Consider the following 57,671-nt stretch of genomic DNA (forward strand, 5'->3'; position numbering starts at 1 on the left):
CCGCCTTACTCGGCGTTCGATGGTTTGGCGTGCGCTTACGAAGTGCGGCAAAGCGACGGGCTTGTCGTTATTTGCGTTTGCCGTGCGGCGGACTTCGAGCAAACGGACAAACGCCTTACCGCGCTCGGCTATGCGGCTTGCCCGTTTACGGACGATTGCACGGCGGAGCAAAAGCTGTCCGCGTTTTCGGCGGAGCTTGGCGACATAGATCGCAGGCTGTGGGAACTTACCAAAACCGCGCTCGCTTACGAAAAATACGTAAACGATTTGCGCATACTTTACGACGTTATAGAATTGGATATAGAGCGCGCCGAAGCCGAAGCCAAGTTTGCCAAAACCGACAGCGCGTTTGTGCTGGAAGGGTGGTTGCCCGAAGCGGCGGCGCAGGACGCGGCGGACGCCGTGACCGAGGCTTGCCCCGCGACGTTTGTGCAACTGCTCGCGCCCGAGGAGCGCGACGAGCCGCCCACGCTTGCGGTAAACAACAAAGTCGTCGCGCCTTACGAAGATATAACAAACATGTACAGCCCGCCCAAGTACGGGGAGATAGACCCCAACCCGATAATGTCCGTTTTCTATTTTTTGTTTTTCGGCATTATGGTTGGCGACGCGGCTTACGGGCTTATTCTCGCCGTCGCGGGGCTTGTCATAGGCATGTCCAAAAAGTTCGACACGGGCTTTAAGCGGTTGGCTTTATTGGTGGGCATGGGCGGAATTTCCGCGATTGTCTGGGGCATAATTTTCGGCGGGTATTTTTCGATAGACTTCGGCGACAAAAAAGTCGCGCTGTGGTTTAACCCGCTCGACGAAAACGGCGGACCTATGCAAATGCTGGTGTTGAGTATCGTGCTCGGCTGTTTGCAAATGGTGGTGGGCTATGCGATTAAATTCGTCGCGCTGTGCAAGCAGGGCAAGCCGTTTTCGGCGATATTCGACGCGGGTTCGATAATTATTCTGTTCGGCGCGCTTGGCTGTTTGGCTGTAAACATGTTCTTGCTTAAAACTCCCGTGTTCGCTTTGACAATCGTCGCGATAGTTCTTGCCGCGCTGGGCGCGGGGCTTATCCTGTTTTTCGGCGGGCGCGAAGCGAAAAATCCGTTCGGTAAAGTGATAGGCGGGTTTAAAGGACTTTACGGGCTTATCAATCTTTTGTCCGACGTGCTGTCGTACTGCCGTCTGTTCGGGCTGTGTTTGGCGAGCTGCGCTATCGGGCTTGCATTCAACACGCTGGGTGGAATACTGTTCGATATTCCCTACGTCGGGTATGTCGTAGGCGTGATAATCCTTATCCCGTTGCACGTGTTCAATCTGGGCATAGGCGTGTTGAGCGCTTATGTTCACGACGCGCGGTTGCAGTTCTTGGAGTTTTACGGAAAGTTTTACGAGGGCGGGGGCAGGCTGTTCGCGCCGCTCGGCGAACGTACCAAATATATACGCTATCGTTGATAGCAATGCTATTAGGGTCTTACCTAAACGGTTTACCATAAATATTCTTTTAAGGAGAAAGTAAAATGAATTGGGGCAATTTTTATGCCATCATGGGCGCGGCGATCGCCGTTATCGTATCGGGCATAGGTTCGGCAATAGGCGTCGGCAGAGCGGGACAGGCTTCTGCGGCGTTGCTCGGCAAACAACCCGATAAGTTCGGCAACACCATGATCTTGCAGGTCATGCCGTCCACGCAGGGCTTGTACGGCTTTGTCGTTGCGTTTATGACAATGATTAAGCTAAACGTGTTCGGCGAAATGGCAGTGCTTACCGCGGCGCAGGGCTGGATAATCTTTGCGTTCTGCATGCCTATCGCTATTGTCGGCTTGGTGTCGGCTATCATGCAAGGCAATGTCGCTATCGGTTGCATCAACCTTATCGGCAAGCAGGAAAAACAGCTCGGTCACGCTATCCCGATGCTTGTTCTTGTCGAGATTTTCGCGATATTCGCGTTTATAGTTTCCATACTCGGCGTTATGCTTTTGGAAATAGGCTGATTATGGTCGGCAAGCAAAAACTTATAGACGAAATTCTGTCGTCGGCTAAAAAAACGGCGGCGGCTATGGTCGAGGAAGCGACCGCCGAGCAGACCGAGGCGCTTGCCGCGCTCCGCAAGGAGCTGGACGCGGCGCAGGCGGAAAGCCTTGCGCGCTCCGACAAAGCCGCAGACGACTACTATTCGGGTCAAGTCAAACTGGGCGATCTCGAAGCGGGCAAAGCGCTTTTGCATGCCAAACAGCGTTGCGTCGCGGCGGTGTACGACGGTGTGCGCGATAAAATTTTGCGCGCGCCCGACGCCGAATATCTTGCGCTTTTGCAAAAGTTGGTGGTCGAGGTTTGCGAGGACGGCGACGAAATTATTGCGGCAAAGTCCGACGCGAAACGCGTCAATGCGGCTTGGGTCAAAAAGGTGAGCGCGGCGGCGAAAAAGAAGCTGACGCTGTCCAAGGTACAGGGCGACTTTTCGGGCGGGGTTATTTTGCGCAATCCGCGTTACGACAGAGATTTAAGCGTGGACGAGATTGTCGCGGAGCTTAAAGAGCGCACCGTCGGCGACACGCTTAAAGCATTGGGGCTGTAATGATTACGACCAAAGTTTACGCCAATATGTCGGCTATGCAGTACGGCAAGCGCATGGACGCGGAACGACTGCGGCGCGTCGTCGAGGCGAAGTCGCTCGGCGAAGCGTTTAAAATGCTGGGCGATTACGGGTTTTATTATTCCGACGGGCTGACCGTTGACGGGTTTATCGTCGGCGAAACGGACAGGCTGATAGAGTTTATTTCCGACGTTGCGGCGAGCGAACGACTTAAAACCGCACTGACGGCGCGGTTCGTTTACAACAACGCAAAGCTCGCGTACAAATCGCGGTTTGCGAGCGTGCCGTCGGACGGGTACTATTCGGTCGGCGCGGACGCGGAAAAGATAGCCAAAGGCGACTATTCGGAAACGGACAAATTTTTGTGCGCCGCGCTCCAAGAGCTGGACGAGGCGGAAGAAAACAAGCCGCAGGCGATTGATTTGTCGCTCACCCGCGCCATGTACAAACAGGTGCTCTCGTGCGGAATACGTCCGCTTAAAAAGTATTTCCGCGCGGAAATAGACATGAAAAATATTCTGTCCGCGGCGCGCATGAAACGGCTTAACATGTCGAGCGGCGACGAGTTTATAGACGGCGGAAGTTTGCGGCGCGACATGCTCGACGAGGCGGTTGCGGCGGAACGCTTTGCCGAGTGTTTCGAGAACACGCCGTACTATGAGTATGCCGAAAACATCGAGCGCGGCGAGTTTAAAGAGTTATGGCGCGCAGAACGCGACGCGGACGACTATCTGTATTATTTGACCGAAGGAACGGTGACGGCATACACTTCGTTCTTGCCGTTTCTAAACTACTACACCGAAACGTTGGTCGAATTAAAAACGGTAAAGACCGCGTTGGTATGTATAAAGACAAACGCGCGCGGAAGTTTTTACGAGCGTATCCCGCAACTTTACAAGTAGCGGAGAGAGCTGTTGACGGGGCTACCGTCGGGGCAGGGTTATGGAAAAAATAGGCAAAATTGCGGTAATAGGCGACGGCGAGAGCGCAACGGCGTTTCTCGCAATCGGCGCGGCTGTGTACAAAGTTGACGACGAATACAAGGCGGCGGACGTCTTGCGCGACCTTGCCAAGACCGACGAATACGCGGTTATTTTGGTCACGGAAAATTATGCCGCAAAGATGTCCGCGCTTATGGACAAGCTCAAACAACAGCCTTATCCGGCGGTGCTCGCTATCCCGTCCTCGACGGGTTCAAACGGGTTCGGCTTGGCGGGCGTTAAAAAGGACGTTGAAAAAGCCGTCGGCGTGGATATACTGTTCAATTAAATGAATAAATAAAAGATAAAAGATAATAGTTGAGGAAGTTTTGCTCGTCGCAAAGCTTGATTAAATTAAAAAAAGTATAAGTCCACACCCCCATCATTTCGAGCTTGTCGAGAAATCAAGGCGAACCGCCGCAAGGTGAAGCGGCAACGGCACGCACACACAACATTTCGAGCATGTCGAGAAATTCGGGCGACCCGCCGCAAGACGGTAAAGTAACAATAATAACGGCGGCTAACGCCAAACAAACAACAACAGCAAACGCACGAGCGAAATCCAATCTGTGATTGTCAAGGAGCAACATGGGCAAAATCATTAAAATAAGCGGACCGTTGATTGTGGCGGACGGCATGCAGGACGTTAAGATGTACGACGTTGTGCGCGTGTCCGGTAAAGGTCTTATCGGCGAGGTCATAGAACTTCGCGGCGATCGCGCGTCCATACAGGTATATGAAGAAACGAGCATGCTCGGCACGGGCGAGCCTGTAACGTCTACCGAACAGCCGCTGTCTGTCGAGCTCGGACCGGGGCTTATCGGCGGCATTTACGACGGTATTCAACGCCCGCTCGAAGCGCTTGCGGCTATTTCCGGCGATAGGATTGACCGCGGCGTGAGCGCGCCCGCTATCGACCGCAAAAAGAAATGGGCGTTCGTTCCCACGGTCAAAAAAGGCGACAATGTTATTGCGGGCGACGTTATCGGCACGGTCAAAGAAAACGAGGTCGTCGAGCACAGAATAACCGTTCCGTTCGGTATCGGCGGCGTTATCGAAAAAATTTCGAGCGGCGAATTTACCGTCGAGCAGGTCGTCGCTGTCGTGTCCGACGGAAAAGTCAAGCACGACGTTACCATGTTGCAACGCTGGCCGGTGCGCAAGGGCAGACCTTACGCCGAAAAACTTCCGCCGATCGAACCGCTTATCACCGGTCAACGCGTCGTAGACACGCTGTTCCCCATAGCTCGCGGCGGCGTGGCGGCTGTTCCCGGCCCGTTCGGGTCGGGCAAGACGGTGTTGCAACACGCGCTTGCCAAGTGGTCGGACGCGGATATTATAGTGTACGTCGGGTGCGGCGAGCGCGGCAACGAAATGACCGACGTTCTTAACGAGTTCCCCGAACTTATCGACCCCAAAACGGGTCAACCGCTTATGAAGCGCACCGTGCTAATCGCCAACACTTCGGACATGCCCGTCGCGGCGCGCGAGGCGAGCATTTACACGGGCATCACGATTGCCGAATACTACCGCGACATGGGATATTCGGTCGCTATCATGGCGGACTCCACGTCGCGTTGGGCGGAGGCTTTGCGTGAAATGAGCGGCAGACTTCAAGAAATGCCGGGGGAGGAAGGCTATCCCGCGTACCTATCGAGCAGGCTCGCCGAATTTTACGAGCGCGCGGGGTCTGTCAAGATTTTGGGATCGACGGAGCGCGTCGGGTCGGTTACGGCTATCGGCGCGGTGTCGCCTCCCGGCGGCGATATGTCCGAGCCCGTCAGTCAAGCGACGCTCCGCATAGTCAAGGTGTACTGGGGCTTGTCGAGCGCGCTTGCGTACAAGCGGCATTTCCCCGCGATAGATTGGCTTGTCAGTTATTCGCTGTACAGCGACAGGCTGGCGGACTGGTTCACGCGCAATGTGGACGCGCAGTTCACGGCGTACAGAACGGAAATAAGCAAGATTTTGCAGGAGGAAGCGCGGCTGGACGAAATTGTCAGGCTTGTCGGCATGGACGCGCTGTCGCCGCGCGACAGGCTCACCATGGAAGCCGCGAAGTCTGTGCGCGAGGACTATTTGCATCAAAACTCTTTCCACGAAGTCGATACGTATACTTCGCTCAAAAAGCAGTTCAAAATGCTTAAACTCATAGTGGATTTCTATTTTCAGGCGCTTCGCGCGCTCGATCGCGGCGTGAGCGTAAACGCCATACTCAAACTACCGTGCCGCGAGCAGATAGGCAGGGCGAAATACGTCGTGGAAAGCGATATATCCGCGCTCGACGGTATTCATGCGGACATGACGCGCGAGCTGGCGGAGCTTAAAAAGGAGGACGAGTAATGCGCAAGGAATATAGGACGATTAAAGAGGTCGTCGGTCCGCTCATGCTTGTTGAACAGGTCGAGGGCGTTAAGTACAACGAGCTTGTAAAAATTTCGCAGGGCGGAGCGGACGAAGCGCGGCTCGGCAGAGTGCTCGAAGTGGACGGCGACAAAGCGTTGGTTCAGCTTTTCGCGCCCAGTCGCGGGCTTAAAATTTCGGAGGCGAAAGCGGCGTTCACGGGCAAAGCCATAGAACTCAAAGTGTCGCACGACATGCTCGGCAGGGTGTTCGACGGCATGGGCAATCCCATTGACGGCGGCGCGGAAATCCTGCCCGAAAAGAGCTTGGATATAAACGGCAGCCCGCTCAACCCCGTTGCGCGCGACTATCCCAACGAGTTTATTCAAACGGGCGTGAGCGCGATTGACGGGCTTAACACGCTTGTCCGCGGTCAAAAATTGCCTGTCTTTTCGGCGTCGGGTCTGCCGCATGCCGACCTCGCGGCGCAGATAGCTCGGCAAGCGCAGGTCAAAAACACCGACGATAAGTTTGCCGTCGTGTTTGCGGCAATGGGCATAACCTACGAGGAGAGCGAGTTTTTTATAAACGACTTCCGCAGGACGGGCGCGATAGATAGGACTGTAATGTTTTTGAACTTGGCTAACGACCCCGCCGTCGAGCGCATCAACACGCCGCGCATGGCTATGACCGCCGCGGAATATCTGGCGTTCGATTGCGGCATGCACGTGCTTGTTATCATGACGGACATAACCAACTATGCGGAGGCGTTGCGCGAGATTTCGGCGGCGCGCCGCGAGGTTCCCGGTCGGCGCGGCTATCCCGGATATTTGTATACCGACCTTGCTACCATTTACGAGCGCGCGGGGCGTATACGCGGCAAGGCGGGCTCTATAACGCTTATACCCATACTGACAATGCCGGAGGACGACAAAACGCACCCCATACCCGACCTTACGGGCTACATCACCGAGGGGCAGATAATCCTGTCGCGCGAACTGTACAAAAAAGGACTAAACCCGCCGATAGACGTTTTGCCGTCGCTGTCACGGCTTAAAGACAAGGGCATAGGCAAGGGCAAAACGCGCAAGGATCACGCCGACACAATGAACCAGCTTTTCTCGGCGTATGCGCGCGGCAAGGACGCAAAAGAACTGGGGTCGATTTTGGGCGACGCCGCGCTCTCCGACGTTGACAGGCTGTATGCCAAGTTCGCCGAGGAGTTTGAAAAACAGTATATCAATCAGGGTTTCAACGCCAACCGCAGTATCGAAGAAACTTTGGACATCGGTTGGAAACTGCTTAAAATTTTGCCGCGTTCGGAGCTGAAACGCATACGCGACGAATACTTGCAAGAGTTTTACGGCAAGGAAACGGAACTGTAATTTTACGGTTGTAACTTCGATATTATCGATATAAGCGGAGCGTCATGTCAAGATTAAACGTAAACCCCACGCGCATGGAACTGCGCAGGCTTAAAGACAGGCTCAAAACCGCGGAGCGCGGACACAAGCTGTTAAAAGACAAGTCGGACGAAATGGTGCGGCAGTTTTTGGTTTTGATTAAAGAGAACAAACGCCTGCGCGAGGAGATAGAGGGCGAAATAGCCGACGCGCTAAAAGCGTTTGCCATGTCGGGCGGCGCGCCGCTCGAAGTGGTGCAGGCGATAGCGTTGCCCACGCTCACCGCGTCGGTCACGGTCGGCACTAAAAACGTCATGGGCGTAGACGTGCCGTACATGCAGACCAAGCGCGTGGGCGAAGTGCGGTTGCCGTATGCGCTGTGTTCCGCGCCCGCCGAACTGGACGACGCCGTGCTAAAACTAACCGCGCTTGCGGATAAACTGTTGCACTTGGCGGAAGTGGAAAAAACGTGCAACATGCTCGCCGACGAAATAGAAAAAAACCGCCGCAGGGTCAACGCGTTGGAATACGTCATGATCCCGCAGTTGCAGGAAACGATAAAGTATATTTTAATGAAACTCGACGAGAACGAGCGCGCGGCGATAGTGCGTTTGATGAAAGTAAAAGACAACACCTGAATTTCGCTTGACGGCGCATATAACAGTAAACGGAAAACACGGACTAACCGTGTTTTTTGTTGCTGAAAATATTACGGCAAAATTCACGCGGCGGTACTGTGCGTAGTCTAAAATATAAAAATTGCGAAAAAAATCAAATAATGTCGAGAAATAAGTAAAATAAGTGAAAAAATCATGTTTATACGCTTGACAGGGGAGAGGTGGCATTGTAAAATAATAAACGGGTAAAGAGTTATTATTACGGGAATAAGTTGAGCCTTAATATTTAACTCGCGTGTTACATTTTTTATCAAGGAGTATGGAATTTATGGGGTTTAGGAGTCTGACTGCTCGAAAATTGTGCGTAACTGTAATTGCGCTCATTTTTGCATGCGCTGCGGCTTTCGCTTTTTTGTTCGCGCCGACAACCGCGATAAAAGCGGAAGAAAGCTCGACAGTTCCGAATATCGAGTTGGGCGCAATCGGCGTTACATACATAATCGGCGACGACAGCGTTAATAATTTGATTGGCGCGGAAGAAGTAAACGGAAACGCGGAAGAATACGGCTGGTATGTTTACAGCGAAGCGAACAATACGTACAGATATACTCGACTCGATATGGGCTGGGCGGCGGCGATGAGCGCCGTGACTTCCGCGAATAACCGCGTGCGAGTCGTGCTTGCGAGCGATTGGATTGCTCAACCCACCGAACGCGAGGTGAGCAATAATAAACTACTTTATACTTCGTTCGGCGCGGACGAAAAAGTTTTTCCTTACGGACGACTGGAAATTCCGCAAGGCATGTATATGCAACTCGACCTTAACGGTAATGTACTCGATCGCGGATTGGATTGTCAGGGTAACGGATTGGATTATCAGGGTAATGAGTATTCGTCGGTAATTTACGGCAAAAATTGCGAATTGGAAATAATCGACGGCGATCCGACCAAAACTCACGAAGGGCGGTACGATTATGAAAAGACTGTAAACGCAGAGGACGGTCAAGTCCAAAACCAAACCGTAAACGTAAACGGCGGAATTATAGCGGGCGCATATGTTTCTGACAGTGCGACTATCGGAGCGGTTTATATGGAGTCTGCCAAATTGCTGTTGCGCGGCGGAACCATTACAAAAAACGGGACTAATCCTTCCGGTGGATATATATTATGTAGCGGCATTTATGCTAAAAATACCGAATTCGTGATGCTCGGCGGAAATATAGTCAATAATTCGAGCCCGTCACAGGCAGGTACTTCTGGCGGAGGCGTTTATGTAAGCAATTTTAGCATATTTTACATGTATAACGGTAAAATTTCGGATAATCGAACCGAATGCTACGGAGGCGGAGTGAGTGTTTCCGACGCTTCGAATTTTGTGATGTACGGCGGTGAAATATCCGCTAACCGTGCTAAAAGTCGAGGCGACGGTGTTTATTTAAATAAAGGTAGCGATATGATAATATCCGGCGGAAAAGTTTGCGGAAATCCTAGTGTAAGAAAAAGCGGCAACTATGGCGGCGGCGTGGGGGTGTACTCATCGACGCTTACAATTACAGGCGGCGAGATATTCGATAATATGTCGGGAGGGATTGATGTAATGGATTCCGACGTCACAATATCGGGCGGCGAGATATACAATAACGAATCGCAAGCTAACGGCGGAGGTTTGCGTGCATCATCAGACTGCGACGTCACAATATCGGGCGGCGAGATATACAATAACGAATCTCAAACCGACGGCGGAGGTTTGTATGCAACAAACTCCGACGTCACAATATCGGGCGGAAGAATTTACGGAAATACGGCTAAACAGCGCGGTGGCGGTATATATACGGAGAAAAATTCTTTTACCGTAACGGGCGGCGAAATAACAGGCAATACGGCAGTCCAAGAAAGTGCGGGCGTGCTGTGTAATTCGGACAAAATAAACTTCGGCGGCAATCCCGTAATAAAAAATAATACGGTAACAGGGCAAAGTAACGGCGATAGGCATAATTTTGTATTGGGATCTGGTAAGCGGATTAACTTTATTTCAAAGATGGAAGACGATGCGGAAGTATTTATTACGTGCCAGACGGTTTTTGCATATTCGGGAAATCAGTCTTACATAAAATACCATAACGTCAACGGCGTTCCCCTCGACCCTAATAAATACTTCGAAAGCTCGTCTGAAACCAAGACAATATTACTGCTCGACAGCGAATTATGCGACTTGAACGGCGCACCGCAAAAAATCACGTTTAAAACTGCATACGCCTCCACCCCCGCCGAGCTAACTGAAACTACCGGATATTACGGTGCGTGGTACGATTACGCGAAAGACAGTAAAATACAGTACGAACTGACAATCGACGCGGAAAATCAAACGCCGAAAGAAATAAGCAAGCAAGACTTCGACGGAACATACGTGGCATATACAGGCGACATAACGGACGCAGGACATTACAAAATAACATACGGAATAAATATCGGAGGTAAAGAATATAACCTCGATTACTATATAACCATCCTACCGCAAGATATAACGAGCGAAGCGGTAACAGCCTTAAGCGAAAGCAAGTACGAGTACGACGGAACAGTCAAAGAGCCGAGCGTGACCGTGACGTATAACGGTACCGCGCTGACGGCAAATAAAGACTACGAAATAACGTACAAAAACAATATCGACGCAGGCACAGGGTATGCGGTAATAAACTTCAAAGGGAATTATACCGGCAAAAAAGAACTGCCGTTTGAAATAAATATCACAGGCGGACAGTATAACGTCGCGTGGGAGTATTACGACGGCACGGCATGGACGGAAGTAACCGAACAAACGAAGTTCGAGTATATCCCCGGGTACAGAGGGAACCAAACAAATAAAGTCCGAGCAAAACTGACGCTCAAAGGCGCCGCCGCACACGGGGATGTAATCAAGTACGCGTATGCGGACGGAGTAACGGAGTATAACGATCCCGCTGTCAGCGCAACGAACATAAGCGAAATAACGGTTAAGTATACGTACAACGCCGAAACCGTCGCCGCGTTCAGGAACGCAGGCGAGTATACCGTGTGGTTGAACGGAGAATCGGATTACCCCATAGGCGGAAAACACGAAACCCCGCTCAATATTACAAAGTACGAAATAAAAGAAACAGACGAGCGACTGACCGTAAGAATAACTGACGGGAATCAGGAATACGACGGCTCGCTGAAACGCCCGACCGTCAAAGTAGTGTTAGATTACTTGGTTTTGTATGAAGGCATAGATTACGAGGTAACATACAGCGACGAGACGCACGAGGACCAAGCAATAAACGGCGGGGCAGCCAAAGCGAAAATAACGTTCATAGGAAATTACAGCGGAACAACGGAAATAGGCTTTGAAATAACGACGGCGGAAAACTCGTGGGAAAAAATGCCGAATATAGTGAGGTGGACGTATGGCAACTTCGATACGGAGAAAACAGTAATAATCGCCCAGCCGAAATACCTATTGCCCGAAAAGAACGTGCATATAAGTATATTGACCGGTAACGGCGAAACAATAGAAGGACTGGAAGATATAGCGACGGAACGAGTAGTAGATAACACATACGGCGAGTGCTATAAAATAACGAACGAAACAATAATAAGCAAACTAAACGAACTGCCGGTGAATAGATATACGTTAAGAGTGTGGGTGGACGGAACAAGCAGTTATACGGAGTTAGGCAACGAAGAAATAGTGTTCAATGTGTTAAGAGCGGAGAACTACTGGGAGGAAAGTCCGAGCATAGAAAGCTGGATAACCGGCGAGTACGACGCAACAAAGAATACGCCTGAAAGCAAGAGCAAGTACGGACAGGACAATGTAGTAATAACAATAACAAACGAAACAGGCGAGTACGTGTACTACGATAGCAGTAAAGAGATAAACCTGTTAAGCAGTATGGGCGTAGGTCTGTATATAATGACGGCTGAAGTAAAAGGCACGGACAACTATACGGGACTTAAATACACCAATACGTTTAGAGTGTTTGACATAGAGGGAACAACGGTAATAGTGGAAGAAGGCATGCCGTGGTGGGGCGTGCTGTTAATAGTGGTCGGAGTAATAGCGATAATAGTAGCGGTAATGGTAATATTGCACGTGAAAGGCGTGTTGCAGTTAATAACGGGAAAGATGGTCATAAAAATGCGCGCAAAAGCGGACGTGGACGCAACAATAGCGGCAATAAAAGCCGGGCGCATGGCAGCGGCGGCAACGACGGCGACAGCAACAACAACGGAAGATAACGAAAAGAAAACTGAAAAGAAAGCAAAAGCGCTGGAAAAGAAAGCAAAAACGCCAGAGGAAAAAGCGGCGGAGCTTGAAGCCAAAGCAAAGGCAATGCGGAAGAAAGCGGAAGCCATGAAAGCCAAAGCCAAAGTAATAGTAATGACGCCCGAAGAAAAGAAAGCAATGAAAGCGGAAGAACGCGCGAAAGAGAAAGAAAAGACCCGAGTGAAAAGCCCCGAAGAAAAAGCGGAAGCATTGGAAAAGAAAGCGGAAGCGAACGAGATGCAAGCGGAACAATTAAAAGCGAGAGCGGAAGTCATGAAGAACCGCGCCAACGAAATGCGCGAGAAAGCGCAAAAGCGCAAAGAAAAGCAACAAAACAAACCGACCCAACAAGAGGAGGCGTAAAACAATGAGCATAAAACGCGAAATGGCAAAAGAAATCCGCGTGATTTCGGAAGAAATACAACTGCTTGAAATAAAGCGCAGTCGTTCGGAAGCGGCGTTGATAGAGTCGCTTATAAGCAAGAGCGAACCGAAGAAAGAGGATGTGGAATACTTCCGCGCGTTCACGGCGGAGATAGAGGTCAAGCGCGACCGTATCCAGAAGCTGACAAAAGAACTGGAAAAATTGCTGTAAAACCAAAAGGCTTGTGCGTTGTGCACAAGCCTTTTTACTATATTGTGATAAAGCCAAACTCTCATCATTCCGAGCTTGCCGAGGAATCCAGGCGAACCGCCGCAGGGTGGTTAAGCTGTGCTTGGTGCGGCTAACGCCTTGATTTCTCCGCTGCGTTCGCTGACGCTCACTTCGGTCGAAATGATGGGGTGGTGATAAGGCGTGGTCGCGTTGGTCGAAATGGGGGCAGTGCATATCTTTGTGTGCTTTATAGTAATGATAGGCATGTAAAGCCAAACCCCATCATTCCGAGCTTGTCGAGGAATCCAGGCGAACCGCCGCAGGGTGGTAAAGTCTTAATACTGGTGCGGCTACGCCTTGATTTCTCCGCTGCGTTCGCTGACGCTCACTTCGGTCGAAATGATGGGAGAAAGGATTGGGCGCATTGCGCGTTATGGGCGATATGATTTTTTTTGGGGGGGGGAATAAGGCATGGCAAGCCTTTGTGTGCTTTGTCAATGATAGGCATTTCAAGCCCAAATCCCGTCATTCCGAGCTTGCCGAGGAATCTAGGCGAACCGCCGCAAAGAGGAAAGTCATTACGCTTATCACATTAACGTAACGCATTTAATCGGGTGCAAATACAATAAACGGACAAAGCCCACACACGACAGAAATCCAAGCAGTGCTTGGTGCGGCTACGCCTTGATTTCTCCGCTACGCTCGCTAACGCTCGCTTCGGTCGAAATGATGGGAGGGGGTAAGGGCTGGGCTCATTGTGCGTTATGGTTTAAATAATGGAGTTCCTTATACTCTTGGCATAACGCGCGGGGCGCGGTCATATTGTTTATTATGAAGAAATTATGCGCGGTGTTTGCGGCGATTATGACGGTCGCGACGATTTGGGTCTTTTGTTCGTGCGGAACGGACGACATGCTCGACGTGAGTGAGCGGCGCAGTGAATATTACACTGCGGCGGACGGCACGATGGCTGTTACAGCGGTGTCGGGCGTGCGCGAAAACCCGTACCAAATAGACGGCAAGGCGGGTGAGTTAAAGCCGTACACGCTGATTACGCTTGTGCCCACTTCGTTTAATATCGACGCGGTGTATACGTACACCGTTCGGCTCGGCTCGGCGACATACGGCGGCGCGCTCAACGTTCACCCGTTTGCCGCGAGCTTTTCCGCCGAGTTCGACGCGGAGGCGCGCGGCGAGTTTACGCTCGTCATTCACTGCGGCGGCAATGATACCGAATTCGTAATGAAGTCGCTCGTTACGCCCGATATGTTCGGTTACGATCGCGCTATCGAGGCGGCTAAAACCGAGTTGAAACCAAAGGGCAAGTACGAAATTCGCGTGCGCATTATTAAAAATCCGCTCGGCGGCGACGGCGCTTGCTGGCACGTCGCGTTCTATTGGGAAAACAGCCGAAGCGGGGTTTTGCTCGACCCCGTAACCGCAAAGGTGCTCGCCAAAAAAGTCGGATAGCGTCCGACTTTTTTGTTGCCTTGACAGTCGCTCATAATATCATGCGGATTATAAATCAACCCTGCCGAGAAGATAGTCCGCCGACACCGCGAAAAAGTCGGCGAGCAATACTATATAACTTGCTTTGGGTTCGTTCACGCCGCGCTCCCAATAGTCCACTGCCTTTTGGCTTACGCCTATATGTCGAGCGAGCGCCTGTTGCGACAACCCGCGCTCCGTTCTCAATTCCTTTATTCGTGTGCTTATCATAATAATATTTTAGAAAAAAACTTCTTATAATGCTTGACAAAGAAGATAACTTCTTGTAATATATTATAAGAAGTTTGTTTTTTGCGCTCGTTTGCTATTCGCGCAACCCACCGAATAGGCGCGAACTGCGCGGGTTATGCCGTTTTATATCGCGGCTTGCAAGGCGACTTCTTCCGCGTTCGGCGGTTTTGTTTGTTCGCGGATCGGCTTTGGGGTTTACGCTGTCCGATTGGATTGCGTTTACCTATATCATTTCCCCTTTTACGGAAAGAAGTCGCAACGCCGTGTGCGGCTTTTTTCATGCGCGATTTTTGCTCGGCATACGGCGTTTTACCGTAATGCGAAATAGGGCGTTGCTTGCAAAACGGGTAATTTCGGAACAAATATATAAAAACGCTTGTGCGCCCCGATTTTTTGTGTTATAATGATCGGTAATGGAATACTCGGACGACAAGACCTACTGCGACGGACAAAACCCTGCCGTCGATACCGAGAACGTGACAAGCGTCCCCGACGACGCCGACGGTGTTTCCGCGCCCTTTACGGACGAGGAAGTTAGTTGCGCGCCGAAGTCCGATAATAACAGCGTTAATCCTGCCGCTATCGGCAAGAGTTATCGCGGGGGAGCGAGCGACGCGCACGGCGCGAACGATAGGCATGACGAGTCGTTCGGCAACGAGCTTATTGCTGTTGCCGTAAAATCGGTTGCCGTCGCGCTTTCCGTTATATTGATGTTGACCTGCATACTTGCGGTTGCGTTGCCGCTGTCCGCTATGCGGGTGTTTAATAAATTGGGCATGAGCGAGCGCGCCGTGGACTTCGGCGAGCGGTATATTTCGCGCGAGCTGGGCGATTACGAAGGTACGTTCGAGTACGTCGATAATGACGGCAACAAACGCGAGGGCATAGCCGACGCGTCGCACACGGACGACAGAGGCAACTTCGATATTCTCGCAAAGACGGGCGCGCTGACCAACGACGATTTTATAGAAGCGTTGTATGTTTGCACAAAGCTGTCTTACGACCTTGCGGAAAAATATTATGCTTCGGGCGAATCCGCGCGTGGCACGTACTATGCAGAGCGCGTCGAAAAGTATACGCGCATGTATTTGTCGCTTAACAACGTTGCGCAGATAAACAGCGCAAAGAGTTTGCAAAACATTTCGAGCATGCCGTCGCTTGCGCTTCGTCCCGCGGTGTACAGCTACGGTCACGATATTCGCGTTATGAACTATCGCGCGCGGGCGTGGCTGGGCACAACCGACGTTATGGCGTACAACAGCAACAAGAACGGCGACAGCGTTACGAGCATTGCGGAGCGTTCCGCGACGTTCTACGGCATAGACATTAAGGGCGACGGCAGATATTCGTTAATGTCCAACATTGACGGGTATGTCGATTATATCGGCGCAATAGGCGAATATTTGGACGTGGAGTTTTTGCGCGCGGGCGTGGAAAACAACTTGTCCAAAAAAGGTAAAATCAATATTAACGGCGAGTGGCGCGAAGTTCCCGTTTTGTCCGAAACTTACGTAAAAGAAACTTACAACGGCGTTTTGAACGGCACGGAGTTTTCGCTGTTCGTGTCGCGCACGGACGGGTTTACTCGGTACTACAATCAGATAAAACGGTTTAAAGAGTTTGCGCAAGCGGCGGTCGATTTTATGCCCGACGACGGCAATAACAACAAGCTCGACGAACAGTTGCACAGACTGTACTGGTTGCAGGTTATGTCGTCGGTCGCGCGGCGGCTTTGGTACACCGAATTTCTGTTGTATTACAACGCGGAAAAATACGGGCAAAGCTCGGCGGCGATACGCGAAAACAACGGCGCTTTGCAAGAGCTCACGCTTGTCCGATACGGCGGTTATAACCGTCAGATTTGGGAAGTGTATAACATATTACTCAAAGAGTACATTGCGCAGTATCAATCTTAAAGGAGATATTTACATATGAGTAAAATCGTAAAGGAAGGGTTGACCTTCGACGACGTGCTTTTAATCCCCGGCGAATCGCACGTCACGCCCAAAGACGTCGATCTCACGACAAAATTGAGCGACGATATAACGCTTAATATTCCGCTTATTTCGGCGGCTATGGATACCGTTACCGAATCGAGGCTTGCCATCGCCATGGCGCGCGAGGGCGGTATGGGCATCATACATAAAAATATGAGTATCGAAAGCCAAGCCGAACACGTGGACAAAGTCAAACGCAGCGAGCACGGCGTTATTACCGACCCGTTCTTCCTCGCGCCCGATCGCAAGGTTTCCGACGCGCTGGAACTCATGCAAAAGTACAAGATTTCGGGCGTGCCTATCTGCAAAAACGGCAAGCTCGTAGGTATACTCACAAACCGAGATTTGAGGTTTGAAACCAACTTCGATCAGCCTATCGAAAACGTCATGACAAAAGACAGGCTTGTCACCGCGCCCGAGGGCACGACGCTCGAAGAAGCGCAAAAGATACTGGGCAAACACCGTATAGAAAAACTGCCCATTGTGGACGGCAAGGGTAATCTTAAAGGTCTTATCACAATTAAGGACATTGAAAAAGCCATACAGTACCCCAATTCTGCAAAGGACAAAAACGGCAGACTGCTTGTCGGCGCGGCTATCAGCAACGGCAAAGGCTATATGGACAGAGCAAAAGCGCTTGTTGACGCGCGCGTTGACTGTCTTGTCGTGGACACCGCGCACGGACACAACGTGGACGTTATAAAAGCGGTTGCAAAGGTTAAAGAGGCGTTCCCCAACGTTACCGTCGTTGCGGGCAACGTTGCTACTTCCGCCGCGGCGAACGCTTTGTTCGAGGTGGGCGCGGACGTTGTTAAAGTGGGCATAGGTCCCGGATCGATTTGCACCACGCGCATTGTCGCGGGCATAGGCGTGCCGCAGATTACGGCTATTATGGATTGCGCCGAGGTCGCGGACAAATACGGCAAGGCGATTATCGGCGACGGCGGAATTAAGTACAGCGGCGATATTACCAAAGCTATTGCGGCGGGCGCTAATGCCGTCATGGTCGGGTCGCTGTTCGCGGGCACTACCGAAAGCCCCGGCGAGCTGGAAATTTATCAGGGCAGAAGTTTCAAGACTTACAGAGGCATGGGAAGCCTGGGCGCAATGCCGCTCGGCAGTAAGGACAGATATTTCCAAGAGGGCACCAAAAAACTCGTGCCCGAGGGCGTCGAGGGCAGAGTGCCGTACCGCGGCGCGCTTGCGGATATTGTGTATCAGCTTATCGGCGGTCTGCGCGCGGGCATGGGCTACACGGGCATGCCGACGATTGCGAAGTTGCGCAAGGACGCGCAGTTTGTCAAGATTACAAACGCCGCGCTTATCGAGTCGCACCCGCACGACATTTCCATAACGAAAGAAGCGCCCAACTACTCGCCCAAAAACTAACGGCAACCCCGCTACGGTGTGCGGGCATACATGCCGTAATTAAAGCGATACAATTTAAAGCGTGCAAGAGCAAGCAAGGCGTTTGCCGCACTCTCGTTTTTTAAAAGGAGTACACATTGTCAATCAATTATTCTATCCCTATGGACTACACGCGTCAGAAAATTCGCGTTACGGTCGTGGGTTGCGGCAGATGGGGTTCGTTCTTGGCGTGGTACGCCGATCAGCTCGGGCATAAAGTAACCGTTTACGGCAAGGCGGGCGAAATTTCTTACGAACAACTTTCGATGACGCGGCAAAACGAATACGTGCGGTTTTCCAAGTCCATAGAGCTTACCACCGACATTACGCGCGCAATTAAGACGGCGGACGTCGTGATTGTGAGCGTGCCGTCGCAGGCGTTCCGCAATGTTATGGGCGATATTCGCGGCAAGTGCGACATGACGGGCAAGTACCTCGTCACTTGCATGAAAGGTATCGAAATCAGCACGGGCAAACGGTTAAGCGAAATCGCGCTCGAATTCGGGCTGGAAAGCTGGCAGATTGCCGTGTGGGCGGGACCCGGGCACGTTCAGGAATTTACGGTCGGCAATCCCAATTGCATGCTTATCGACGGGTACGAACGTTCGACTGTCGAACGTATTATCGAATATTTTAAAAGCCCGCTTATCAGGTTTTATTATGGCACCGACGTTATCGGCACGGAAATAGGCGCGGCGGCTAAAAACGTCATGGGCATTGTCGCGGGCGTGCTCGACGGCATGAACCTCGTGACGCTCAAAGGCGCGTTGATGGCGCGCGGAAGTCGAGAGGTCGCGCGGCTTATAAAACAGCTCGGCGGCAATCCTCTGTCGGCTTACGGGCTGTGTCACCTCGGCGATTACGAAACGACGCTGTTTTCGCCGCACAGCCATAACAGAATGTGGGGCGAAAATTACGCCAAGGGCAAGAAGTACGACAAACTCGCCGAGGGCGTGCACACGGCTCGCGCAATGGCGTTGCTCGCCGATAAGCACGGCGTGGATATGCCCATTACGTGCGCGGTGAATACAATGATTTTGGATAAACTCCAACCTCGCGCCATGATGGAACAGCTGTTCGATCGCACGCTTAAAGACGATTTGGTGTAAGCCGTCTTTTGTGGCGGGGTATTGAAATCGCGTAAACTTTTATATATATTGCGCCACGCATGCGCTCCGAGGTCGGGTAGGCTTCGGGGCGTTTTTTTTGTTTTGCGTGATTGTATGCGTGACTGTGATTATTTACAGGGTAAATTCGGGCGTTTCGGGAAAATTTATGCGGTAAAAATCATATATATGTATTGACATGAGCGAATAACGGTGCTATAATTAAAATTGTGAGCGGCGCAAAGCGCTCTGCTAATAAAACTTAATAGAGGGAAAATGGTATGAAAAAGTCGAAGTGTATCTTGACTACGTTGACGGCGACCGTGTTTGCTATGTCGGTCGGCGCGCTTGTTGCGTGCGGCGACAGCAGCGACGGCGAAACCAAAGTCGGCGTATACGAAATAACGTTCGACGCGAACGGCGGCGCGTATGCAAACGGCAATACAGTCAAACTGCATACAGCCGACGGCAGAATCCTCGCCGAGCCGACAGCGCCCGAATATACGGGGTTCGTGTTTACGGGTTACAACGTCAAGCGGGATGGCTCGGGCGAAACAGTTACTTTCGGCGCGAACGGCTACAAGTTCAGCGGCGCGACGACGGTATATGCGCAGTGGGAGGCGCAACGTCAAGACGGCGTTTATAATATCACGTTCGACGCGAACGGCGGGACGATAGTAGGCAACAGCGTTTTAAAAACGACGGGCGGCAAACTTGCGAGCCTTATTTCCGAAACTTATCTGTCATACGGCGGTCACACTTTCGACGGTTGGTATACTCTTAAAGACGGCGGCGATCTTGTTACGGTAAACTATGTGTTTACCGGCGACGCGACCGTGTATGCGCACTGGACAAAGGACAGCGGCACGGAAGAACCGACGGGGGTTTATACCGTCACGTTCGACCCCAACGGCGGAACGATCGCCAATACGACCGCGCAGACTTTGAACGGTTTGCTCGCGTCGTTGCCCACGCCCACCGCGCCGCTCAACCACACGTTTGACGGTTGGTACACCGCGGCGACGGGCGGAGTGAGAATAACCGCTACATACGAATTCACCGCCAACACGACCGTATATGCGCATTACACCAAAGACGGATCGGAAGTGCCGAGCGGAGTTTATACCGTCACATTTGATGCAAACGGCGGAACGCTTGCGGGGGTGACGGCACAAACTTCCAACGGGATGCTGGCGGAATTGCCTACGCCTGTCGCGCCGCAAGGAAAAGTTTTTGTGGGCTGGTTTACGGCTATCGAAGGCGGGGATCGTGTAACTACTGCGTATGAGTTTGACAGAGATACAACGTTATATGCTGTTTACGAAGACGCTCCGCAGGAAATAACATATGATTTTTATTTGTACGGTACTGTTGGCGGAGAGGATATTTCGTCTCTTACAAAGGGACATAAATTTACTGAATCTACGCCTGATAAAGACGTATGGAAACAGTTTAAAGCGGTCATCAAACTTTCGGTAGGCGACGAAATAAAAATATACAGGCATACTCCGCCCGAAGGATTTGACAGTTGGGGATACAACAATTACGAGTCCGATCAGTGGGCTTATGGTAAGTATGAGGTAAATGCCGATGGATATTCCAATTTCATAATCAAGCAGGCGGGAACGTTCACTTTCCATCTTAAACTTTACGACAACCGTCCGGTTGACGGCGTGGAGGATGGCGACAGCATTTGGGTAGAGTTTGTTCCCGAAATCGTTGAGGAAGAAGTGCCCGTAACAAAATTGGTTTACAACGACGTCGAGTATGAGTTGACCGATAATACGGAAAATATTAAGCGCGAGGACGAGGATGGAAATCCTATAAACATAGATCAAGTATTCGAGTTCTTGATTACCGATGTCGAACTTTACGAGGGCGGAACTATATCGTTTACCGTAAACGGTAAAGTCGAACGCGTTTTTGTAGATGCGGCAAGCAAAGGGCTCGACGTATCGGTGCACGACGAGGCGCTTGCTAAAATTAACGTGTCCGTGACCGGTAAATACATGCTGTATTTAAAGAAGTGGTCTAATGCCAACGGCGCTACTTGGGGTGTTTACGGAGAGAAAACGGGAGATATTCCTACGCAAGAAGTCGGGGCGCAAACAATTACTTTTGTTGCGGGAGAAGGCACGCTTGAAACTTCGGATACCCTTGTCACGGACGTTGACGGACGATTGAAGTCTTTACCCGAGCCGATCGCTCCCGTCGGCATGGAGTTTGACGGTTGGTACACTGCGAAAGAAACAGGCGGAGAAAAAATAAGCACGGCGACGGTGTTTACACAGGCGACAACCGTGTATGCTCGGTATACCGAAATCGAAATTCCGCAGGTCGGCGGAGTATACAGAGTGGGCGAAAACGGCGCGCTTGCGGAAATGACGTTGAAAACGCTTACCGATCAAGAAGTCAAAGACGGAATAACCAAACAGTTTATGTTGGAGAACGTACAGTTTGCGGAAGGCGATAAGATTTACTTTATAATCGACGGCAACCCCGTATCTTTGAATATCGAGAGTTCAAGTAGTGGCGTGGAAACGCCCGCAGGCAATGCTAACGAATACGTAACTGTTAAACGCGGCGGAAAATTCACGATTTATATCAAGCATTACGAAACTCACGATTATTGGACGGTTCACGCTACGAGAACGGTGGATCCGAGCGAAATAACAAATCCTGCGGATACCGTTCGTCCCAATAACGCATATCTTATAGGAAGCGTGCAAAATTCCGACGCTACGTGGGAAAACTCGGCAACAAAAGGTTTTGAAATGACGTTGACCGAAAACGGATTGTATATGTTGGAAATTGCGTTGACTGCTGACGATAATATCAAGTTCTACAAGACAGGTGCGACGCTCGCCGCCGACAGAATTTGGGTCGGTAATATTGCAAGCAAGGACGTCGGCGAATACTTGGCGGTCGTGGATTCCAATATTGCCGTATTCGCAACCGGCAATTACAAGTTCTTGGTTGATTTTAATAAGAATGCCATATATGTAACATACAGTGCAACGGGTACGCCCGCCGATCCTGTAATTCCCGCAGAAGAAAGCGATTTCTATCTTGTCGGAAATATCAACGGCGAGAACGCATGGAGTTCCCGTGACTACAACTTTGTTAAAGTTGCCGCGACGGATTCGGCGAAAGAACAGTACGAATTGGTTGTAGAATTTACTCAAAGTTCCGATTTTAAAGTGCATAACTATGTTACCAACGCATGGATAAACAACATGCACGTAGGCAGTGAAGTTAAACCGTCCGGATCTGATAATCTTACATTGGGCGCGGGAAAATATAAAATAATATTGCAAGTTTGGGCAGATAGTTCCATTTCGATAAAAATAGAAAATGTTGCGGCATAGCGTATAACTTAAATAATCAAACAAAAACAGTTCCCGTTAATAGGGAACTGTTTTTGTTTGCGAACTTAAACTTAATTTTGTTAGTCGAGTTTGCAGTTATCTATGATATAATCGGCGACCTTGGATTCGTCTATGCGTATTTGGCTCATGGAATCGCGTTCGCGCACGGTGACGGTGCCCGTCGGCTCTGTGTCGAAATCGACGGTTATGCAGAAGGGCGTGCCTATTTCGTCCTGACGGCGATAGCGTTTGCCGATAGACCCGGGGAGGTCGTATGTGCATGTTATGCCGCGTTTGCGCATGGCGCGATACAAGTGGTCGGCGCGTTCCGACAACGCTTTTTGCAACGGAAGCACGGCGGCTTTGTACGGCGCGATTGCGGGCGCAAAGCGCATGACCGTGCGCGTTTCTTTTTCGAGCTGTTCTTCGTCGTATGCGTCGCAAAGCACGGCAAGAAGTGCTCTGCCCGTGCCGAGCGACGGCTCGACGACGTAAGGCACATACGTTTCGCCCGTAACGGGGTCGGTGTAGTCCAGCTTTTCGCCCGAGAACTCGGCGTGTTTTTTAAGGTCGTAATCGGTGCGGTCGGCTATGCCCCAAAGCTCGCCCCAGCCGAACGGGAACAGGTACTCGAAGTCGCTCGTCGCTTTGGAGTAGAACGACAGCTCGGCTTTGTCGTGGTCGCGTATGCGCAGGTTTTCCTTTTTGATGCCCAGTTTTTGCAAGAACTCGAAGCAGTAGTTTTTCCAGTATTCAAACCATTCGAGGTCGGTGTCGGGCTTGCAGAAAAATTCCATTTCCATTTGCTCGAACTCGCGCAGACGGAAAATAAAGTTGCCGGGCGTTATTTCGTTACGGAAACTCTTGCCTATTTGGCATATTCCGAACGGCACGCGCGCCCGAGCCGAACGGGTCACGTTTTTGAAGTTTACGAAAATGCCTTGCGCCGTTTCGGGGCGAAGATAGCATGTGGACACCGAGTCTTCTGTTACGCCTTGGAATGTTTTGAACATAAGGTTGAATTTTTTGACGGGCGTAAAGTCGGACTTGCCGCATACGGGGCAGGGTAGTTTGTGTTCGGCGACGAACGCGGACAGCGCGTCGTTGTCCATGCTCGCAACGGGCACGGTCATTTTGTGCTTGGCGGCGTACGCTTCGACGAGATCGTCGGCGCGGCAACGGCTTTTGCACGCGCGGCAGTCCATGAGCGGGTCGGAAAAGCCCGCGAGGTGTCCCGACGCTTCCCATACTTTGGGGTTCATGAGTATGGCGCAGTCCAGACCGAAGTTGTTTTCGCTTTCGGTGACGAACTTTTGCCACCACGCCTTTTTGATATTGTTGTACAGTTCCACGCCGACGGGACCGTAATCCCACGTGTTGGCGAAGCCGCCGTAAATATCGCTGCCCGCAAAAATAAATCCGCGGGATTTGCACAGCGCGACGAGTTTGTCCATTGTTACTTTCATAAAACCTGACCTCGGTTGAGTTGTATTTAGTTCGTATAAGATTATACTTTATACCGTCGGCGTTGTCAAGTTAAGCGCGGTTGTTTTGAGCAAAATAGATATTATAACAAATCAAACGCGCCCGCAACCGAGTTTTCGGCGCGAACGCGTTTTGTATTATAATCGCAACGCCCGCGTCGAGGCTTGCTCCGTCGCGGTATTTCACGGCGACTTCGAGCGCGGCGCGGGGCGTATACGGCGGTTGTTTTTGCACGCAAGCTATGCGGCTTGACTTTATCTTTGATATGTACCGATTAGCAGCAGCATTTATCTCTGCCGCCGCAGCAGCACATAAGAATGTATAAGAACAGTATATCGTTGCAGTCGCAGCCTTTCTTGCAGCCGCAGTCGCAACCGCAGCCGTGTCCGCCGCCGCAGCAGCTGCAAAGCAACAAGAGCATGAGTATATCGCAGCAGTTTCCGCCACCGTTGAACATTTTGCCTTCCTCCTCGAACAAAGATTTTGCGTTTCCGTCGCCGACGGTCGCGTCCGCGGATACGCGTCCTTCGGCAAGGTTTTTCTTCGGTACGATAAGCGCTTATCTAATTTCAGTGTATGGAATTTTCGGCGTTGCGTTACAAAAACTTGTAAAGATTATTTGCGTATTTTTTTCGGCTGTGGTACACTGTAACGGTCGGGGCATCCGCTTCGACGGCGAAACACCGAATTGCGTTCGGGTTTCAGCATTACCGCCGACCCAATCGGCTGTGGGCTATCGGCTTGCCGAAGTCCAACAGAAGGAGCTTTCATGAAAATAAGTACGCGGTCTATTACGCTTGCGGCAACCCTTACCGCAATGTGTTTCGTTACGGGCTTGTTGCCTTACGTGTTTTTTTTGCCCGTCACCGTCGCGGCGACGACGCTGTCCGTCGGGATTGCCGCGTTTGTCGGGTTTGCGTTCGGCGCGGTGAGCGTGGCGTACAGCTTTCTTATACCGACGGGTTCGTTTGTGGGCGTGGCGTTTATGCAGGCGCCGTATGTTGCGATTATTCCGCGCGTGCTTGCCGCGCTCGGCGCGTTCGGCGCGTACAAACTGATTGAGCATATTGCAAAACCGCAAAAGCGCGCGGCGAAGTTTGCCGCTGTGTCCGCGTCGGCGACGATAGGCAGTCTTTTAAATACCGCGCTCGTCGTGAGCATGTTTGTGCTTATATTGCCCAACTTGACGGCGGGCGGAGCGACGCTTGCCGTCGCAGTGCCGCAAATGCTTATAAGCGGCGCGATAGAATGTGTGTGCATGGCGGCAATCACTCCGCCTATAACTCTTACGCTTAATAAAGTGGTACTGCGCGGCAAGGACTTGCGAAATCGCCACGTGCCGCAAACTCCCGAAGTGAGCGATAAATAGATATGGTTATTGTATTCGACATAGGAAACACCAACATAAAAATGGGCGTGTTCAACGGCGACGAGCTGTCGGACACGTTGCGCATGGCTTCGGCTAACAAAACGGGCGACGAGTATTGGCTTTTGATAAAAGATATGCTCGCGCTTAAAAATATTTCCGCGCGCGACGTAGAGGGCGCGATAATAAGCTCTGTAAACCCCAACCTCAACTACACGTTCGAGCACATGGTGGAAACGTATTTCGGTTGCAAGCCGATGACTGTCGGGTCGGGAATTAAAACGGGGCTTAACGTCAAGTACGACAACCCGCGGGAACTGGGCGCGGACAGGGTCGCGGGGTGCGTTGCGGCAAGCAAGATTTACGGCGCGCCGTGCATTGTTATCGACTGCGGCACGGCTACTACTTTTAACGTGATTTCCGCGGACGGCGAGCTTTTGGGCGGCGCGATTTCGTTCGGGCTTAAAGCGGCGGCGGAATCGCTTTCGTCTTCTGCGGCGCGATTGCCCAAAGTGGAATTGTCCGCGCCCAAGCGCGCGATAGGCAAAACCACCATAACCAATATGCAGTCGGGCATTATTTACGGATATTCGGGCATGATCGAATCCATGGTCGCGCGGCTCAAAGCCGAAGCGGGTTTGCCGGACGCCAAGGTCATTGCGACGGGCGGCATTTCGGACATTGTCAACCGTTGCGTGTCTGTGATAGACGTTGTGGACAGGACGCTCACGTTGCGCGGGCTTAACATTTTGTACAAACTTAACAAGCGTTGAATAACAATAAAGGTTGCGGGGTGATATTATGCGACAGAGAAAAATTGCGATAATGGGACTGGGCACGGTCGGCGGCGGCGCTTACGACATACTCACGGAAAACCGCGAGTATATACAGGCGACGCAGGGAATAGACGTTACGGTCGCGGCGATACTCGACCGCACATCCGCGCCGTTGCAAGCGCGCGGTATAAGCGCGGATTTGTTTTGCGATAACATAGACAAACTCGCCGCCAACCCCGATATAGAACTTGTGATAGAAACCATGGGCGGCGTAGAGCCTGCCAAAACGTTTATAATCAAACTGCTCGAAAACGGCAAGTCGGTCGTCACGGCAAATAAGGAACTTTTGGCAAAGCATTGGAGCGAACTCGAACCGATTGCGCAAAAGCACGGTTGCGGACTGTTTTTCGAGGCGAGTTGCGTGGGCGGCGTGCCCATTATCCGCGCGATAGGCGAGAGTTTTCAGGGCGACAAGGTGCGCAGTATTTACGGCATAATCAACGGCACGACTAACTATATTTTAAGTAAAATGAGCAGTGAAAACCTCGACTACGCGCAGGCGTTAAAGCAGGCGCAGTCGCTCGGCTTTGCGGAAGCCGACCCGACTTCCGACGTCGAGGGTTACGACGCGGCGTATAAACTTTCCATACTCGCGTCGCTCGCGTTTCACACGTGCGTGCCGTATGCGAGCATTTACCGCGAGGGTATTACCAAAGTCACGGCGCAGGATATAAAAAACGCGCATGCGCTCGGTTACGAAATTAAACTGATAGCAATCGGCACTCGCGACGGCGACAGCGTGGAAGCGCGCGTGCACCCGCTGTTCGTGCCGAGCGACCACCCTTTGGCGGCGGTGTCGGGTGCGTATAACGCGGTCTATCTGAACGGCGACAACGTCGGCGACCTCATGTTTTACGGCGCGGGCGCGGGCGCGCGCCCTACGGGAAGCGCGATCGTTTCGGACGTTATAAAAGCGTTGACGGGTAAGCCCAAATATACCGACTTCGACAACAACGGACGGTTGAGCGACGGTATAGACTTTATCGGCGACTTTATGAGCGGATATTATATCTGCGTGACGGTGGACGACAAAACGGGCGTGTTGAGCAAGATCTCCACGGTGTTGAGCGATAACGGCGTTAGCATAAAATCGGCAATACAGCGCGCGGGCGAGGGCGATACAGCAACGTTGCTGTTCCTCACGCACAAAGCGCGCGAACACTCCGTCATGCACGCGCTCGACACTATAAGCAAGCTCGCCACGGTGCGCAGTATCGATTCCATGATACGAGTAATGTAAGGATAGTGAATAGATAAGAGATAAAAGATAATAGTTGAGGAAGGCTTGCTCGTAGAGCAAGCCTTGATTTATAATATGCGCGGCGGTTGTATGTGATGTAGGCTTTATACCCTCATCATTTCGACCGTAGCGCAATGACTTTATGCCTGCACTTAATCGGGTGACAAGCTCAATCGGCAATAACAGTAAACACACGACAGAAATCCAATCTGTGATTGGCGGAGAAATCAAGGCGACAGCCGCATTTGTTATTGCGCCGCTATGTTATGGTGATATTGTTTTTACTTACTGCGGCGGTCGATCTCGGCGGTAAATTATTTATAAAGGTTTGCCTTTACATAATTGTCATTGCCTTTTCTCATAATAGTAGAGCGGCGCGTGCGCTGTGGCGGGTCGTATAAAAAACAAAACTATTTTAGATAAGTGCGTCAAAATGTTTGACAAATTTTTCGACTGATAGTATAATTTTACAGTATATGTGTACAAAAGCCTCTTTTAGGAGATTGTTGACTAAATGAAAAAACTCGGTCTAATCAGAAAATTCGGACTTACCGCGACGGTTGTAATGCTTTGTTTGGCGATGATGCTTACTTTCTTTGTGTTCGCGGTTCCTCCCGTTGCGTCGCCGTTTGCCGAAACTACGGGAACGGGCGCAAGCGTCAGCAAGAGCGAAGTTCTCAAAGGCGTTAATATCAAAAACACTTGCGATTACGGCGATATGTTCGACGTTCCCGCGGTAGCAGGTGCAACCGTTACGGTTACCGCGCCCGATAACGCGCCCGTCGAAGTTGTAAACAATAAGGTAACGGCTTTGCAGGTCGGTAATTATAAAGTTACCTATACTCAAAACGGACTTTCTTACGATTTTTACGTGCGCGTAACGCTCGACGAGGAATTTTTCCTTAAAGTAGACGATAACGGCGCGGATATTCCCACGTATATCAAAAACGACGGAAATATCGTGCTCCCGCTCGCGCGCGTGGTGTATTACGACGACAACAATATTCTTCAAGAATACGACGGCGACTACACCGTTATCGCTTCCACTTCCAGAAACACCGCGACGTATAATGTTAAAAAGGGCACGGACGAGGCGACAAACCCCGCTGCCGCGGACAGAACGGTGCAACTCGACGGCACCAACGGACAGCTTTTTATCACTTATACGGCAAAGCTCGGCGCGACTGGCACCAAGCATTTCAGCAAGATTTTCAACGTTAAAGTTCAATCCGGCGTAAACAACACGGGCAACCCGACCCTTTCCGTTTCGGGCGTTCAAAAAGACGTTTCTATCAACCGTGCGGTTACGCTCCCCAAAGCGACTGCGACCGACAGTTACGACGACAACGTTAAAATCGAAATAAAAGTTCTCGACCCGCACGGCAACCCCGTTAAAAACGTCGATATCGACGAAAACGGTTACGCTTACCGCAAGGAAGGCAAGACCTATACCGACGTTACGTTTGACAACGACAAATCCATGACGTTCTATCCCATGGAAACGGGCGACTACAAAATTTCGTACACCGCTTACAGCGACGCGTGGACCGGTTCCGGCAACGTCGGCAAATCGAGTACTCGCGAATATTCCATGACGGTGTCCGACCTTGTCGCGCCCGTATTCAAATCCGTGGAAGACTGGCGTATCCCCGAAACGTGGGGCAAGACCGTTTACAAACGCGGCGAAAACGGCAAGGAAGAGGCAACTCAACTCGGCAATAAAATTCACTTCACCGTTCCCGAAGTCGTAGATAACGACCCCGAAAGCCCTATAACCGTTTACTTCCGTATTACCGATTCGGACAACTCCAAAACGGTTATCGAGTTCACTAATATCTTGGCGGACGACAACGATTCGGCAAGCAAGTATGTTGCGAGCGACAAGAGCTCGTACAAAGCGGACGCGACGTTCAGCACCGAAAACGGCTTTGACTTCAACTTCGACGATTATCGCAAAGTAGACCCCAAAGACCCGAACGGCGCGGAACTCGACCGCGTGGGCACGTATACGGTTTTGTACCGTGCGCGCGATAAGGCTAACAACACGTCTTCCAAGACGTTCACCATCCAGTTGCAGGAAAAATACACGGACACGGCGGAACCGACCACTGCGGAAATCACCGCGCCCAACTATATTTCCGATAAAGACGAAACTTTGACGGTGCCTCATCCCGACTATGCGGATGCTTCCGACACCCGTCCGCTCGTCGATTACAGACTGTACACCGACGCGACGCTCGGCGAAGGCGACGTGCGTTACCTCGACGTCACCGGCGGCGACGTTGCGGATATAGAGGGCGGCTACCTTGTATTCAACAAGGGCAAGACCGACAGAAAAGGCGTCTCCCTCGAAAAGAAATTGAAGATAGGCGAAAACCTGTACTTCTATATCGCAGTTACCGATAAAGTCGGCAACTACAAAACCAATGTAAAAGACAACGTCAAAATTGCGGCGTCCGACGCGACCGAGGCTTACAAAAATATCGAATCGGTAGTAAAAGTAATAGCGTCCGACGCGCAGTCTGCGTTCATCTTTAAAGGCGACAGCATGACGTTCTCCAACGCCAACCCCAACAAACAGGCGGGCGACGCGCTTGTTGCGGGCGACAGCGTTGTTGCCGACGGGTTCAGCATTGTTACCGCCAACAAGGATATGCGCAAGTATACCGGCTTTGAAGTTGCGGTCTATAATCCGAAAGGTCAGCCCATCAACGCGACGCTCGAAACGTACACCGTTCCCGGCAAGACGACCGACGAAATTTTTGTAAAGAACATTAAATTCCACGCTTCCTCTACCACGCAGGTAAAAGGCGAGGACGGCACATGGACGGAGGGTGATAAGCCCTATTATATGACCGTTCGTGTGTTCGACGTAAACGGCAACAACGAAGTTTACGGCTATAAGCTCGGTAACGTTGCGCCTTCTCCCGACGATCTTATTCACGGCTCCGCCATCAATACGATCGGCTCGACGGGCGACGTAAACGTAACATACAAACTGCACAACGAAACGGTTGAAGCAAACGGCACTGCGGGCGATTCGCTCTATGTCGTTCGCAAGATAAGCGGCATGGCGTTCAGCCTTATGGGTTCCGAATTCACCGCCAAAAAGCAAGGCTCTTACAATGTCCAAGACGGCTATATCTTTAAGACCGATTACGATAACGGCGGATACAGCTATGACAAAGTTAAGTTTGTCGGTTTGAGCGAAGGCAATTACAGCTTTAAGATTAAAGATACTTCCGCGCCCGTATTCGAGGTGCAGGGCGTAATGCCGACATACTGGGCAAAATACGACGCGACCAGCGAGGAAACCATAGCCAACACTACGGTTAAACTCCCGAAAGTCGTTGCCTATACCGAAAACGGCATTGCCGACGTAGAACTTGAAATAACCTACAACAACGAAAAAGTAGATTACGACAAGGAAACCAATACGTTCAAGGGCGTTAAGGACGGCGCGTATAAACTCAAATATACGGCAACTGCCGCCAATGCGAAAACTGCCGACGCCGAATATACCATCAATATCGGCGACGTACAGGGCCCCGAATTCACTTTGAGCGGCGGCACTTCCACTACCGCTACCATGAAAGTGGGCGACACGTTTACGTTTGCTGCCATGAAGCTCGTCGAGGACGAAAACGGCGTTCAGATAACCAAAAAGCTGTACGATCCTTCGCACGAGGAAGTCACCGACGCAACCGTCAGCGGCTCCATGACCAGCAAAGGCGACGCCAAGAACAACGGTACGACCATCACGTTCAGCATGGCGGGCACTTACGAAGTCGTGTACACCGCTACCGATTCCAACAACAACCCCACCACGCAACGCTTTACCATTACGGTAGTCAGCAGCGGTTCGAGCACTCCCACCACTTGGACGACTTTGTCCACCGTGCTTATCGTTGTGGCGATAGTCTTGCTCGCGGGCGTTATAGTGTACGTTGTGCGCTTCCGCAAAGTTAAGAAATAAATAATAGTTATAAGCGACTGAACGGTCGCTTATAATTTTTTGCGCGTCGGTCGAATACAATATTCTCGGAATATCGCGTATTCGACCGTCCAATCAAATTGCTCGGCGCAATATTACGTATTATTCGGTTTTACGGCAGACATGCTTGTTTATATATGCGCATAAGTTTGTGTGCATAAATCAACAAAAATATACAAAGCGAGAGCTTATCGCTAACATTTTGCGAGTGCGATATTGAATAAGCGAGTATATATAACGACAGCCGGTTAGGCTTTTGCCTGCGAATTAAATACGGCAGATAACAGATTGGATTTGAAATTATTACGGAGTAAGAATGGAAAATGTAAGGTATAATATTTCGCCCTGTACAGACAGCGAAGTAACGACGTTTATCGGCAAGATAGACGGGAACGAGTATGTTCCGAACGGCGCGGTTAAATCGACCGAGCGTTCGCATTATGACAGATATTCTTTTTTATGCAACGATAACCGCGTTGCTGTCGTTTACGACACAACCGCGCACATATTGTCTATAACGGGACGTCAGGACTATGCGGAACGGCTGTTAAACTTGTTCGGCGCGGAACAAAAATCGGTCAAGCGTTCGACGGTGCCCGCGCAGGGCAGTGTGCCCGTAAAACATGCGGACAAAAAGCCGTTCGAGCCTACCGAAATTATCCGACGCGGAAGCGGCGGCGAGGCGGGCAAGCGCGCTAAACTTTTTGTAGAGCCCGACCGTCTTATTCGTCGAAGCGAGTTTAAACCCGTTGCGACGGTGTTCGCTTCGTCCAAAGGCGCGGTAATTTCCACTGACGAAATTTATCCGCCGCAGACCGTTCATAGAAAACCGCCCGCAGAGCGTAAGCCTGCCGACGAATTTGACGGCGACGTTATATATCCGCCGCAACGCGTGCAAAAGCGACCTTTGCCGTCTTACGGCGAAAAACCCGTCGCGCCCGTTGCGCCTGCGTCGCAACAACCGACATATAACTATCAGGCGCCGCCGCGCTTTAACTCGGCAATGACGGAGCACGGTTCGGACAATGCCAAGTCCGTCGGCATATCAATATCGGTGGGCGGCAGAACGCCGAGCGCATTGCCGCGCCGTGCAACCATATCGTTCGGGTCGGACGACGAGGGAGGAACGAACGAAAGCTCGTTTAGAATAAATACGCGCGTACAAAGCGATTTTAGGCAAAATGTCGCGGTAAATGTCGGCGCACAGAGCGGAGACGGTCAGCAAGGACAGCAAAAACGCAAGCGCGGCAGACCGCCCAAAGCAAAAGCGCAAAACGACTATGTAGGCGGTATTGCGCCCGTACAGACGGTAAACGCGCCGCAGTCGCAGTCCGTGCAATACGGTAGTGCGAATAATTATTCGGGCAATAACGGCGCAAACAACGTCGGCGCGCAAAACGGCGACGGTCAGCAGGGTCAACAAAAGCGCAAGCGCGGCAGACCGCCCAAAAACAAACCGCAAAACGATTATGTAAACGTCGCGCAGGGCACGACGGACAATCAATCGGACAAAAACGGACAATCGGAAAAATCGGTGCCCGAATATAAAAACGGTTATTCCGTAAAGAACTTTCCGATAGACTCGCTTAACGGCGCAATCAAGCGGTTGCGGTCTTACGGCAAGACTGTGCTTGCGGACGGTACGGAGTTTGCGGGCACGCCGCAAGAGGTTAAGACGTACAGCGTGACCGACGCGGCGGGGCAAAAAGTCGTACTGCGTTACGCGACCAAGCGCATGACGTTACAGTTGCAGGGCAAGCGTTCGGAGTTGTTCGGCGAGGTGCTGTCGCAAGTCAGTTACGATTCGGACTATTCGTCCGCGCTCGAAAATTATATCGACAACTCGGGCGGAGATAAAAAAGTTTCGGACGTGCAAAACAAGCTGAAACGGCGATTGCCTACGGCGTTCGAGTTTTTGTCGGAACAGTCGAGGATAGATTTTTCTTACGGAATACACGATTTCGATCAGTCGGGATTGCAGTTGTCCGATTACTCGGTGTTACTTGTACCCGCGTTCAGAGGGCTGGAACGGTTTGTGTTCGACCTGCAACGCACCGAGGGCATCAACGTTAAGATGATAGGTCAAGCATACGACAAGGACGACAACGGCAATTATGTGCTTAAAGGCGGGTACACGCAACGCATTAAAAGCGTTATCTATGCGGAAGTCATGGTTGCGCTGTACACGGAATATTTTTCGCGGCGCAACTTCTTTGCGCACTCGGACAATACCGACAACAATGTTTCGCGTTCCATACCCGACAGGGATACGGCAAAAAAGATATTCGACGGGCTGCTTGACGTTGTGGAATACAACGCCAAAAAGCTCAAAGAAATAGGCTTTAAAATAGTCAAACAGTAAACCTATCGCAATTCATATTACAACGGCAATTCATTAAGAAAACAGGAGGACAAGCGTTACGCTTTAAACGTTATGTCAAAGTACATTTTTGTTACCGGCGGTGTTGTGTCGGGATTGGGCAAGGGAATAACCGCCGCAAGCATGGCAATGCTTATAAAGGCGCAGGGCTACACGGTTGATATGATCAAGTTCGACCCGTACTTCAACGTCGATTCGCTGTATTTAAGTCCGTATCAGCACGGCGAAGTTTTTGTCACCGACGACGGCGGCGAGGGCGATTTGGTTTTGGGGCATTACGAACGGTTTTTGGATCAGAACCTGTCCGAAAACAGCAACATCACGAGCGGCAAGATTTATTCCGCCGTTATTCGCAGAGAGCGTGACGGCGCGTATGACGGCGAGTCCGTTCAGGTAGTACCGCACATCACCGACGAAATCAAGCGCACGCTGTACACGCTAAACCGTCCCGAAACGGACGTCGTCGTGTGCGAGATCGGCGGCGTTGTAGGCGATATAGAAAACCACCCTTATCTCGAAGCGATACGTCAGTGCCGCGGCGAGCTGGGCAAAGGCAATGCCGTGTACATACACGTTACCTATGTTCCTGTTATCGAAATGAGCGGCGAGCATAAAACCAAGCCTACGCAAAACTCCGTTAAGGAACTGCAAAATATCGGTATTCAGCCCGATATTATCGTCTGCCGTTCAGATTATCAGCTCGACGACGCGGCTAAAAAGAAGCTGTCGCTGTTCTGTAACGTGGAGCGCAACGGCATAATAGAAAGCGTCACAACGGACAACCTGTATCAAGTGCCGTTAAGACTGCACGAACAGAACTTTGAAGGCGTTGCTCTTAATAAGTTGAAAATGGAAGAGCGCGAGCCGAAACTCGACGCATGGCGCGACATGTGCGCGCGCGCCGAAGCCGCGCAAAATTCGGACAAGAAATTGCGCGTTGCCGTCGTCGGCAAGTACGTGGAAAAAGTGACCGCGTATCAGTCCGTGACCGACGCTATAACCACAGCGGGTCTGCTTAAAAACGAGGCTGTCGAAATATCGCTAGTGTCGAGCGCGGATGTAGAAAACGACCCCGCAGTCCTCGACGGGTTCGACGGTATACTGATTGCGTCGGGCTTCGGCGTGCGCGGGTTCGACGGCAAGATAGCCGCAGCTAAATACGCGCGGGAAAAAGACGTGCCGTGCCTGCTCATAGGCTTGGGCGCGCAAGCGGGGCTTATAGAGTTTGCGCGCGACGTGTGCAACATGACGGGTGCGAACACGCAAGAGTTCGACGATAAAACGCCTTACGGCGTGGTGTGCAGTATCGACCCGCCCATGCTCAAAAAAGGCGCGTTCCCGACGGTGATAACCCCCGGCACGTATTTGAGCCGCATTTACGGCGCGCAGACGGTAAGCGAACGTCATCGCCATCGCTTTGATTTTTCGGCGACATACGAACAGCTTTTCTTGCGCAACGGGCTTGTATTTTCGGCGCACTCGCCGACGGGCGTGCCCGAAGCGTTTGAAATCCCCACAAACAAGTTCTTTATCGGCACGGTGTACAATCCCGAATACCGTTCGCGGTTGTTGAGCACGCACCCGCTGTTCGCGGAATTTATCAAGGTAATCAGCAAATAAAATATAGCAAACAAAAATCACGGACGACAGTATTTGCGCCCGTGATTTTTGTTTGTCTGTAATGTCGGATTTTTTAACCGATTTATCGTCGGTTATAAATTTTTATGCGTTCGACTTCGTTTATAGTGGGGTATGAATGTCTGTAAACTTCTACTTGTCGGATAGCCGATAGGCGATTACAGATTTTTAAACTGGTATTCGTATAGCGTTTTGTATATTCCGCCCGCTTGCATAAGCGTTTCGTGCGTGCCGCGCTCCTCCACGCCGCTTTGAGTAATGACTATTATCTCGTCGGCGTTCTTTACGGTGGATAGGCGGTGTGCGACTACAAGCGTCGTTCTGCCCTCGGACAGTTTGCCGAGCGCGTCCTGTATAAGCATTTCCGTGGCGTTGTCGAGCGCGGACGTAGCTTCGTCGAGTATAAGCATCGGCGGGTTTTTTAGGAACGCGCGCGCAATGGACACGCGCTGTTTTTGCCCGCCCGATAATTTTACGCCGCGCTCGCCGACGTTGGTATCGTACCCGTCGGGCAAGTCGGAAATATATTCGTGGATATTGGCTTTTTTTGCCGCTTCGATAATTTGTTCGTCGGTTGCGGCAAAATTGCCGTATGCAATATTCTCCTTGATAGTGCCGTTAAACAAAAACACGTCCTGTTGCACAATGCCGATATTCTTGCGCAGAGCAAACCTGTCGAGCGCGCGCAGGTCGTACCCGTCAATAGTAATCTTGCCGTCGTTTATTTCGTAAAAGCGGGGAATAAGATGGCACAGCGTGGTTTTGCCGCCGCCCGACGGTCCGACAAGCGCGACCGTTTTGCCCGCGGGGATTTCGAGCGAGAAATTGCGTATAACCGTCGCGTCGTTTTTACTGTCGCTGTCGCCGTCCGAATTTTTATAGCCGAACGTGACGTTGTCGAAAACAATATGCCCGTCGAGCTTATCGGGCGAAATCGCGTCGGGGTTTTGCGCTTCCGGTTCGACGTCCATAATATCGCAGAACCGCTTAAATCCCGTCGCGCCCTCTTGGATTTGGTCGTAAATGGTGATTAGCGTGCGTATGGGCGTAATCAGCGTGCTTATGTACAGCACAAACGCCGTAAAGTCGCCGACGTTAATCTTTCCGTAATAAAAGAACAGCCCGCCCGCAAGCAGTACGGCAAAATACAGAAAATCGGTAAAGAACGTCATGGACGAGTGGAACTTGCCGAGCAGGATAAACTGACGTTTACGACACTCGACAAACCTGCCGTTGCCGTCGTCGAACTTTTGCCGTTCGTGTTCCTGCGCGTTGTACGCGCGCGAAACGCGCATGCCCGAAATCGCGCTCTCTATATCCGCGTTGATTTCGCCCTGCGCTACGCGCGATTCCTTGTACACCTTGTTCATGTGTTTGCGCATCATAAGCGCGAACAGCACGAAAAAGGGGATAAACGCAAACACGATAAGCACAAGATAAATGTTTATCGTGGCGAGCACGGCGAACGCGCCGACCATTGTTATAAGCGATAAAAACACGTCCTCCGGTCCGTGGTGCGCAAGCTCCGATACCTGAAACAGGTCGTTTGTCATGCGGCTCATAATCACGCCCGTTTTGTTGTCGTCGAAGTACGCGAACGGAAGTTTTTGCAGGTGCGCAAAAAGTTCGCGCCGCATGTCCGACTGTATGCGCACGCCGACGATGTGTCCCCATGAGTGCAGGAAATAATTAAGCCCCGCTTTAAGCACGTAAAAACCGATAAGCAAACCCGCCGCCGATAACAGCATGGTTATAAGGCGGTTGGGCACGTAATTGTTTATTATTTCTTTCGTGACATACGGATAGACAAGGTTCAAAACGGATATCGTAAACGCGCAAACCATGTCGATAATAAACAATTTTTTATGCGGCTTGTAGTAGCTTACAAACCGTTTTAACAGATTTTGTTTTTTCATTGCCGTGCGGCGAATACCCGAAAACTGCGGGTTGCTCCGCTATTTTTTGTAAATGTTTTGATCTCGATCCGCGCCAACGCCTATCATGGAAACGGGGCAGTCGGCAAGCCGTTCTATCGCCTCGATATATTTTTGCGCGGCTTTGGGCAGGTCTTTAAACGTCCTGCACGCGGATATATCCTCATCCCAGCCGTCAAACTCCTCGTATACGGGCGTGCAACCTTCGAGCATGCTGATGTCCGCGGGGAAGCCGTAAACCGGCTTGCCGTCGTGCATGTAGTGCGTTGCTATTTTAAGTTTTTTAAGCCCCGTAAGCGTGTCGAGCTTGTTGATTGCAAGCGAAGTAAGTCCGTTGATACGCACGGCAAGCCGCAGTATAACCGCGTCCAGCCAGCCGCAACGCCGCGCTCTGCCCGTGGTTGTGCCGAACTCGTGCCCGACATGTAAAAGATGGTTGCCGACCTCGTCGTCCAGCTCGGTGGGGAACGGACCCGCGCCGACGCGCGTCGTGTACGACTTGGCAATGCCCAGACATTCTTTTATAGCCGTGGGACCGACGCCCGCGCCCGCGCAGAAGCCGCCCGTTATGGGGTGCGAGCTTGTGACAAACGGATACGTTCCGCTGTCGAGGTCTAATAGAGTGCCTTGCGCGCCCTCGAATATAACGCGCTTGTTTGCCTTAATCGCGTCGTACAGCACCGTTCCCGTGTCGCACGCGTACTTGTTAAGGCGTTTTGCATACTCGCAGTATTCGGTATAAATGCCGTCGAATTCGAGCGGCTTGCCGCCGTATACCGCAGTTATAATCTTGTTTTTGAGTACGAGGTTGCTTTTGAGCTTTTCGGCGAAAACGTCGGGCTGTAACAAATCGACCATGCGTATACCTATGCGGTCGCACTTATCGGCATAGCACGGACCTATTCCGCGCTTGGTCGTGCCGATAGCGTTTGCACCCTTTGCTATTTCCGCAAGCTCGTCTATCTCTTTATGATAGGGCATTACGACGTGCGCGCGCAAATCGATAAGAAGTTTGTCCATCTTTACCCCGAGCGCGACAAGGCTGTCCATCTCTTCGAGCACGATTTTGGGATCGATAACGACGCCGTTGCCGATTATGTTCACCGTATCGGGGTAGAGAATACCGCTCGGAATAAGATGAAGTTTGTACGTTTTATCCCCGTTGACGACGGTGTGACCCGCATTGCTCCCTCCTGTAGCGCGGACGACATAGTCCGCTTTTTCGGCAAGTATATCTATTATCTTGCCTTTGCCCTCGTCGCCCCACTGCGCGCCGACCAGTGCCGTTGTATTCATAATCAGTACCTCCGATAGATAATTGAAAATTAAAATGAAGTATGTTGCCCGTAACCTTATTCGCTTATAGCTTTTTTATATTTCTGCGAAAAGTATTACGGTGAATTAAAGCAATTTTACTTGTACTTTTTATTCGCTTAAAGTTTTCTTGCTACTTTTACGAAGAAGTATTGCAGGAAGTTAAAACGTGTTTATCCGTTATTATTCCCGTTTAAAGTTTTCTTGCTTCTTTTGCAAAAAAGCATTACGGGAAGTTAAAGCAATTTTGTATATCACATCACTCGTTTAAAGTTTTCTTGCCTACTTCTTTTTCAAAAGAAGTAGGAGAAGTAGGAGAAGAAATCAAATTCTCGAACGCGACGGACATCATGAGTTTAATGCGATTGACCTGATTGACTTCGCTCGCGCCGGGGTCGTAATCGACCGCAACGATATTCGCTTGCGGATACAGGCGTTTAAGTTCTTTCATTACGCCCTTGCCCGTAACGTGATTGGGCAGGCAGGCGAACGGCTGCATACAAATGATATTGGGCGCGCCTTCCTCGATAAGCTCCAGCATCTCGGCGGTGAGGAACCAGCCCTCGCCGACCATAGTGCCGAGCGACGTGACGTGCTTGGCTTTTTCGGCGAGCTTGACGATAGGCGACGGCGCGCCGAACTTGGCGCCTTTGAGCGCGGCGACCATAGGTTTGCGCATGTGCTCGATAAACTTGATGGCAAGATCCGACGTGAACTTGCTCATGCGCTTGCCGTCGAGCAGTTCGTACTTGACCGTCGAATCGTAACAGGAATACATAAAGAAATCCAAAAGGTCGGGCACGACCGCTTCGCCGCCCTCGCGCTCGACAAGATCGACCGCGTAATTATTGGCGAGCGGGTGGAACTTAACAAGTATTTCGCCGACTATACCGACGCGCGGCTTTTGCACGTCGAGCGTGGGGATAGCGTCAAACTCCGCAACAATGCGTTTGCAGTACTTTTTGGCGGGCACGTTCCCGAGCGCGAATTCCTTTTGCAACAGTTCGTCCCACTTTTTATAGACCGCCCACGTTTCGCCCTTGTTCGCCTCGTAAGGTCGAACGCGGTACAGACAGCGCATGAGCAAATCCCCGTAGATAAGCGCGTTTATGAGCGAAACGACCATGCCCAGCCCGATCTTGAACCCCGGGTTCTTTTCCAAGCCCTGCGCCGACAGAGAAATGACCGGCACTTGTTCCATGCCCGCGCTTTTGAGCGCGCGCCGTATGAGCGCGATGTAATTGGTAGCGCGACACCCTCCGCCCGTCTGCGTCATTATGACCGCGGTGCGGTTCACGTCGTACTTACCCGATAACAGCGCGTTCATTATCTGTCCGACCACGATAATTGTAGGATAGCACGCGTCGTTGTTGACGTATTTAAGCCCCGCCGCGACCGCGTCCTGACTGTCGGGCAAGACTTCGACGTTGTAGCCGAACTTGCGCAACGCGGGCTGTACTATATTGAGATGATAGGGCGAAATCTGCGGCGAGAGTATGGTGTACGTTTCGCGCATTTTTTCGGTGAACAGCACGCGCTCGACCTGCGGCGCGGGCGTGCTCGCCGTCATGTGCTTGACCTCTCTGTCCTTGATAACCGCCATGAGCGAACGTATGCGTATGCGTGCCGCGCCGAGATTGGACACCTCGTCGATTTTGAGCAGGGTGTATACCTTGTTAGCCGCTTCCAACAGCTCTTGCACTTGGTCGGTCGTGACCGCGTCCAGCCCGCACCCGAACGAATTGAGCTGAACAAGATCGAGATTATCGCGAGTGCGCACAAAGTTAGCCGCGCTGTAAAGCCGCGAGTGATAAGTCCACTGATCGACGACGCGGAGCGGGCGCGGCGCTTTATTGATGTGCGCAACGCTGTCTTCGGTGAGCACGGCAAACCCGTAAGAATTTATCATTTGCGGCACGCCGTGGTTAATTTCGGGGTCGAGGTGATACGGTCTGCCCGCGAGCACTATGCCGTGCCCGCCGTTCTCGTCAAGCTGTTTTATTATCTGCTCGCCGCGCCGCCGCGACCACGCGTTGAATTCCGCCTGTTCGAGGTACGCCTTTTTGACGGCGCGCCCGATCTTGCGCGCGGGAATATCGGGAAACTCCTGCGCGAGCCGCTTTGCCATGCGCTTGGGCGTGGCTATGGGCAGGAACGGCGCGAAAAACTTGACGCCGTTGTTGATAAATTCCTCGCGCATGTTGAGCCGTATGACTTCCGGGTACGACCCGACGACGGGGCAGTTGTAATGATTGTCCGCGCGGTCGTCCTCTTTGCGCTCGTAGGGCAGACAGGGATAGAAAATAAACTTGACGCCGTCGTCGATTAACGATTGGATATGCCCGTGCGCGATTTTTGCGGGGTAGCATACCGATTCGGACGGCATGGTTTCTATGCCGCGCGAATACACGTCGCGCGAGGAACGCGGCGACAGCTTGACCGAATAGCCCAGCTCGGTAAACAGCGTGAACCAGAACGGATAGTTTTCGTAAATATTGAGCACGCGCGGAATACCTATAACGCCGCGCGGCGCTTTGTCGTCGGGCAAAGGTCGATAGTAGGCGAATAACCGTTTATACTTTTCGTCGAACAGGTTGGGCAGTTTGTCCGCCTGTTTTTCGGGCGCGTTGCCGCCGCGTTCGCAACGGTTGTTGGTAATAAAAGTCCTGCCGTCGTCGAATTCGGAAATAGTGAGCAAGCAATGATTGCCGCACTTTTCGCAACGCCGCGACGATTTAATAACCTTAAACTTTTCGAGTTCGGCTTTGGTCTTTATAGTGCTCTTGCCGCCCGTGTAGTTGTTGCGGCTGATAAGCGCCGCGCCGTATGCGCCCATAAGTCCCGCTTGATTGGGTCGAACGACCTCACGCCCCGACACAAGCTCGAACGCGCGCAATACCGATTCGTTGAGGAACGTTCCGCCCTGAACGATAATTTTTTCGCCCATCTCTTTGGCGTCGCGCAGTTTTATGACCTTGAATAAAGCGTTTTTAACTACCGAATAGGCGAGCCCTGCGGAAATGTCCGCAACGGTCGCGCCCTCTTTTTGCGCCTGTTTGACGCGCGAGTTCATAAACACAGTGCACCGCGAACCGAGATCGACGGGCGCGGAAGATTCCAGCCCGACTTTTGCGAACCTGTCTGCGTCCGTGCCGATGGCGCGCGCAAACGTTTCTATAAAACTGCCGCAACCCGACGAACACGCTTCGTTGAGCAGAATATCGGTTATTACGCCGTTCTTAATGCGCAAACACTTCATGTCCTGCCCGCCGATGTCCAACAGAAATTCGACGTTAGGCAAGATTTTTTCCGCCGCGGTAAGGTGCGCCATGGTTTCTATTTCGCCGTTGTCCAGTCCGAGCGCGGTTTTTATAAGGCTCTCGCCGTAGCCCGTAATCGTGCCGTACCCGATATACGCGTCGTCGGGCATAAGCTCGTAAATGTTTTTAATGATTTCCGTAACGGACGCGAGCGGGTCGCCCGAATTGGAGCCGTACCACGAATACAACAGCCCGCCGTCCTTGTCGATAAGCGCGACTTTGGTAGTGGTAGAGCCTGCGTCGATGCCGAGGAAGGTCGCGCCCTTGTGATTTTTTATGTCGGCAAACGGGATTGCGACCTTACTGTGCCGCAGACGGAATTCGGTGAGTTCGTCCTTGGACGAAAACAGCGGCGCGAGCCGCGTGACTTCGTGTTCGCCCACGTTTTTGACCTGTTCGAGCTTGTTCAACAGCTCGGCGGAAGTGAATTGTTTTTCCGACTTGTACGCCGCGCCGATCGCGTTGAACACCTGCGAGTTTTCGGGAAATATCGCTTTTTGCGGTTGGAGCGTTACGACGAACCGTCGCCCCAGCTCGCTCAAAAAGTGCAAAGGTCCGCCGAGGAACGCGACGTTGCCGCGGATTGGCTTGCCGCACGCCAGCCCCGATATTGTCTGATTGACCACCGACTGGAATACCGACGCGGCGACGTCCGATTTTTTTGCGCCGTCGTTTATAAGCGGCTGTATGTCGGACTTGGCAAAAACGCCGCACCGCGAGGCGATAGGGTAGATAATCCCTGCGTCCTTGGCAAGCTCGTTAAGACCTTGCGCGTCGGTGTTTAACAGTACCGCCATTTGATCGATAAACGCGCCGGTGCCGCCCGCGCACGTTCCGTTCATGCGCTGATCGACGCTTCCTTTAAGGTATGTAATCTTTGCGTCCTCGCCGCCCAGCTCGATAGCGACGTCGGTTTCGGGAATAAGCCTGCGTATTGCCTCCACGCCCGCTATAACTTCCTGCACGAACGGTATGCCCAACCACTCGGACACGGATATGCCGCCCGAACCCGTTACCGTCACTGTAAACAAATCGTAGTCTTTAAGCAACGCTTTGAGTACCTGATACAGCGTCGCGCGAACGTCGGAGTTGTGCCGTTGATAGCTCGAATGAACAAGATTGTCTTTTTCGTCGAGCACGGCTGTTTTTATTGTCGTCGAACCTATGTCTAATCCTATGCGATACATAATTTAATCCTTATGAAAATTACCACGCATATATTATAAAGTATAGCGTTGCGTATGTCAAGTAAATGACTTTCGCCGTTTGTTTTATTGCCGACCGTGACGGGCATGTGTTTATAAATTACATAAAATTTTTACCGTAAAAGCCGTTAAATATGCTCCATACGCTTGATAATAAAGTCGGCGCGGGAAAGTTTTGGCGTAAAGACGTATTTGTGTAAATATAATATTGACTAAACGGAAAAACTATTATATAATGAATAAGATAAACAAAGCGCATGAGCGGTATTGTTGCGCGGGTTGCTGCTTTGTATAGCGGAGGTTGATATTACATGAAAGACGTCACAACAAAACTTTCTTACGGATTATATGTGCTTACGAGCTGGTCGGACGGCAAGCCCGTCGGTTGTATAGTAAACTGCGCAATGCAGATTACAGCTATTCCCGCATCGTTCGCCGTCAGCGTGAACCACGATAACTTTACGACGGAGTGCATCAAAAAGACGGGCAAGTTTGCCATTTGCATACTCGCAGAGGACAGCGACCCGTCGTTAATCGGCACGTTCGGGTTTAAATCGGGCAGGGATATAGACAAGTTCGACAAAGTGGGTTACACCGTCGAGTCGAGGTTGCCCGTTATAAACGACAGTTGCGGGTTTATAGTCTGCGACGTAATAAACACAATGGAGAGCGAAACCCATACCGTGTTTTTGGGAGCGCAGGTCGCGGCGGAGCAGTACGGCGACAGAACGCCCATGACTTACGATTACTATCACAAGGTCATCAAGGGCAAAAGCCCCAAAAACGCGCCCACGTACCGCGCCGATTCGGAACAAGCCGCCGACGCGCCTATCAAAACGCGCAAGTTCAAGTGCGAGATTTGCGGGTTTGTTTACGAGGGCGACGAACTGCCCGAAGACTATGTTTGCCCCATTTGCGGGGTCGGGCCCGAACACTTTACCGAAATAGAATAATCATACAGCAAAAGGAACGACGGTGCGGTCGTTATTATATTGGTGTCTTATTGCATGATATGTATTTTTCGATTAGTCGGTTACACTTGCGATAGGGGAAATTCGATAAAATGAAAACACGAAACGACATAAAGCCGTTTCGTGTTTTTATGGTGCGGAGGACGAGACTTGCGCGTATTGCTACGCAATCCGTCTGCTTCGCGGCACAGCCGCTCGCACGCTCGCTAAAAATATGCCACAGGCATATTTTATTAACGCTCGCGCGGATCGAGTTCAAGTCTCGAAAATAAAAACACGAAACAACATAAAGCCGTTTCGTGTTTTTCATGGTGCGGAGGACGAGACTTGAACTCGTACGGAGTTACCCACAGGCTTCTGAGACCTGCGCGTCTGCCAATTTCGCCACCCCCGCAAACATTAAAATTATACATTGTTTGCGCGGCATTGTCAAGCAAAGCGCAGGCGTTTTTTGTTCGCGTAGCTAAAACTCCGTCGGTTTTACTCCGCGCGCGCCGTTATTCGCATTGCCGTTAGCCTGATTTTGTCTTTTTCGTTAATTTAGGACAGGTAGTCGCCGCGAAAATATTAAAAAAAGTCTTGACAAAATATGAACAATATGTTAACATTTATCTGTATACACACGCAAATGTGAACAAATTGTTAACAAAATTGCGAAAAACGTCGAAAGACCTGCTCGTAGCGAGGTAAAAACAATGAGTAAGAACAAAGCTAAAACGAAAGCCGAAAACAGGGCGAAGCGGTTACTGATAGCGATAGTAAGCGCGTTTATAGCCATAGCCATAGGCGCGACGTGCGCGCTGTGGTTCGGCAATTCGGCTAAACCCGTTAGCGTAAACGGTGCGACGGGCGACGTTACCGCGTCGGCTAACCGCGGCGCGTTGACGGGCAACCAGTCGGGCTGGAATTCGAGCGGCGTTCCGCTTATCGCAGAAGGCGATATGATGGAATATACATACAACGGCGGACGGCGCAGTATAACATTGCCCAAAGGAACTTATAAGTTTGAAGTTTGGGGCGCGCAAGGCGGCGGCGGTTATCAAAACGGCGTGTTTAGCGCGGGCGTCGGTCTCGGCGGATATTCGCAGGCGCAGTTTACTCTCAAAGCGGCTACAACCGTTTATATAGTCGTAGGCGGCGTCGGCGCTAACGGTAAGCTCGGCGTTTACGGCGCTAATTCTTGGGCGGCGGGCGGCTACAACGGCGGCGGCAACTCCGGTAAAGAAATGAACTCCGACGCGAACGACGAAGGCGGCGGCGGCGGCGGCGCTACGCATATCGCGCTTGCCGACGGCGTGCTTTCCGCATTAAGCAGCGCGGCTAACCAAAAAACCGTTATGATAGTTGCCGGCGGCGGCGGCGGTACTTCGTTTACTCGTGCGGCGGGTAAAGGGTACGGCGGCGGTACTACCGGCGGAACAGGCTATGGCGGAAGCCGCGCGTCCACAGGCGGCACGCAGTCGCAAGGCGGCGTCGGCGGTACTCACGGCGAAGGCACTGACGCTTACGGCAGAAACGGCGGCTTCGGGCAGGGCGGCGCAGGCGGTAACGGTACTTCCGGCGGCGGCGGCGGCGGCGGCGGCTGGTACGGCGGCGCGGGCGGTCCTTGCGGAAGCGTAGGCGGCGGCGGTTCGGGCTTTATCAGAACTTCCGGATTTTCCAACGGAAACGTTGTTTTGGCAAATTCCGGCGGCATGCAGAACGGCAAACGTTCGGGGCACGGGCTTGCTCGCATAACCGCGGTTAAGCTCAACGACAATCCCGTAACAATCAATTCCAACGGAACTACTCCCAAGATTTACGAAGTAAACAACGCCAATTATTATAAAGGTGCAAGCAAGTCGCTTGTAATCAAGTCGAGCGAAATCGCGCGCGATCCCGACCCTGCAAACGTAAAGAACGGCAACGCCAATCAAGTTTATTTCTCGCAAGGCGCGTCTAACAGGGACACTGCGCCCGCGAATAACAACCACTTATACCTCAATTCGGCATGCACGACGCTCGCGTCCAACTATTTTTCGTGGACGTGGTCGGGCGGAACGGCGTGTCAAACTCTTACGATTACGGAAATAAAACGCTATCCGCGCAAAGGCGTGGACGGCTGTACGACGGACGGCGTTATAACGCTTTACGCCCGCGTGCGCGATAATTATTACAGTAATACCAAGCGCGGATTATCGGTTATACCGTTCCAAATTCGCGTGCGCGATAATGCTATAACCAATAAAGGCGACGGTTTTTTACGTTTTTCCAAAACGGGTTACGAATACCGTTACGGCAATCGCACAATGACGTCGGGCGGTTCGACGTACAATTTTGCGGCGGCTAACAACACGCAGATTTATAACCCCGTCGCGAGCTTGGCGTCGAATATTAAAACGTTGTTTATATCTACGCCGCTCACCCCGACCGACACGGCGGGCTTTACGGTGTACGCTTCCGATATTTATACCGACGCGGATAACCATTCGACTTACGGCGACTATGTAGCTATCAAGAGCGTTGCGGCTTACACCGGATATACGGGGTATTCGAGCTATTATTCGATTACTTATAATTCCAATGCAAGTTATGCCTCGGGCTTGGTGCCGTCGTTTACAATCAAGCCGACGGGCGTAAGACCCAACGGTCCTATTTTCGTGTGCATGACCATAACGGCGCAGACCAGCGAAAAACACTCCAAAGCGGCGATAGGCGGGACTAATTCAAACGTCATGCTTGTGTTCCAGATAGCGAACACGCGCCCGTATTTTGCTACGACGTCGGGCAAGGGCAAGAACTTTGCGGAACCGTATATCGAGCTGAATTTGAATACCAAAAGAACGCAAACGCTCGATATAAGCGAAATCGTATTCGACACCGACGACGCAAAGTCCGCTAATAAACTTACTTTTGCGCGCGGCGCAAACGACCTTAAAATCCCGACCAACGAGTATATTCAGGTAAACAGAGTAAACGCCGCAGTGCCGTTGTTGCAGACTTACAACAGCAAAACGAGCAACTATTACGGCAAAACGAGCGTACAGACGTCGGGCACGCTTTCGTCGGCGAGCGGCGAGGGCACTACCTCGACGGGCTTTAAAAAGGATTTGATAGCGCAAGCGGGCAGTTCCGGCGCGACTTACGCCAACGTCACTTACAGTTACGACGGCGATAAAAAGATAACGTTTACCGCGCGTTCGGCAACGCAGTATCAGTACGATACGGCGGGACGACTGGGCGACTTTTATATCCTTGTTCGCATAATCGACGCAACCGACACGACGGACGGCGGGCTTTGGTATCCCGTGGCGGTCAAAGTAAATTCCGCCGCGCCGGTCGAGCCGTCCACGGTCGCAAACTTCTCGCTTAACTTCGATCGCTTTAAAGCGGATAGCGAAACGCAGGAGAAAGAAAACGGCATTATTCTTACGCCTATAAGCTATACCGACGAAAACGGCGTATTACAGGGCATAGGTTCGCTGTCCACTGAATATTCGAACGATGCGAGCCATACCGCGCTCCCGTTCGTTGTAGACCCCGATACGTTTATGTACGACGGGGAAAACGTAAATAAAAAGACGCACGCGCTAAACGATATAATTATGCTTGCGGGCGTAAACAGAAACGATTCGACGGACTTGTCCAAAGTCGTCGAACTGTTCGGCACGTCCGAATTCTTTACCGTCGAGCTTGTGGACTTGTACGCGTCCAAAACCGTGTTCTCGCGCTTGGAAATGTACGACAACGACGCATTGCTTTCGGCATGGGGCGTAGAGAAGTTTACGGGCAACGGTTCGGAAAACGGCTTTAAGTTTAAAGGACTTAAAATCGTGCCGCGCCGCTCGACGGACGACACTTATTTGCAATTCAACGTAAACGTTAAAGACTCGCACGATCAAACTTCCAAAGTGCGCGTATGTATTAACGTTCGCAATAGGGAAGTACAGCTCCGCAACAGCCCTAACGGTTCGTCGATGTTCAAGATTAACACGATGGCGGGGTACGGCACGTATCTCGACGCGGACAGCAGCGGTATAGGCGTTGCGACCGTCAATTACGAAATAGAAATCGGCGACGAAATTCAGATCACGCCTTACGACTTTGCGTATGACTACGACGTCGATCCCGAAAACGTCAAGCTCAACAACCCCGTCAACAACACCAACCCCGTTGACGCAGGTTTCGACGCGGCGGCTGCTTTCATACTCGCGTCGTATAATATTCCGCACACTACTTCGCCGACCGCGCCCGCGGGCGTGAACGACGCGACGAGTTTTGTCGGTCAGCAACTGCGTTTTGTCAATATAGACAACTTCAACGCTTCGGCGTCGCAATATGCGTCCTATATTTCGGCGCGCGTTGCGGATAAAACCGTTGTAAAACCGCCCAAAAACAGCGGCGGACAGGAACGCGAGTACGCGATACCGTGCATTAAGATCGAGGGTCTTTCGCGCACGACATCGGCTGTCGTTATGTTGCGTTTCACGATAGGCGACGGCTATTCCAATCAGGAAGTAATGATAACGGTCACGGTCAAAAACTCCAAGCCTATGCTCAATACGGAGGAAAACCACCCCAAGACCAATCCTAACGACAAGCGCATAACCATGCCGTACAACCTTTCCGCCGACCCTGCGAACGCGGTTAATATCATAGACTTCGACGTTAAGGAAGCGGCTTACGACAAAGACGGCGACACGCTTACTTTCAAACCCAACAGCGTTAAGGTCGTGGCTTACGACGAAAACGGCGAAGAACAATTCGACGCGGACGGCAAAAGACTTTACTATTACGACGCGCTCGACGCTAACTTCAAGGGCGTTCCGTCCACATCTGCCGACGCGGTGTATTTGCTTTCCGATTACGTCGAAGCGACGCTCACCAAAAACGGCAGCGGCGTGGACGTGGTGCGCGTAAAGGGCTTGTCGTCCACCGAATTGTTTAATAAACAGATTTTCGTACAGTTCACAGTACAGGACGGGTACAGAGCGCAGCCGCAGGAAGCGGACTTGCGCATACTTATCAACGTTGTAAACTCCGCGCCCGTAATGGTTACGGACGGTCTTGCCGAAGTGCAAAAAACAGAAGACGGCGTGACCAAATCCGAATATACGTGGCTTATCGGCTACGAAGATATTGCGGAAACCAAGCTGTCGCGGTTTATCGTGAACAGCAAAGAACTTTGCGAATCGTCCGCTATTAACGTGTCGTCCGATAATAAGATTTGGTTGTTTGACGATGCGGACGCGCAACAACGCGTATTGCTCGACCCGCAGGGCGGTTGGAACCTCAACGGCAACTGGGCGGCGGATTTGATCAAAAAACAGACGCTCGATACTCCGATCACACAGGAAACGTTTGCGCTTACCCAAAATGCGCACGCCGCTATTATTTACGGTAAAACGTATTCCGGAGACGACGCCGATAAACAGCACCTTGAACTGACACTGCATTTTTACTATAAAGACAAAGACGGTTTTAATATAATAGAAAATACCAGCGAAAACATAAAGACGGCTAAATATTGGGCGTTGGAAATTAAAGACGTAGTCAACAAAACGAACGCCGCCGCCGCGCAGATAGCTATTGCCGTCAAGGACGATCATCACGGCAAGAATTTGTACAACGCCGAAAAGACGGAAACGTTTACCCGCGATTCTTCGTTCCGCGTGCTTAACTTCTCTTACGGATACAAGCAACCCGGAATAATGAATATGCACACTTATTACCGCACCGACGGCAATGCGGAAGCCAAAGTAAAGCTCGATCCCGCAGACGATAGCAAGGGTTATCAGGTCGATCTTAAAGGATTTTACAAAGGCGGATATTCGTATCAGTTTGTAAAAGGCTCGCATGTTCCCACTACGCAAGAGGAACTTCAAATGGCATCGTTCACTCCGCGCTTCAAGTATCAGTATTTTGTTAAAACGCAGATAGACGGCGACTCTTCTACTGCCACTTATAAGCATTATCCAGAAGAGGCGAGCGCGTTCTATTACGAGCCTATCGAAGTGACGGGCGCGTTAAGCGGTAAAGTGGACTTCCCTATAAGCTATCTTGCAATGCCGCAGGGCAGTACCGCCGCAACGGAGGGTAGCACGCACGTAACGTTTGCCAACGCTACGCAAGGCGCGCTTAACGCGAATAATAAATTGTCAGACGACGACTATTATAAGTGGTGTGCGAAAGATAATCCAAACCGCGAGCAAAACCTCGAATATATACTCGAAAACGTGACGGTTTCCGACGGCAAAACTACTTACACCGCCAAGGATAACCCTTACTTGAACATCGAGTACATTGCGGATCGCAAATTTATTAACAGTAAATACCGCAATACCCACCGTTACAGTTTGAGTAGCGGCGGCTTTAAAGCAATAGACGTAAACGACTCTAACGGCAACAGCATTTACCGCGAGGATAAATTCGGTTTCCGTTTGTCCAAGAAAGAAAACGGTCCGCGCGCCGCGGGCATGCTCAAGCTGTCCGTTGCGCTCAAAACGACTGCCATTGTAGTCGAAAACGGAATAGAGCAAGTCAAAGAGGGCGCGACCGAAATTGTGGACGTGGAAATCAACCTCCAAAACTCTGCGCCTAAAATTTATTACAACGATATTCAAGCGACGGGCATGATAGACAATCTTAACGTCGAAATGACCACTGCCGACGTAAACGGCAAGACTGTCGGTATTAACCACATTTCGCTTAAATCGTCCGAAAAAGCGATAGGCGATTACAAGATTTATTACGAAGATCCCGATAAATCGGATACCATGAAGTTCTATCTGCCGTCCGCGTTCGGCAAGATGTCTGCTGCGGAAGTAGATCATATTGCGAGCGGAACCAACCATGCTACGCAGTCTAATCCCGTTACGGAATACTTTAACGGCACGGCGGATAAATACACTTACAATCCAAATGTCGGTTACGAAAAGTTCTTCGACGTATTGCCGAGCGAGGGTTCGGCGGCGACGTTGCAGTTTGTGCCCAAAGCAAAAACGCAACCCAACCTCGCCGTCGGTTCGACGGAGTTTGAACAGTATGTCAGGGATAACCACCTCGCATACGACGCAAACGATCCGACCAAAAAATTATACTATCCGTTCCGCGTGCTGTTCTACGACGAAGTTTCGGGCACGCCGTTCACCGACGGATACTGGTGTCTTGCTATCATAAAAGTGTATATCAATAACGATCCGATCCGCGTCAATTCGACAGCAATCGGCGACAATGTTTATATACACGACAACGTTAAATATCCCAACTACACGTTTAAACTGTCCAAAGCGACGAGCTTCTACCTTGACGTGTCGTCGTTGCTTGTGGATAACGATATAGTTCTTAACGGCACGTCCATGGCTGTCGAGACGGACGACGCATGGAAGAAAGCCGATCAAAAGGTCAAGGACTACCTTGTAATGCCCGACCCGACTTTGACTTCGACTAACGTCATAGCAAAGCCGAGTAGCATAACGACGTTGCCTATAACCGTCGCCAAGGGCGGCACAGGCTTGACCGACACGACGTTGGTATTTAACGCTACGTGCGCGTTTAAGGGCGATATAGTAATCAAATACACGTTTGCCGACAGCGTAAAAGAGCTTACGGGCAACGGCGGTTCGTCTGTCACTATCGTCTTTACCGTACAGTACAACAACGAAAATCCCACCGCCAACAACGATACTTTCGGCGGCGGCAGTTCCATGAACATCGTCATGAAGCAGGGCGACAGCATAACGCTTTATGCGTCCGATTCGACTTTGTTTGCGAACGACGCAAACGGCGGCTTTAAGTCTTACGGCTTGTTAAAGCAGAACGCGACGGACAGAGTGTCGTTCCCGTTCGGCAAGACCGAACAGTCCGCACAGCAAATGCTTGACGACTTTAACGGTAAGCAAGCGGGCGACGGCGATCTCGGTTCGCTCGTTATCGGCGGCGACGACGCGCCTACAACGCTTCGGTTCAGCTCGTATGACGACGCTACGTCGTTTAAGCAGTCCAATGTGGACGACAGACGGTTCTTCGATATTGTTGTACCCAACGGCGCAATGTTTGAACGCGAAAACAGCGCGCAGAGAAGCCCCGTTGCCGTTACGCTCACTGCCAAAGGCGTAGTAAACACGATATACTCGCTCGAACTTATCGACGGCGAGGGTAGTACCGTAAGAATTTCCATCAACATCAACGTGCAGTCGAGCGCGCCGCGAGTAAAGACGGGCGAAGGCGACGAGACGTTGCCCAAAGGTTTGACGCTCGATAAAACCGCGCAAACCCCGACGTTTATATACGAAATGTCTTACGGCGAGAGCAGAGAATTCTTGCTTAAAGACTTTATGCACGACGACGACTTGGACGACGCCAACGAGTTTAAGATCGCCGAAAACGCAGATAAAACCAAGTTCACCATAGTGGGCGGTTCGCTCGGCGCGGAAGCGACGGGGTCGCAGTACGACGCGAGTATTACGCTCAATGCGCTCGACGTGATTACCGATAAGAGCGATTATGCCACGGTGTCGTTCCGCGTGGAGGACGCGCACGGCGTTACTTCGGAAATAATAACGATTAAAGTGTTGTTAACACCCTCCGAAGTAAGCGTTGTTGCGACCGAAAGAGCGCCTTATGCGACGACGCTTAAAAGCTATGCCGAATACATCGACGACGGAGAACCCGTAACAGTCGACCTTGTAAGCGCGGTTTCCGCCGTGTTGTTCAAGGACGCGGACGCGCCCGCCGCTTCTGCGAAGTACGACGTTGCGGTTTACGCGTTGTTGAGAAAGGACGATAAAGGCGTTATTAACGCAATCAGTTCCAGCCAGCTCATCGATCCGACTACCAACGATTACGATACAAAGAGCTTGATCTTGACGTTGACAGATTCTACAATCCGTACCGAGAGCAACGACATTGCGGCGTATGTTGCGCGGTATTTCAGAATTACTATCAGCGCCGACGGCAAGCAACTTATACTCACGCCCAATTCGGCAACTATTCAGGCGGGCACGCCCAACCTCAAAAATATTCGATTGCTTATCACGCTCGCAAAGCGTTACAAGGACGGAACTTTGTCCACGCTTCCGCGCAACGTTGGATTTGCCGATATTGCGGTCAAGAATTCCGAGCTCGTCGCGGTGGAAAGCTCGCCTATAAACTACGGCTATCCCGAAATAAAAGTAGGCGAAACCGAAACGCGCAGACGCGAGCAGGGCTTCCTTGAATTTACGGGCACCGCAGGCGATTCGCTCACGTGGGACTTGTACAATATTCTCGATCCCGAACTCGGCTTGTTCTACGATTACGACATGATCAATTATCCTGCGGAAAGCGGCGGTTTGGAGAAGATCCGCTATGTCCGCAGTGAGTACAGCGTCAGCGAGAGCTCGCAACACGTTCAGGGCAAAGGCAACGTGCTGTCCATTGACGTGACCGAGGACGGCAAGCTCACTATCAAGATTAACCGCAAGGTGTACAGAGGCGAGCCGCCCGTTGACGGGTTAAAAGATTCGTATACCGAAATCCCCGTTAAGATCTACTGCGCGGACGCGATCGGGTTCAGCTATAACGAAAAGCGTTGCGTTGCGACGGAAATCAAAGTGCGCGTCGATAACGACATACCCGAAATAAAGCCCGTGACCGACGCGGATAAGATTGAACAGCTCGGCTATTCCGTTACGTACTCGGATACCGAGGGTTATGTGCTCGAAGCCAAGCTCGAAAAAGGCGCGACGTTGCCCGTCAATATTGCGGACATAATCGACGACGCCGACTTGGATATGGACGCTTACGTCCTGCTCCCCGTCGATAGCTCCGATAGTCTTATGGGTTCTGATAAGTACCTTTCGGGCTCGGTTACGACCGACGGCGTTAACGACGGAATAGGCAGAATTAAAAACAGTAACGGCGATACGTTGATGTCCGTAAGACTGTCCAGCACGCCCAACGCTTACGGCGTTACGGCGTTGCGCAGAATTACGTTTACTTGCGAATCCGCGCAACGCGGTGCGGTTGCCGTCTGCAAACTGCAAATCCGCGATTCCGTTGCGGAAGCCAAAACGAGCATACTCACCGTGCGCATTACCGTCGATAACGTTGCGCCTTCGGCTAAACCCGACGTTAAGCCGACCGTCACCGTTATGGGCGTGGGCTTGAACGCCGACGCCGCCGCAATCGCCGACGCTACCGTTACGCTCGATATTCTCGATTATGTAACGGACGTCAACGGCGACGCTTACGATCCGACGGATGCGTCCAACGCGAGCAAACGCGCTACGTATGTGTTTATCGACGAAATTTTGGTGTACACCACCGAGGATATAATGAACAAGCCCGAGATTTACGGACCCGGGCTGGACGTTGATATTTCCGACGAAAACTATACGCCGATTATTTCGGTTTGCGCGGTCGATTGGTGGAATCCGACAAGCGGTTCCGATGAAAACCCGCACCAAAAATTCACTATCACGCCCGCGGCAGGCGTTTACGGCAAGCAGAAAATTTCGCTCACCGTAATAGACAGCGGTTATGAGGACGGCGCGGCGCAAGGCGTGCTCGACGGAAAAGTGTTCACGTTTGAGTTCACGATTATAGTTGCCAACCCGCTCGACGACGTTGCGGACGTACTGCCCGTACAGAAAATAGCTTACGGCGTAACGCGCATTGTGACTGTTGAAGACCTGTTGGGCGAGCAGAACGCGCAAGGCTATATCATCCAGAGTATGGAAGAAATAGGCACCAGCAGCGTCGGCATTTACGCCCCTGGCGTGAGCCAAGGCGGAATAACCCCCTCGGCAACGACCCCGCCGTCCGACGAGTTCTGGCGCATTTACGGCAGAACCGAAGGCGCTTCGGTCAACGCCAAGGTCGTGTTTAAAGCGGGCGAGGTCGTTCGCGAGCGCACGCTCCCGATACAGGTCGTAACCAACCAAGCCCCCGTGTTCAAGGGCGGTAAGACCTCTTACGAATATACGGTCAGCCGTTTGGACGACGCGCACAAGCGCACGATAAAGATTTATCCCGAAGACTGGTTCGACGATTTCGACGATGGCGACATCATGAGTTTTGTCGGTCCTATCGAGTCGTCGCAATCTGTCAAGGTCGAAACGCTGTTCGATTACGACGAGAACGGCAGAGCGTATATCCTGCTCACGTTCAACCGTCGCGGCGAAGCGGACATTACGTTTAACGTAAGCGACCTTTCGGGCAAACTTTACAAAAAGACCATTAAGGTCAACTGCACGGACGCGCCCGAAATGTCGTGGTGGGAGAACTTTGTATCGCTTGTCGAGGCTAACTGGATGTGGTTCTGGATTATCCTTGCTTGCATACTGTTGTTCATTATACTGCTGATTATCCTTATTATCATTATTCACAAGAAGCGCAAGATGAGAAGGGAAATCGAGGCGTTGCTCAATTCCGAAACCGAGCTCGAAGAAGAAATGTTGCGTTTGAGCGCGGGCGGCGCAGCTCCGTACCAGTCGTTTGGGTACTTGCCGCCGACGCAGACAACGGTCAATAATCCCAACTTGATGATTGGCGGCGGCGTCAATACCCCTGCGCCCAACAGCTTGCAACTCAACGCGGGCACCGGCGCGTCTCCTGTCGGAAGCACGCAACAAATCCCTCCGCCCGTGCAACAGCCCCCGCAAGCTCAACCCCAAAACATGAGCGCGACGATTAACCCGACGCAGAACGTACCCCCGCCGCCTGCGGCAGGCAATGCGGCTCCGCCCGTCGACAACGACGGATTTAACCCCGACGACTTTTAATCGGGAATAAGTCCAATCGGCGCAAGCATAAGCGATAGCTTAATACTGTAATGTAACCCAACGCCCTCGCAGACGTAAAGATGTCCGCGAGGGCGTTTTTTGTGAAAATAATAAATAAGAGATAATAGATAATAGTTGCGGAAGTTTTGCGTTAAGCAAAACTTGATTAGAATATTATGCGGCTAACGCCTTGATTTCTCCGCTACGCGCGTGACCGCGCTACGGTCGAAATGATGGGGGGGGGTAAATACGCGCGGCGGGCGAAATTATGCTGTTTCGTGGTCTGTTTTGCTTATATTGCGCGCTGATTGCACGCCCTAATTACGGGCGACGAAAAACATGCAAATGCTTGACAGCGTGATAAAAATTTGGTAGAATAAAAAACGATGAAAACTTACCGCATAAATAAATCAAAGAGAAGTGTATCGGTGTTATACATTTCTCTTTTTTCAAAAAGGAGTGTCAGTTAATGGACCGTATAAACGATAATTATGCTGTTTGGTGCGAAAAAGCGAGTTTGTATAAAGCCGATCTCGACTCTATGTCCGACGAAGATAAGAAAGAGGCGTTTTATAAAGACTTGGAGTTCGGCACGGCGGGCTTGCGCGGTATTCTGGGCGCGGGCACAAACCGTCTTAACGTTTACACGATAGGCAAGGTCACAAAGGGGCTTGCTCTGTACTTGCTCGCGCACAAGAAATCGGGCGTGACTGTCGCTATCAGTTACGATTCGCGCAACTGCTCGGAGGAGTTTGCGCGCTATGCCGCGGCGGTGCTTGCCGAGTGCGGCATTAAGGCGTATATTACCGACAAACTTCAACCCACGCCTTATCTTTCGTACATGGTGCGCAGTCTTAAATGCGATGCGGGTATTATGATTACGGCGAGCCATAACCCCGCCAAGTTTAACGGTTATAAAGTGTACGGCGCGGACGGGTGTCAGGTAACGGACAACGCCGCGACGGAAATATTTTCGTTCATAGAGGGCGTGGACACGTTTTCCGTCCGACCCGCCGACTTCGACAAAGCCGTCGCAAGCGGCGCGATTGAGTTTGCCGACGTTACGCGCGCGTATCTCGACGAAGTGTATAAACGTTCCGTCGGCGCGGCGCGCAACGTTTCCGTCGTCTATACGCCGCTCAACGGCACGGGCGCGAGCATAGTGCCGCAAATGTTCCGCGAGCGCGGGTTTAACAATGTTACCATAGTGCCGGAACAGGCTATGCCCGACGGGAATTTCCCCACGACGCCTTATCCAAACCCCGAAAAAGCGGAGGCGTTGCGGCTTGCCGTCGAGCTTGCTAAAAAGACGGGCGCGGACATTGTTATAGGCACAGACCCCGACGCGGACAGAATTGGCGCGGCGGTCAAGACGGGTGACGGATACAGGTTGATTTCGGGCAACGAAATGGGCGTTCTGTTAATCGATTATATCTTTTCGCACGCAAAGGCGTTGCCTAAAAATCCCGTTGTCGTTAAAACAATCGTGACGACCGACCTTGCGGCGCGCGTCGCCGAGCGTTGCGGCGCGGAAGTGCGCGAAGTGCTTACAGGCTTTAAGTATATCGGCGAGGTCATTAAAAAGCTCGAACAAAAGGGCGAGGGCGATCGGTTTGTTTTCGGTTACGAGGAGAGCTACGGTTATCTTTCGGGAACTTACGTGCGCGATAAGGACGCTGTCGTTGCGAGCATGCTCGTTGCGGAAATGGCGGCGGACTATCTTAAAGAGGGCAAGACGCTTGCCGACGTGCTCGACGGCATTTATTCCGAGTTCGGCAAGTATTATCACCGCACCGTGTCGTTTACTTATGAGGGC

General features: G+C 51.5%; 30 protein-coding genes and 1 tRNA gene (2 of these 31 only partly in view). 25 read left to right on the forward strand and 6 right to left on the reverse strand.

Annotated features, from left to right (window positions below):
- The 11 genes from NFR57_RS02630 to NFR57_RS02680 form a co-directional block, all read left to right on the forward strand.
- Positions 1 to 1,446, forward strand: partial view of a V-type ATP synthase subunit I gene (locus NFR57_RS02630; protein WP_251182278.1) — the 3' portion only. The gene continues 558 nt to the left of window position 1, outside the view; 1,446 of the gene's 2,004 nt are visible here — the last part of the coding sequence; its start codon lies off the left edge, out of view; the stop codon is at positions 1,444 to 1,446.
- A 65-nt stretch (positions 1,447 to 1,511) separates the two neighbouring features.
- Positions 1,512 to 1,985, forward strand: a complete 474-nt coding sequence (locus tag NFR57_RS02635) for a V-type ATP synthase subunit K (RefSeq protein WP_251182279.1) — start codon at positions 1,512 to 1,514, stop codon at positions 1,983 to 1,985.
- 2 nt (positions 1,986 to 1,987) lie between these two features.
- A complete protein-coding gene (locus NFR57_RS02640; RefSeq protein ID WP_251182280.1) occupies positions 1,988 to 2,569 on the forward strand; it encodes a V-type ATP synthase subunit E in 582 nt (193 codons plus the stop codon).
- Positions 2,569 to 3,489 (forward strand): V0D/AC39 family V-type ATPase subunit, encoded by a 921-nt coding sequence (locus NFR57_RS02645; protein ID WP_251182281.1) that lies wholly within the window; start codon positions 2,569 to 2,571, stop codon positions 3,487 to 3,489. Before NFR57_RS02640 ends, NFR57_RS02645 begins: the two co-directional genes overlap by 1 nt.
- A gap of 40 nt (positions 3,490 to 3,529) precedes the next feature.
- The gene (locus tag NFR57_RS02650) at positions 3,530 to 3,856 is read left to right on the forward strand and encodes a V-type ATP synthase subunit F (RefSeq protein WP_251182282.1); all 327 of its coding nucleotides are present in this window, start codon (positions 3,530 to 3,532) and stop codon (positions 3,854 to 3,856) included.
- 299 nt (positions 3,857 to 4,155) lie between these two features.
- Positions 4,156 to 5,910 carry a V-type ATP synthase subunit A gene (locus NFR57_RS02655; protein ID WP_251182283.1) on the forward strand — a complete coding sequence of 585 codons (1,755 nt, stop codon included), beginning with the start codon at positions 4,156 to 4,158 and terminating at the stop codon, positions 5,908 to 5,910.
- Entirely contained in the window at positions 5,910 to 7,295 is a 1,386-nt protein-coding gene (locus NFR57_RS02660) for a V-type ATP synthase subunit B (RefSeq protein WP_251182284.1), read from the forward strand. Before NFR57_RS02655 ends, NFR57_RS02660 begins: the two co-directional genes overlap by 1 nt.
- A gap of 44 nt (positions 7,296 to 7,339) precedes the next feature.
- Complete coding sequence (locus tag NFR57_RS02665; protein WP_251182285.1) at positions 7,340 to 7,951, forward strand: V-type ATP synthase subunit D; 612 nt, start codon at positions 7,340 to 7,342, stop codon at positions 7,949 to 7,951.
- 307 nt (positions 7,952 to 8,258) lie between these two features.
- Positions 8,259 to 12,578, forward strand: coding sequence for a hypothetical protein (locus NFR57_RS02670; protein ID WP_251182286.1), 4,320 nt, complete (start codon positions 8,259 to 8,261; stop codon positions 12,576 to 12,578).
- 4 nt (positions 12,579 to 12,582) lie between these two features.
- Entirely contained in the window at positions 12,583 to 12,810 is a 228-nt protein-coding gene (locus tag NFR57_RS02675; RefSeq protein WP_251182287.1) for a hypothetical protein, read from the forward strand.
- A gap of 831 nt (positions 12,811 to 13,641) precedes the next feature.
- On the forward strand, positions 13,642 to 14,280 hold the full coding sequence (locus tag NFR57_RS02680; RefSeq protein ID WP_251182288.1) for a hypothetical protein: 639 nt from the start codon (positions 13,642 to 13,644) through the stop codon (positions 14,278 to 14,280).
- A gap of 48 nt (positions 14,281 to 14,328) precedes the next feature.
- On the opposite strand, the gene NFR57_RS02685 is transcribed toward NFR57_RS02680, so the two are convergent.
- Complete coding sequence (locus NFR57_RS02685; protein WP_251182289.1) at positions 14,329 to 14,529, reverse strand: helix-turn-helix domain-containing protein; 201 nt, start codon at positions 14,527 to 14,529, stop codon at positions 14,329 to 14,331.
- 434 nt (positions 14,530 to 14,963) lie between these two features.
- On the opposite strand from NFR57_RS02685, the gene NFR57_RS02690 reads away from it, so the two are divergent.
- The 4 genes from NFR57_RS02690 to NFR57_RS02705 all read left to right on the forward strand — a co-directional run bounded on the left by NFR57_RS02690 (position 14,964) and on the right by NFR57_RS02705 (position 22,428).
- Entirely contained in the window at positions 14,964 to 16,466 is a 1,503-nt protein-coding gene (locus tag NFR57_RS02690; protein ID WP_251182290.1) for a hypothetical protein, read from the forward strand.
- A gap of 15 nt (positions 16,467 to 16,481) precedes the next feature.
- Positions 16,482 to 17,936: an IMP dehydrogenase gene (guaB, locus tag NFR57_RS02695; RefSeq protein ID WP_251182291.1), complete on the forward strand. Its 1,455-nt coding sequence runs from the start codon at positions 16,482 to 16,484 to the stop codon at positions 17,934 to 17,936.
- A gap of 116 nt (positions 17,937 to 18,052) precedes the next feature.
- Entirely contained in the window at positions 18,053 to 19,063 is a 1,011-nt protein-coding gene (locus NFR57_RS02700; protein ID WP_251182292.1) for an NAD(P)H-dependent glycerol-3-phosphate dehydrogenase, read from the forward strand.
- 278 nt (positions 19,064 to 19,341) lie between these two features.
- On the forward strand, positions 19,342 to 22,428 hold the full coding sequence (locus NFR57_RS02705) for an InlB B-repeat-containing protein (protein ID WP_251182293.1): 3,087 nt from the start codon (positions 19,342 to 19,344) through the stop codon (positions 22,426 to 22,428).
- 80 nt (positions 22,429 to 22,508) lie between these two features.
- On the opposite strand, the gene NFR57_RS02710 is transcribed toward NFR57_RS02705, so the two are convergent.
- Entirely contained in the window at positions 22,509 to 23,894 is a 1,386-nt protein-coding gene (locus NFR57_RS02710; protein ID WP_251182294.1) for a glycine--tRNA ligase, read from the reverse strand.
- Positions 23,895 to 23,979: 85 nt separating this feature from the next.
- Between NFR57_RS02710 and NFR57_RS02715 the strand changes: the two genes are divergently transcribed.
- The 7 genes from NFR57_RS02715 (at position 23,980) to NFR57_RS02745 (ending at position 35,349) form a co-directional block, all read left to right on the forward strand.
- Positions 23,980 to 24,165: a hypothetical protein gene (locus tag NFR57_RS02715; protein WP_251182295.1), complete on the forward strand. Its 186-nt coding sequence runs from the start codon at positions 23,980 to 23,982 to the stop codon at positions 24,163 to 24,165.
- Between the two features lie 517 nt (positions 24,166 to 24,682).
- Positions 24,683 to 25,282 carry a hypothetical protein gene (locus NFR57_RS02720; RefSeq protein ID WP_251182296.1) on the forward strand — a complete coding sequence of 200 codons (600 nt, stop codon included), beginning with the start codon at positions 24,683 to 24,685 and terminating at the stop codon, positions 25,280 to 25,282.
- Positions 25,283 to 25,284: 2 nt separating this feature from the next.
- The gene (locus NFR57_RS02725) at positions 25,285 to 26,052 is read left to right on the forward strand and encodes a type III pantothenate kinase (protein WP_251182297.1); all 768 of its coding nucleotides are present in this window, start codon (positions 25,285 to 25,287) and stop codon (positions 26,050 to 26,052) included.
- Positions 26,053 to 26,080: 28 nt separating this feature from the next.
- Positions 26,081 to 27,355, forward strand: a complete 1,275-nt coding sequence (locus tag NFR57_RS02730; protein ID WP_251182298.1) for a homoserine dehydrogenase — start codon at positions 26,081 to 26,083, stop codon at positions 27,353 to 27,355.
- 514 nt (positions 27,356 to 27,869) lie between these two features.
- On the forward strand, positions 27,870 to 31,331 hold the full coding sequence (locus tag NFR57_RS02735; protein WP_251182299.1) for a hypothetical protein: 3,462 nt from the start codon (positions 27,870 to 27,872) through the stop codon (positions 31,329 to 31,331).
- Between the two features lie 334 nt (positions 31,332 to 31,665).
- The gene (locus tag NFR57_RS02740) at positions 31,666 to 33,711 is read left to right on the forward strand and encodes a hypothetical protein (RefSeq protein WP_251182300.1); all 2,046 of its coding nucleotides are present in this window, start codon (positions 31,666 to 31,668) and stop codon (positions 33,709 to 33,711) included.
- Between the two features lie 72 nt (positions 33,712 to 33,783).
- Positions 33,784 to 35,349 (forward strand): CTP synthase, encoded by a 1,566-nt coding sequence (locus tag NFR57_RS02745; protein ID WP_251182301.1) that lies wholly within the window; start codon positions 33,784 to 33,786, stop codon positions 35,347 to 35,349.
- Between the two features lie 176 nt (positions 35,350 to 35,525).
- Here NFR57_RS02745 and NFR57_RS02750 read toward each other — a convergent pair whose 3' ends face one another.
- The 3 genes from NFR57_RS02750 to NFR57_RS02760 form a co-directional block, all read right to left on the reverse strand.
- Complete coding sequence (locus NFR57_RS02750; RefSeq protein ID WP_251182391.1) at positions 35,526 to 37,268, reverse strand: ABC transporter ATP-binding protein; 1,743 nt, start codon at positions 37,266 to 37,268, stop codon at positions 35,526 to 35,528.
- A 54-nt stretch (positions 37,269 to 37,322) separates the two neighbouring features.
- Entirely contained in the window at positions 37,323 to 38,597 is a 1,275-nt protein-coding gene (locus tag NFR57_RS02755) for an adenylosuccinate synthase (RefSeq protein WP_251182302.1), read from the reverse strand.
- 277 nt (positions 38,598 to 38,874) lie between these two features.
- Positions 38,875 to 43,122: a 2-hydroxyacyl-CoA dehydratase gene (locus tag NFR57_RS02760; protein ID WP_251182303.1), complete on the reverse strand. Its 4,248-nt coding sequence runs from the start codon at positions 43,120 to 43,122 to the stop codon at positions 38,875 to 38,877.
- A gap of 329 nt (positions 43,123 to 43,451) precedes the next feature.
- On the opposite strand from NFR57_RS02760, the gene NFR57_RS02765 reads away from it, so the two are divergent.
- Complete coding sequence (locus NFR57_RS02765) at positions 43,452 to 44,093, forward strand: flavin reductase (RefSeq protein ID WP_251182304.1); 642 nt, start codon at positions 43,452 to 43,454, stop codon at positions 44,091 to 44,093.
- Positions 44,094 to 44,420: 327 nt separating this feature from the next.
- On the opposite strand, the gene NFR57_RS02770 is transcribed toward NFR57_RS02765, so the two are convergent.
- Positions 44,421 to 44,505: transfer RNA gene (locus tag NFR57_RS02770), tRNA-Leu, on the reverse strand.
- A 301-nt stretch (positions 44,506 to 44,806) separates the two neighbouring features.
- Between NFR57_RS02770 and NFR57_RS02775 the strand changes: the two genes are divergently transcribed.
- Both NFR57_RS02775 and NFR57_RS02780 read left to right on the forward strand, forming a co-directional pair.
- Complete coding sequence (locus NFR57_RS02775; protein WP_275557169.1) at positions 44,807 to 55,855, forward strand: glycine rich domain-containing protein; 11,049 nt, start codon at positions 44,807 to 44,809, stop codon at positions 55,853 to 55,855.
- 469 nt (positions 55,856 to 56,324) lie between these two features.
- Positions 56,325 to 57,671, forward strand: partial view of a phospho-sugar mutase gene (locus NFR57_RS02780; RefSeq protein WP_251182305.1) — the 5' portion only. The gene runs 282 nt beyond the window's last position; 1,347 of the gene's 1,629 nt are visible here — the first part of the coding sequence; its start codon is at positions 56,325 to 56,327; its stop codon lies beyond the right edge, outside the window.

Origin of the sequence: Anaerocaecibacter muris, from assembly GCF_943192945.1 — a bacterium.
Classification (GTDB): Bacteria; Bacillota; Clostridia; order Christensenellales; family Pumilibacteraceae; genus Anaerocaecibacter; species Anaerocaecibacter muris.

What these genes read in the sequence shown, in the direction of transcription:
- NFR57_RS02635 (WP_251182279.1), top strand. Translation starts at nt 1,512, where the DNA reads ATGAATTGGGGCAATTTTTATGCCATCATGGGCGCGGCGATCGCCGTT.
- NFR57_RS02640 (WP_251182280.1), top strand. Translation starts at nt 1,988, where the DNA reads ATGGTCGGCAAGCAAAAACTTATAGACGAAATTCTGTCGTCGGCTAAA.
- NFR57_RS02645 (WP_251182281.1), top strand. Translation starts at nt 2,569, where the DNA reads ATGATTACGACCAAAGTTTACGCCAATATGTCGGCTATGCAGTACGGC.
- NFR57_RS02650 (WP_251182282.1), top strand. Translation starts at nt 3,530, where the DNA reads ATGGAAAAAATAGGCAAAATTGCGGTAATAGGCGACGGCGAGAGCGCA.
- NFR57_RS02655 (WP_251182283.1), top strand. Translation starts at nt 4,156, where the DNA reads ATGGGCAAAATCATTAAAATAAGCGGACCGTTGATTGTGGCGGACGGC.
- NFR57_RS02660 (WP_251182284.1), top strand. Translation starts at nt 5,910, where the DNA reads ATGCGCAAGGAATATAGGACGATTAAAGAGGTCGTCGGTCCGCTCATG.
- NFR57_RS02665 (WP_251182285.1), top strand. Translation starts at nt 7,340, where the DNA reads ATGTCAAGATTAAACGTAAACCCCACGCGCATGGAACTGCGCAGGCTT.
- NFR57_RS02670 (WP_251182286.1), top strand. Translation starts at nt 8,259, where the DNA reads ATGGGGTTTAGGAGTCTGACTGCTCGAAAATTGTGCGTAACTGTAATT.
- NFR57_RS02675 (WP_251182287.1), top strand. Translation starts at nt 12,583, where the DNA reads ATGAGCATAAAACGCGAAATGGCAAAAGAAATCCGCGTGATTTCGGAA.
- NFR57_RS02680 (WP_251182288.1), top strand. Translation starts at nt 13,642, where the DNA reads ATGAAGAAATTATGCGCGGTGTTTGCGGCGATTATGACGGTCGCGACG.
- NFR57_RS02685 (WP_251182289.1), bottom strand. Translation starts at nt 14,529, where the DNA reads ATGATAAGCACACGAATAAAGGAATTGAGAACGGAGCGCGGGTTGTCG.
- NFR57_RS02690 (WP_251182290.1), top strand. Translation starts at nt 14,964, where the DNA reads ATGGAATACTCGGACGACAAGACCTACTGCGACGGACAAAACCCTGCC.
- guaB (WP_251182291.1), top strand. Translation starts at nt 16,482, where the DNA reads ATGAGTAAAATCGTAAAGGAAGGGTTGACCTTCGACGACGTGCTTTTA.
- NFR57_RS02705 (WP_251182293.1), top strand. Translation starts at nt 19,342, where the DNA reads ATGAAAAAGTCGAAGTGTATCTTGACTACGTTGACGGCGACCGTGTTT.
- NFR57_RS02710 (WP_251182294.1), bottom strand. Translation starts at nt 23,894, where the DNA reads ATGAAAGTAACAATGGACAAACTCGTCGCGCTGTGCAAATCCCGCGGA.
- NFR57_RS02720 (WP_251182296.1), top strand. Translation starts at nt 24,683, where the DNA reads ATGAAAATAAGTACGCGGTCTATTACGCTTGCGGCAACCCTTACCGCA.
- NFR57_RS02725 (WP_251182297.1), top strand. Translation starts at nt 25,285, where the DNA reads ATGGTTATTGTATTCGACATAGGAAACACCAACATAAAAATGGGCGTG.
- NFR57_RS02730 (WP_251182298.1), top strand. Translation starts at nt 26,081, where the DNA reads ATGCGACAGAGAAAAATTGCGATAATGGGACTGGGCACGGTCGGCGGC.
- NFR57_RS02735 (WP_251182299.1), top strand. Translation starts at nt 27,870, where the DNA reads ATGAAAAAACTCGGTCTAATCAGAAAATTCGGACTTACCGCGACGGTT.
- NFR57_RS02740 (WP_251182300.1), top strand. Translation starts at nt 31,666, where the DNA reads ATGGAAAATGTAAGGTATAATATTTCGCCCTGTACAGACAGCGAAGTA.
- NFR57_RS02745 (WP_251182301.1), top strand. Translation starts at nt 33,784, where the DNA reads ATGTCAAAGTACATTTTTGTTACCGGCGGTGTTGTGTCGGGATTGGGC.
- NFR57_RS02755 (WP_251182302.1), bottom strand. Translation starts at nt 38,597, where the DNA reads ATGAATACAACGGCACTGGTCGGCGCGCAGTGGGGCGACGAGGGCAAA.
- NFR57_RS02760 (WP_251182303.1), bottom strand. Translation starts at nt 43,122, where the DNA reads ATGTATCGCATAGGATTAGACATAGGTTCGACGACAATAAAAACAGCC.
- NFR57_RS02765 (WP_251182304.1), top strand. Translation starts at nt 43,452, where the DNA reads ATGAAAGACGTCACAACAAAACTTTCTTACGGATTATATGTGCTTACG.
- NFR57_RS02775 (WP_275557169.1), top strand. Translation starts at nt 44,807, where the DNA reads ATGAGTAAGAACAAAGCTAAAACGAAAGCCGAAAACAGGGCGAAGCGG.